General features: G+C 61.7%; 53 protein-coding genes (1 of these 53 running past the window's edge). 18 read left to right on the top strand and 35 right to left on the bottom strand.

The features are described from left to right. The 4 genes from DK926_RS22415 to DK926_RS22400 all read right to left on the bottom strand — a co-directional run. Positions 1–282, bottom strand: the beginning of a protein-coding gene (locus tag DK926_RS22415) for a hotdog domain-containing protein (protein WP_243636973.1). Its footprint begins 456 nt before the window's first position; the window shows 282 of its 738 coding nt (coding positions 1–282); its start codon is at positions 280–282; its stop codon lies beyond the left edge, outside the window. A 65-nt stretch (positions 283–347) separates the two neighbouring features. Continuing rightward, on the bottom strand, positions 348–2,042 hold the full coding sequence (locus DK926_RS22410) for an AMP-binding protein (RefSeq protein ID WP_114332253.1): 1,695 nt from the start codon (positions 2,040–2,042) through the stop codon (positions 348–350). Positions 2,043–2,287: 245 nt separating this feature from the next. Then, complete coding sequence (locus tag DK926_RS22405) at positions 2,288–3,178, bottom strand: CoA ester lyase (RefSeq protein ID WP_114332252.1); 891 nt, start codon at positions 3,176–3,178, stop codon at positions 2,288–2,290. Then, positions 3,175–3,627, bottom strand: coding sequence for a MaoC family dehydratase (locus DK926_RS22400; protein WP_114332251.1), 453 nt, complete (start codon positions 3,625–3,627; stop codon positions 3,175–3,177). Before DK926_RS22400 ends, DK926_RS22405 begins: the two co-directional genes overlap by 4 nt. 262 nt (positions 3,628–3,889) lie before the next feature. Between DK926_RS22400 and DK926_RS27235 the strand changes: the two genes are divergently transcribed. Next, positions 3,890–5,002 (top strand): LuxR C-terminal-related transcriptional regulator, encoded by a 1,113-nt coding sequence (locus DK926_RS27235; RefSeq protein ID WP_279387100.1) that lies wholly within the window; start codon positions 3,890–3,892, stop codon positions 5,000–5,002. Next, positions 4,995–5,933 carry a helix-turn-helix transcriptional regulator gene (locus tag DK926_RS22390; RefSeq protein WP_165839647.1) on the top strand — a complete coding sequence of 313 codons (939 nt, stop codon included), beginning with the start codon at positions 4,995–4,997 and terminating at the stop codon, positions 5,931–5,933. Before DK926_RS27235 ends, DK926_RS22390 begins: the two co-directional genes overlap by 8 nt. 3 nt (positions 5,934–5,936) lie before the next feature. Here the strand turns inward: DK926_RS22390 and DK926_RS22385 are convergent, their stop codons facing one another. After that, positions 5,937–6,257, bottom strand: a complete 321-nt coding sequence (locus DK926_RS22385) for a 2Fe-2S iron-sulfur cluster-binding protein (RefSeq protein ID WP_114332249.1) — start codon at positions 6,255–6,257, stop codon at positions 5,937–5,939. Positions 6,258–6,549: 292 nt separating this feature from the next. Between DK926_RS22385 and DK926_RS22380 the strand changes: the two genes are divergently transcribed. The 6 genes from DK926_RS22380 (at position 6,550) to DK926_RS22355 (ending at position 14,989) form a co-directional block, all read left to right on the top strand. Continuing rightward, positions 6,550–7,872 (top strand): cytochrome P450, encoded by a 1,323-nt coding sequence (locus DK926_RS22380; protein ID WP_114332248.1) that lies wholly within the window; start codon positions 6,550–6,552, stop codon positions 7,870–7,872. Further along, complete coding sequence (locus tag DK926_RS22375) at positions 7,872–9,104, top strand: FAD-dependent oxidoreductase (RefSeq protein WP_114332247.1); 1,233 nt, start codon at positions 7,872–7,874, stop codon at positions 9,102–9,104. Before DK926_RS22380 ends, DK926_RS22375 begins: the two co-directional genes overlap by 1 nt. Positions 9,105–9,171: 67 nt before the next feature. Further along, the gene (locus DK926_RS22370; RefSeq protein ID WP_114332246.1) at positions 9,172–10,278 is read left to right on the top strand and encodes an NAD(P)-dependent alcohol dehydrogenase; all 1,107 of its coding nucleotides are present in this window, start codon (positions 9,172–9,174) and stop codon (positions 10,276–10,278) included. A 36-nt stretch (positions 10,279–10,314) separates the two neighbouring features. After that, on the top strand, positions 10,315–11,760 hold the full coding sequence (locus DK926_RS22365) for an aldehyde dehydrogenase (protein ID WP_114332245.1): 1,446 nt from the start codon (positions 10,315–10,317) through the stop codon (positions 11,758–11,760). Between the two features lie 791 nt (positions 11,761–12,551). Beyond that, a complete protein-coding gene (locus DK926_RS22360) occupies positions 12,552–12,803 on the top strand; it encodes a hypothetical protein (RefSeq protein WP_125833444.1) in 252 nt (83 codons plus the stop codon). A gap of 176 nt (positions 12,804–12,979) precedes the next feature. Next, positions 12,980–14,989: an acetoacetate--CoA ligase gene (locus DK926_RS22355; protein ID WP_114332243.1), complete on the top strand. Its 2,010-nt coding sequence runs from the start codon at positions 12,980–12,982 to the stop codon at positions 14,987–14,989. Positions 14,990–15,331: 342 nt separating this feature from the next. On the opposite strand, the gene DK926_RS22345 is transcribed toward DK926_RS22355, so the two are convergent. Continuing rightward, a complete protein-coding gene (locus tag DK926_RS22345) occupies positions 15,332–15,589 on the bottom strand; it encodes a hypothetical protein (RefSeq protein ID WP_125833443.1) in 258 nt (85 codons plus the stop codon). 1,049 nt (positions 15,590–16,638) lie between these two features. Between DK926_RS22345 and DK926_RS27135 the strand changes: the two genes are divergently transcribed. Beyond that, a complete protein-coding gene (locus DK926_RS27135; protein ID WP_243636971.1) occupies positions 16,639–17,151 on the top strand; it encodes a hypothetical protein in 513 nt (170 codons plus the stop codon). A 684-nt stretch (positions 17,152–17,835) separates the two neighbouring features. Here DK926_RS27135 and DK926_RS22325 read toward each other — a convergent pair. The 3 genes from DK926_RS22325 to DK926_RS27130 are packed head-to-tail and all read right to left on the bottom strand — an operon-like array spanning position 17,836 to position 20,267. Beyond that, complete coding sequence (locus DK926_RS22325) at positions 17,836–18,732, bottom strand: acyl-CoA dehydrogenase family protein (RefSeq protein ID WP_165839646.1); 897 nt, start codon at positions 18,730–18,732, stop codon at positions 17,836–17,838. A gap of 23 nt (positions 18,733–18,755) precedes the next feature. Then, positions 18,756–19,895 (bottom strand): acyl-CoA dehydrogenase family protein, encoded by a 1,140-nt coding sequence (locus tag DK926_RS22320; protein ID WP_114332236.1) that lies wholly within the window; start codon positions 19,893–19,895, stop codon positions 18,756–18,758. Positions 19,896–19,955: 60 nt separating this feature from the next. After that, positions 19,956–20,267: a hypothetical protein gene (locus DK926_RS27130; RefSeq protein WP_243636970.1), complete on the bottom strand. Its 312-nt coding sequence runs from the start codon at positions 20,265–20,267 to the stop codon at positions 19,956–19,958. A gap of 163 nt (positions 20,268–20,430) precedes the next feature. Here DK926_RS27130 and DK926_RS27125 point away from each other — a divergent pair, with 163 nt between their 5' ends. Further along, positions 20,431–20,907, top strand: coding sequence for a hypothetical protein (locus tag DK926_RS27125; RefSeq protein WP_243636969.1), 477 nt, complete (start codon positions 20,431–20,433; stop codon positions 20,905–20,907). On the opposite strand, the gene DK926_RS22310 is transcribed toward DK926_RS27125, so the two are convergent. The 4 genes from DK926_RS22310 to DK926_RS22295 form a co-directional block, all read right to left on the bottom strand. After that, positions 20,868–22,337: a carboxyltransferase gene (locus DK926_RS22310; RefSeq protein ID WP_114332234.1), complete on the bottom strand. Its 1,470-nt coding sequence runs from the start codon at positions 22,335–22,337 to the stop codon at positions 20,868–20,870. The genes DK926_RS27125 and DK926_RS22310 overlap by 40 nt on opposite strands. Before the next feature lie 19 nt (positions 22,338–22,356). After that, positions 22,357–23,763, bottom strand: coding sequence for a biotin carboxylase N-terminal domain-containing protein (locus DK926_RS22305; RefSeq protein WP_243636968.1), 1,407 nt, complete (start codon positions 23,761–23,763; stop codon positions 22,357–22,359). Between the two features lie 3 nt (positions 23,764–23,766). Continuing rightward, a complete protein-coding gene (accB, locus tag DK926_RS22300; RefSeq protein ID WP_114332233.1) occupies positions 23,767–24,261 on the bottom strand; it encodes an acetyl-CoA carboxylase biotin carboxyl carrier protein in 495 nt (164 codons plus the stop codon). A 323-nt stretch (positions 24,262–24,584) separates the two neighbouring features. Further along, positions 24,585–25,796, bottom strand: a complete 1,212-nt coding sequence (locus tag DK926_RS22295) for an MFS transporter (RefSeq protein ID WP_207890890.1) — start codon at positions 25,794–25,796, stop codon at positions 24,585–24,587. A gap of 356 nt (positions 25,797–26,152) precedes the next feature. Here DK926_RS22295 and DK926_RS22290 point away from each other — a divergent pair, with 356 nt between their 5' ends. Further along, positions 26,153–27,364 carry an acetyl-CoA C-acetyltransferase gene (locus tag DK926_RS22290; protein WP_114332231.1) on the top strand — a complete coding sequence of 404 codons (1,212 nt, stop codon included), beginning with the start codon at positions 26,153–26,155 and terminating at the stop codon, positions 27,362–27,364. 25 nt (positions 27,365–27,389) lie between these two features. Beyond that, positions 27,390–27,689, top strand: coding sequence for a WhiB family transcriptional regulator (locus tag DK926_RS22285; protein ID WP_347812651.1), 300 nt, complete (start codon positions 27,390–27,392; stop codon positions 27,687–27,689). Positions 27,690–27,734: 45 nt separating this feature from the next. Here the strand turns inward: DK926_RS22285 and DK926_RS22280 are convergent, their stop codons facing one another. From DK926_RS22280 to DK926_RS22230, 11 genes are all read right to left on the bottom strand, one after another. After that, the gene (locus DK926_RS22280) at positions 27,735–28,949 is read right to left on the bottom strand and encodes an acetyl-CoA C-acetyltransferase (protein WP_114332229.1); all 1,215 of its coding nucleotides are present in this window, start codon (positions 28,947–28,949) and stop codon (positions 27,735–27,737) included. Further along, the gene (locus DK926_RS22275) at positions 28,942–29,781 is read right to left on the bottom strand and encodes an enoyl-CoA hydratase-related protein (protein WP_114332228.1); all 840 of its coding nucleotides are present in this window, start codon (positions 29,779–29,781) and stop codon (positions 28,942–28,944) included. Before DK926_RS22275 ends, DK926_RS22280 begins: the two co-directional genes overlap by 8 nt. Then, positions 29,778–30,629 carry a cyclase family protein gene (locus DK926_RS22270; RefSeq protein ID WP_114332278.1) on the bottom strand — a complete coding sequence of 284 codons (852 nt, stop codon included), beginning with the start codon at positions 30,627–30,629 and terminating at the stop codon, positions 29,778–29,780. The genes DK926_RS22275 and DK926_RS22270 overlap by 4 nt, the downstream gene beginning before the upstream one ends. A 38-nt stretch (positions 30,630–30,667) precedes the next feature. Further along, a complete protein-coding gene (locus tag DK926_RS22265; protein WP_114332227.1) occupies positions 30,668–32,671 on the bottom strand; it encodes an enoyl-CoA hydratase-related protein in 2,004 nt (667 codons plus the stop codon). Beyond that, positions 32,668–33,312: a 3-oxoacid CoA-transferase subunit B gene (locus DK926_RS22260; protein WP_114332226.1), complete on the bottom strand. Its 645-nt coding sequence runs from the start codon at positions 33,310–33,312 to the stop codon at positions 32,668–32,670. Before DK926_RS22260 ends, DK926_RS22265 begins: the two co-directional genes overlap by 4 nt. Positions 33,313–33,315: 3 nt before the next feature. After that, on the bottom strand, positions 33,316–33,999 hold the full coding sequence (locus DK926_RS22255; protein ID WP_207890892.1) for a 3-oxoacid CoA-transferase subunit A: 684 nt from the start codon (positions 33,997–33,999) through the stop codon (positions 33,316–33,318). Positions 34,000–34,431: 432 nt separating this feature from the next. Beyond that, positions 34,432–35,139, bottom strand: a complete 708-nt coding sequence (locus DK926_RS22250; RefSeq protein ID WP_114332225.1) for a TetR/AcrR family transcriptional regulator — start codon at positions 35,137–35,139, stop codon at positions 34,432–34,434. Between the two features lie 99 nt (positions 35,140–35,238). Continuing rightward, positions 35,239–36,024, bottom strand: a complete 786-nt coding sequence (locus DK926_RS22245; RefSeq protein ID WP_114332224.1) for an SDR family oxidoreductase — start codon at positions 36,022–36,024, stop codon at positions 35,239–35,241. Between the two features lie 45 nt (positions 36,025–36,069). Beyond that, positions 36,070–37,311: a 3,4-dihydroxy-2-butanone-4-phosphate synthase gene (gene ribB / locus DK926_RS22240; RefSeq protein ID WP_114332276.1), complete on the bottom strand. Its 1,242-nt coding sequence runs from the start codon at positions 37,309–37,311 to the stop codon at positions 36,070–36,072. Between the two features lie 119 nt (positions 37,312–37,430). Beyond that, entirely contained in the window at positions 37,431–38,324 is an 894-nt protein-coding gene (locus DK926_RS22235) for an acyl-CoA dehydrogenase family protein (protein ID WP_114332223.1), read from the bottom strand. Further along, on the bottom strand, positions 38,321–39,448 hold the full coding sequence (locus tag DK926_RS22230) for an acyl-CoA dehydrogenase family protein (RefSeq protein ID WP_114332222.1): 1,128 nt from the start codon (positions 39,446–39,448) through the stop codon (positions 38,321–38,323). Before DK926_RS22230 ends, DK926_RS22235 begins: the two co-directional genes overlap by 4 nt. 175 nt (positions 39,449–39,623) lie before the next feature. Here DK926_RS22230 and DK926_RS22225 point away from each other — a divergent pair, with 175 nt between their 5' ends. Then, positions 39,624–40,250: a TetR/AcrR family transcriptional regulator gene (locus DK926_RS22225; protein WP_114332221.1), complete on the top strand. Its 627-nt coding sequence runs from the start codon at positions 39,624–39,626 to the stop codon at positions 40,248–40,250. A gap of 29 nt (positions 40,251–40,279) precedes the next feature. Next, complete coding sequence (locus DK926_RS22220; protein WP_125833441.1) at positions 40,280–41,866, top strand: AMP-binding protein; 1,587 nt, start codon at positions 40,280–40,282, stop codon at positions 41,864–41,866. A 71-nt stretch (positions 41,867–41,937) separates the two neighbouring features. Here the strand turns inward: DK926_RS22220 and DK926_RS22215 are convergent, their stop codons facing one another. The 10 genes from DK926_RS22215 to DK926_RS22170 form a co-directional block, all read right to left on the bottom strand. After that, complete coding sequence (locus DK926_RS22215; protein ID WP_114332219.1) at positions 41,938–43,404, bottom strand: carboxyltransferase; 1,467 nt, start codon at positions 43,402–43,404, stop codon at positions 41,938–41,940. 2 nt (positions 43,405–43,406) lie between these two features. Then, positions 43,407–44,762 (bottom strand): acetyl-CoA carboxylase biotin carboxylase subunit, encoded by a 1,356-nt coding sequence (locus DK926_RS22210; protein WP_114332218.1) that lies wholly within the window; start codon positions 44,760–44,762, stop codon positions 43,407–43,409. A 3-nt stretch (positions 44,763–44,765) separates the two neighbouring features. Continuing rightward, positions 44,766–45,287 carry a biotin/lipoyl-containing protein gene (locus DK926_RS26900; RefSeq protein ID WP_207890889.1) on the bottom strand — a complete coding sequence of 174 codons (522 nt, stop codon included), beginning with the start codon at positions 45,285–45,287 and terminating at the stop codon, positions 44,766–44,768. Positions 45,288–45,326: 39 nt separating this feature from the next. Next, positions 45,327–45,818: a flavin reductase family protein gene (locus tag DK926_RS22200; protein ID WP_114332217.1), complete on the bottom strand. Its 492-nt coding sequence runs from the start codon at positions 45,816–45,818 to the stop codon at positions 45,327–45,329. Between the two features lie 123 nt (positions 45,819–45,941). Further along, entirely contained in the window at positions 45,942–46,877 is a 936-nt protein-coding gene (locus tag DK926_RS22195; protein ID WP_114332275.1) for a cyclase family protein, read from the bottom strand. A 124-nt stretch (positions 46,878–47,001) separates the two neighbouring features. Continuing rightward, positions 47,002–47,748, bottom strand: coding sequence for a glucose 1-dehydrogenase (locus DK926_RS22190; protein ID WP_114332216.1), 747 nt, complete (start codon positions 47,746–47,748; stop codon positions 47,002–47,004). 26 nt (positions 47,749–47,774) lie between these two features. After that, complete coding sequence (locus tag DK926_RS22185) at positions 47,775–48,725, bottom strand: SDR family NAD(P)-dependent oxidoreductase (RefSeq protein ID WP_114332215.1); 951 nt, start codon at positions 48,723–48,725, stop codon at positions 47,775–47,777. Continuing rightward, complete coding sequence (locus DK926_RS22180) at positions 48,718–49,104, bottom strand: nuclear transport factor 2 family protein (RefSeq protein WP_114332214.1); 387 nt, start codon at positions 49,102–49,104, stop codon at positions 48,718–48,720. The genes DK926_RS22185 and DK926_RS22180 overlap by 8 nt, the downstream gene beginning before the upstream one ends. A gap of 33 nt (positions 49,105–49,137) precedes the next feature. Beyond that, entirely contained in the window at positions 49,138–50,181 is a 1,044-nt protein-coding gene (locus tag DK926_RS22175; RefSeq protein WP_279387102.1) for an LLM class flavin-dependent oxidoreductase, read from the bottom strand. 253 nt (positions 50,182–50,434) lie between these two features. Then, the gene (locus tag DK926_RS22170; RefSeq protein WP_114332212.1) at positions 50,435–51,181 is read right to left on the bottom strand and encodes an SDR family oxidoreductase; all 747 of its coding nucleotides are present in this window, start codon (positions 51,179–51,181) and stop codon (positions 50,435–50,437) included. A 259-nt stretch (positions 51,182–51,440) separates the two neighbouring features. Here DK926_RS22170 and DK926_RS22165 point away from each other — a divergent pair, with 259 nt between their 5' ends. The 4 genes from DK926_RS22165 to DK926_RS22150 are packed head-to-tail and all read left to right on the top strand — an operon-like array spanning position 51,441 to position 57,261. Then, positions 51,441–52,658, top strand: coding sequence for a cytochrome P450 (locus tag DK926_RS22165; RefSeq protein WP_114332211.1), 1,218 nt, complete (start codon positions 51,441–51,443; stop codon positions 52,656–52,658). Positions 52,659–52,712: 54 nt separating this feature from the next. Further along, positions 52,713–54,032, top strand: coding sequence for an FAD-dependent oxidoreductase (locus tag DK926_RS22160; RefSeq protein ID WP_165839645.1), 1,320 nt, complete (start codon positions 52,713–52,715; stop codon positions 54,030–54,032). A gap of 28 nt (positions 54,033–54,060) precedes the next feature. Beyond that, the gene (locus DK926_RS22155) at positions 54,061–54,525 is read left to right on the top strand and encodes a flavodoxin domain-containing protein (protein WP_114332209.1); all 465 of its coding nucleotides are present in this window, start codon (positions 54,061–54,063) and stop codon (positions 54,523–54,525) included. Positions 54,526–54,528: 3 nt separating this feature from the next. Continuing rightward, positions 54,529–57,261 carry a LuxR family transcriptional regulator gene (locus DK926_RS22150; RefSeq protein ID WP_114332208.1) on the top strand — a complete coding sequence of 911 codons (2,733 nt, stop codon included), beginning with the start codon at positions 54,529–54,531 and terminating at the stop codon, positions 57,259–57,261. 96 nt (positions 57,262–57,357) lie between these two features. Here DK926_RS22150 and DK926_RS22145 read toward each other — a convergent pair whose 3' ends face one another. Then, positions 57,358–57,669, bottom strand: coding sequence for a putative quinol monooxygenase (locus tag DK926_RS22145; protein WP_243636966.1), 312 nt, complete (start codon positions 57,667–57,669; stop codon positions 57,358–57,360). Between the last annotated feature and the right edge of the window lie 2 nt (positions 57,670–57,671).

The following is a 57,671-nucleotide window of genomic DNA, read 5'->3' as shown; positions in this document are numbered from 1 at the left end:
GTCTCGAACACATCCCCGCGTAGTGCCACTGCTGTCGTCGCGATGAACGAGATCGCCGACGACCGTCATCACCGATCCGTCCGTCGGCGGATCGGAGACGAAGTCCAGACGGATATTCAAACTGACCGGCCACAGCCCCTCCGGCGCGCCCATCGCAACCACGTGTCCTGTGACGTCGTCCAGGGCAACACCGACCAGGGATCGAACGACACCCGCCGACGAATCTTCGAACCAGGGACCGGCGGCCATGGTCAATTCGCCGTGCTCGGCCGTGAATGCCACCGGCTCGATTCCGAGCAACTGCTCGGCGCCGGCCGCGACGAATGTGGGAGCCAGCGGGTTGCCGGTCAGTTCGGGCCCGCAGATGTCAGAGCACCGATTTCATCGGCAATCCTCTTGCGCAACACGTGCTTCTGAATTTTGCCGGTTGCTGTCATCGGCAGCGCGTCGGTGACGACAACACGCTCCGGCGTCTTCTGGATCGCGACGCCGCGGTCGGTCAAGTATGTTCGCACCTCGTCCACGGTAGGCGCCGTGTCCGGGTCACGCGGCACCAGGTACATGCATACCTTCTCGCCCAGTCGCTCGTCCGGCATTCCGACGACCGCCAGCGCCTCGATGTCCGGATGCCCGGCGAGTTTGTCCTCGATTTCCCGCACGCTGATGTTCATGCCTCCCCGGATGACGATGTCCTTCGTCCGACCTGTCACACGAACGAACCCGTCGGAATCCATGACTCCGAGGTCGCCGGATCGAGAGAATCCTGCAGGGGTGAACAGCTCGGCGGTCTCTTCCGAACGGTTGAGATATCCGATCATGTGCGACGGTCCACGGTACGCAATGTCTCCTTCGGTGCCGCGGGGGACCTCGTTGCCATCGATGTCCACGATCTGAATCTCGGCGCCTGGTAGAGCTGCACCGTCCGACGTGATCGCCCGGACGGGATCGTCGTCGATTCGACACGTCGTCGTGGTGAGGTTCTCGCTGCGCCCGTACAGCGACAGAATGGACGCGGTCGGCAACTGTGCGGACGCGGTTTCGACCACCGATGCCGGAATGGGTGATCCCGCACACGTCCATTCGCGCAGAGAGGAGAGATTTGCCGCAGGATTCGCTCGTGCCGCTGACATCAGTGTCTGAAGGAACGTCGTAGCCGTGACGGCGGCGGTGCAGCCGAACTTCTCGATCTCGGCCAGCCCGCGCTCGGGGTTCCACTCCGCCATGATGTGGGTCGCCGCACCCGCTATCAACGGGATGAGGACACTGGTGACCAGACCCGTGGTGTGCGTGATCGGCGAGGGCCCGAACTGCACATCTGCCTCGGTATGGCCGAAAGCGATGGTGAGTGATCGCGCGCCCGACGCGTAGGTGTTGAACGTGTGCAGACACCCCTTCGGACGTGACGTGGTGCCGGAGGTGTACACGATGACGAACGGGTCATCGGGGTGTACCCGGAAACCGATCTCGGAGTCGATCGCCGAATTGTCGACGTCGGTGACCGAAAGGCCGTCGAGGACGTCGATCTGTCGAGCGGTGAGGTCCGGCACCGCTTCCTTGGACGGGCGAACCGCCACGATGATCGACAGTGTGTCCGACTCCCGCCGAGCGTCCTCGTACATTTTCACGTAGTCGAAGCCCTTGAAGTCTGCAGGTGCTATCGCGGCCTTGATAGACGCATCCGCCACGACGTGGTTGACCTCGTCATTCCTGTAAATGGGCATGATCGGGACCATCACCGCACCGATTCGGGCGAGCGCAGCAGACGCGACGATGAACTCGACCCAGTTCGGAAGCTGCACCGCGACACGGTCGCCGGCGCGCAGGCCTTTTCGGTACAGACCCAGCGCGAAGCTTTGGGAAGAGTCGTACAGCTCGGCGAACGTGAGGCTCTTCGTGCCATCCGTCGCGTAAGTCTTGTCCGGGTTTCGCTCGGCGCGTGAGCGGATCAATTCCGTGAAATTCTCGTCCGTCCACAGACCGGCCTGGTAAAAGCCACTGATCTGCTCCGGTGTGTAGTGTCCGAAATCCTTTTCGGTGGTCATGATGCCCGTCCTCCGTCGCGCTGCAGAATATGTATGAAGGTTAGAATGGTCCGACCGAATAGCGCAACCGTTTCGGTGCATTGATCCAACTCCTCGGCGGGCTGCACATGGGGTGGTTCGGGTCACTTTCACTCCGACGTACTACTGGCGATCGACCGATGGTGTGAGTCCTCGAACAGCGGACACACGAAAAAGCCGGGCCCGACGTGTACGTCGAACCCGGCTCGCAGTCGAGCAGACTCGATTCAGTGCGTCGATCGCGCGAGCGCCAGGACGCGCCGTGCCGCGGCAAGGTGCGGGGCGTCGAGCATCTTGCCGTCCAATGCCACCGTGCCGACGTCACCTTCGAACGCTTCGACCACCCTGGCTGCGAAGTCGACTTCCTCCGTGGTCGGCGTGAACGCAGAATTGATGATGTCCACTTGACCCGGGTGGATGGCAATACGACCACTGAAACCTTCGGCGCGCGCACGCTGCGACGACAGTGACAGCCCTTCGCCGTCGCGCACGTCGACGTAGAGAGTTTCCACGGGCTCCACCCCCGCCGCACGGGCCGCCATCAGCATCAAGGACCGAGCGATTCGGTAGGTCTGCGTCCACTCTCCATCCGGACCCAGATTGGTCGACGCCCCGAGTGCGGCACTCAAATCCTCTGCGCCCCATGTCAGCCCGTACAGACGAGGAATGTGCGCGCTTACGAAGTCGCCGAGCCGGAATGGCGCGACCGCAGTCTCGGTGGCAACGGGAAGCAGACGGATCGAGTCGGCCTCAACGCCATGCGCATTCTCGAGCGCTTCGAGGTAGTGGTGCACTTTGACCACGTCGACGGGCCCGTCGATCTTCGGCACCATGATCCCCGCCGGCCCCGCGGCGACGACAGCTGCCAGGTCGTGCAGAGCATGCGGAGAATCGACTGGATTCATACGCACCCACAACTGTGGCCCGCCCGACCCTCGATGCTGCGCGAGAAAGTCCGACACCAACGCCCGCGCCGCAGGCTTCCGACTCTCGCTCACGGCATCCTCCAGATCGAGGATCAACGCGTCGGCTCTGGAGTCGGCGACCTTCGCCAACTTCTTCTCACTGTCTCCCGGCACGAAGAGAAAAGACCGCAGCGGCGCAGTCTCGGCACTCACTGCGGCTTCTTTCGCTGCAGTCCGGCGCGCTTGCAGGAAGCGACCAATTGGTCGTTCTGGTTGTAGGCGCGGTGCAAGAACACCACTATGCCCTGATCGGGGCGCGATTTCGACTCTCGCAATTCGATCACCTCCGTGGCCACGTGGACGGTGTCGCCGTGAAACAGGGGGGCGGGAAACCGAACCTCGTCCCAACCCAGATTGGCCACAGCCGTACCGAGCGTGGTGTCACCGACCGAAATGCCGACCATGAGCCCCAGGGTGAACGCGCTGTTGACGATCCGCTGACCGTAATCGGTTCCGCGCATGTACTCCTCGTCCAGATGCAACTGCGCCGGGTTGTGCGTCATCGCCGTGAACATCACATTGTCGGTCTCGGTCACCGTACGACGAATTGCATGCTCGAACGTCTGGCCAACCGTCAACTCGTCGAACCAAAGCCCTGCCATCCTGCTACCTCCTGATCGCGGCCGGCAGTTGTCGCCGACCGTGCGCGCTATCCGCCCCTCCACCAGAACTGTAGGGTCGTATCCGAGATGTGTAAATGGTGTGACCAAATGCTTTCTGCTCCCGTTCAAAGTTATTGATAATGGACAGACCTAAAACGACCGGGCCACCTGACCCGAGACGACTACCCTCTATACTGTGCTCCGGGTCACAAACCCGAAAAGCGTGGTCCCGTCCGACCCCCGCGTTCGTCGAGGAGTTGCAATGACATCGATGTCCGTCATCGAGGCTTCGACTGATCGTGCGCTGGACGCCCTGGCTGAAGTGTCGGCGAACAAGCTGGGCCTGCAGGGTCTCCGTGACGGCGGTGCCACGCCCCATCGGATACGAGACTTCGCCGCTGAGGAACTGCGCTTCAGTGTCGACCCGGTACAGGCTCTTGCACTCAGCGAGATAATAGTGGCCTTGGACTCCTTGCGGCGCGACGAACTCGAACGACGGTGCCGAGCTCATTCCGACCAGATCGCGTCTCTGCATCGCGTGGCGCGAACCGTGAACGAGAACACCGACCGCTTGTCGCACGTCGTGACCCGGGAACTATGCACTGACCTGGGGTACGGAAAGGCAATGTTCTCCAAGGTCCGAGGGTCCATCTGGTCCCCTGTCGCCTTGGCCGTCAATCCGTCGCTGACCGGAGATTTCGGCGACCTGATCACCGCGGTCGACGGCCGAGACATCTCTCTGCGAGACGCACCACGGGAAGCCGAGCTTGTCCGCCGCCGTCGGCCGTACGCTGTCGACGGTGTCGACACCTATCGTCAAACGTACCGCCCGTTGATCGATCTGTCCCGACCATCCGGGTACCTCGCCGCGCCAGTGATCGTCAACGCCCGTGTAGTCGCCATCATTCATGTGGATCGGCAGTCCGACGACGTCACCGAATCCGACATCCACATCGTCGAGACGCTGGCCGCCATGTGCGCCGTAGCCACCGAACGAGCGCGGCTGTTCGATACCCTTCGGGCTCGAAAAGACAAGGTGTTCTCCGAGGTGGAACGCCTACGTGACGAACTCGACCGGCTCACGTCCGTTGCCGCGTCGTTGAGCGACCCCTTCGGCGAAACGTTGCGCGCCGAAACCGGCGAGCCGATCCGGCCCCAGCTGCCGCGACGAGCGGAAGGACTTACTTCGCGCGAACGCGAGGTGTTGTCGATGATAGCCAGGGGTGCCAGCAATGCGGCGATTGCGCAGAAGCTGTGCATCTCCGATGGAACGGTCAAGACGCACGTGCAACGGATATTCAGAAAATTGGGCGCGTCCACCCGAGCGGAAGTCGCCGCGTTGTGCGCCGAGTCGAACGATACGACCGGTGTCTGATTCCGAACTGGACGGGGCGATAGCCGACGCCACCGACAAGATCCGAAAGGCCGGTGCGCGGCAGTCGACGGGGCTAGGAAACGAACTGTTGGAACTACTCGACCGGAAGCGTTCGGGCGCCGAGGCAGAGTTCGACGAGACCAGCTCGCGCACAGCGCAACTTGCGGCGGCCGTGGCCTCGCTGGTCGACACGACCACCGGGTCCGATCTCGTTCGGTCCACCTGTGAACACATGGCTGCACTCAGCGGCGCCGGCCGGGCCGTTATGTCCCGCGTCGACAACCACCGCGCGGCACCGGTCGCGGTCTTCGATCGCTCCGACGCGCCCAAGACGGGCGTCGGACATGATCGATCCGAACCTCTTCCTTCTGATTTCGACATCGAGGAAGGTTCCGCGTACCAGCTGGCGTTCGACCGCACCGGTCCCGTCTCGCGGGATCGAGCCGGTTCAGTCTCGACCGTCGTGCCCATCGTCGTCCACGGCACTCCTACAGCACTGGTCGAGCTCGACGTTGCAACGTCGAAACCGGTTGCGGACGCGTTGAGCGCTTTCGCCGCAGTGGTGGGGATCAGTCTCGAACGCGTCGATCATCTGGTTCGGGAACGCACATCGAGGGCTGCGGTGCAGGCGGCCGCCCGACGCCTGACCGCGGACGAATCACACCACAATCAGACGACGGGTGCGTCGACGCCCCTCGGCGGGAATCCTGGAGAAATCGACCGCCTCGACGGCACCCTTTTTCGACACCTTACCGAGCGGGAGGCCGATGTCGCCCGCCTCGTGTTGACGGGCGCATCCAACTCGATCATCGCGGCCGAATTGGTGATCTCCATCGACACGGTCAAATCACACGTCAAGAGCATTCTCCGCAAGTCCGGCACCACGAACCGCGCCGAACTGATCGGCCGGTTCCGCTCCGCGGAGCGGTAGGTCTCATTGGCCGTTGGTGGGTACCGTCACCGACACGGTCACTGCGTCGGACGGCAGCACCAGTTGACAGGCGAGTCGCGAACACGGCGTGGCGCCTTCGAGAAACTCGAGCAAATCAGCTTCCTCGGGCGTCGGGTCTCCGAAGGCAGCTGCCGAGTCCCCTTCGACGAACACGTGACATGTTGCGCACGAGCAGCTTCCGCCGCACTCGGCAACGATACCCGGCAGGTTGTTCCGAACGGATCCGTCCATGACGCTCTGACCGGCCGGCACGTCGACGGTCGACGTCGAGCCGTCAGGAAGTCTGTAGACGACAGTAGGCATGAAATCTCCTCGGCTTCACGGCGACCCGGACGATCGCCTGTGGATTGAACTGCAGTTCGATTGTGTTCGCCGTCACTCGCCGGCCGCATCCCCACGACGACGGATAATCACCCCACTTCCGAGTGAGATGCGGGTCCTCGACACTGTCCAGCTCTATGTGATCACGAGCACATCCCCCGTTCGGCTGACAATGTTCGTACTCGGGTGTGATGCCACTCACTTCTCCAGGTGCGAGGCTCGGATGCGCCGACAGCCCTCGGCACGAACGAGACAGTCAGAGGAAGGGAAGTCGATGACCACGACCGAACAGCGCTCGGAATTGATCCCCGAAACAATTGCGCGGCAGATAGTTCTGCCCGAGGGACATCGCAACAACGATGCGCTCTTCGAGGCCTACAAGTGGCTTCGCGAGAACAACCCGCTCGGGATCGCCGAGGTAGAGGGCTACGACCCCATCTGGCTCGTCAGCAAGCACGCGGACATCATGGAAATCGAACGGCAACCCGATATCTTCACGAGCGCCGGCGGTGAGGACAAGGGCTCGGTGAATCCCATTCTCGCAAACCAGGCCGGGGACCAGTTTACGAAAAGCATCAATAACGGCAGCCTTCGCATTCTGGAGACATTGACGTATCTGGATCCCCCGGAGCACACCGCCATCAAGGACATTGCACTCGATTGGTTCCGCCCGACCAACTTGGCGAAGTGGGAGAACGTCATTCGCGATCTCGCCAAGAACGCGGTCGGTCGTCTGCTCGAAACCGACGGCCGCGTCGACTTCGTCAAGGACTTCGCGCTTCACTATCCACTGCACGTGATCATGAGTCTGTTCGGCGTTCCGGAGGAAGACGAACGACGAATGATGATGCTGACGCAGGAGTTCTTCGGTACTGCAGACCCGGACGCCGCACGAGCCGATGTCGAGCCGCTGACGCCCGATGCCGCCGCGAAACAGTGGGTAGCAACTATCCAGGACTTCTACGCGTACTTCGAGACGCTTCTGAACGACCGGCGTGCCAATCCGCGTGACGACCTGGCCACCATCATCTCCGAGGCGCGCGACGAACACGGCGAGTACTATCCCAACGAAGTCGCCTATGGGTATTTCATCGCGATCGCCACCGCCGGGCACGACACCACCTCGAGCACGCTCGCCGGCGGCATTCTCGAACTGGGTCGGAACCCTGAGCTTCTGGCGAAGGCCAAGGCCGACTTGGCTCTTGCACCGCACATCGTCAATGAATCACTACGTTGGGCGTCGCCGGTGAAACATTTCATGCGTCAAGCAACCCAGGACTACACGCTCCGCGGGCGCGACATCAAGAAGGGCGACCGGTTCATGTTGCTCTACCAGTCGGGCAATCGTGACGCCGACGTCATCGCCGATCCCGATACCTTCGACATCACCCGTCGACCGAACAAGCACATCGCGTTCGGATACGGACCGCACATGTGCATCGGCCAGCACCTGGCCAAACTGGAACTGCGCATCATGTTCGAGGAGCTTCTCCCCCACATCGAATCGGTCGAACTCATCGACGACACCAAGATGATTCAGACCAACTTCGTGGGCGGGCTCAAGAACATGCCGGTTCGGATTCAGTTCTCCGACTGATGAACACCGTTCCGCTTTTCTCGCCAACCGTGGTCATCGTGGGAGCCGGGCATGCCGGTGGCACTCTCGCCGGCCTGCTTCGGCAGCAGAGATACGACGGCCGCATCGTGCTTTTCGGAGACGAGACGCACCTTCCCTACCACCGGCCGCCGCTGTCGAAGAAGTACACCGGCGACGAGTACGTCCAGTTGCTCAGGCCGCGGAAGTTCTACGATGACAACGACATCGACGTGCGCCTCGACAAACCGGTGGTGCGCATCGATCGCCACGCGCGCACCGTAACGACGACGTCGGGCAACACGACGGCGTACAACACTCTGGTTCTCGCAACGGGTGCCGCGCCGAGAACCTTGTCCATTCCGGGCAGCGACCTGGGCGGCGTCGCGACGCTGCGCACACTCGGCGACGCCGGCGTGCTCCGCGACGCCGTCCTTTCCAAGAAACCCATTGCGATCGTCGGCGGTGGATACGTAGGTCTCGAGGTGGCGGCTTCGGCTCGTGTCCAGGGGTGCGACGTCACCGTCATCGAGCGCGAGCACAGGGTGTTGTCACGTGTCGCCAGTACAGAACTGGCACAAGCGATCGCCGAGTTCCACCGTGATCGCGGGACGCGCATCGTCACGGACGCACAGGTGAAAGGTTTCGCCGGCTATGAAGGCCAGGTCACGGGTGTTCAGTTGAACGACGGTAGCGTGATTCCGTGCGAGCTCGCTCTCGTCGGGGTCGGTGCGATTCCTAACGACTCGCTCGCACGGGAGGCCGAGATCGACTGCGAGGCAGGGATTGTCGTCGACGGTTCGGCACGAACCAACGATCCAGACATTCTGGCGATCGGCGACGTCACGTACCGGATGCACGATACCATCGGGCGGATGGTTCGGTTGGAAAGCATTCCCAGCGCAGTCGAACAAGCCAAACATGCCGCAGCAGTCATTACTGGACTCGAGGTGCCCGCGCACGAGGTTCCGTGGTTCTGGTCGGACCAGTTCGACCTCAAGATGAAGATGGCAGGCATGGTCGCCCCCGGCACCACCCCCGTCGTTCGCGGTAACGCCGACGCCGATTCCTTCGCCGTTTTCCATCTCGACGCGAACGGCGTGCCCGTTGCGGTCGAAACCGTCAACGCGGCAGCAGAATTCATGGCCGGAAAGAAGTACATCGCTAATCGAACCAAGGTCGACCCACTCGCACTGGCGGATTCCAGCATCTCGCTTCGCGAAGTCGTGCTCTGAACATTTCTCAGCCCCTCTTTCTTCTATCGGTTCCTCAGAACCGCCGACACGAACTGGAGTTCACGTCATGGACGCATTGGCCGCAGTCGCGAGGGAGCCACACGCTCCGTTCACGATCGAAAACATTGTCATCGAATCACCCCGCGTTGGTGAGGTTCTCGTCGAGATCGAAGCCGTCGGAATCTGCCACACCGACCTGGCGGCACGCGACGGGGCCCTGCCAACGGCTCTCCCAGCCGTCCTCGGACACGAAGGGTGCGGGGTGGTTCGTGAGGTCGGACCCGGTGTCACGAAAGTGGCCCCAGGTGACCGCGTCGGCATCACGTTCAACAGCTGTGGGCGGTGCCCGTCCTGCACCGCGGGCGCGCCGTCCTACTGCCACCAGTTCATGCACCTCGCCTACGACGGCACCCGCGACGACGGATCCGGACCCATCACAACCGAGGGCGGCGAGCGACTCACCGGAATGTTCTTCGGCCAGTCGTCGTTCGGCACCCACGCCCTCGCTTTCGAACGCAATGTCGTCAAAGTCCCAAGCGACGTCCCCGCCGAGATCCTCGCTCCCCTGGGTTGCGGGCTGCAGACGGGCGCAGGGGCAGTCTTGAATTCGTTGAACTGCACGCCCGAGTCTTCGTTGGTGGTGGCAGGTGCCGGGTCGGTCGGATTGGCCGCCGTGATGGGTGCCGTCGTACGTGGGTTGTCCACGATCATCGCCGTCGAGCCCCACGCTTCCAGACGCGAACTCGCGCTCGAACTGGGCGCCACGCATGTCATCGACCCGACGTCAGGGCCTGTGCCGGAACAGGTCCGGGCCATTCTTCCCGGCGGTGTCGATTACGCGATCGACTCATCGGGGGTTCCCGCGGTCATCGAATCACTGCTGGGTTCGGTCACCTTCCACGGAAAGATCGGACTCATCGGAGTTCCGGCAGACCCCGAAGCATCGATACCGCTGACCATCATCAACACGCTTGCCATGGGAGTCACTATCACCGGGATCATCGAAGGCGACAGCGTTCCCGACAAGTTCATCCCGGAGCTCGTCTCGTTGTACAAGGCGGGCAAGTTTCCCGTCGACAAGCTCGTGACTGCTTTTCCGTTCGCCAAGATCAACGACGCCATCGACGCTCAACACCGCGGCGAGGTCCTCAAGCCCGTACTCGTGCACAGCTGAGCAACCCGCAATCCCTACGAAGAAAAGAATTTGGCAATGACCATTGATTACGAGGGCCTCTACATCCGCGGTGAATGGGCCCGTCCCGCAGGCGATACGACGATCAGCGTTATTTCACCGACCACCGAGCAACTCATCGGATCGGTACCCGAAGCCTCCGAACGTGACGTGGACGACGCAGTCGACGCCGCCCGCGCCGCACTCGAGGGAGCCGACGGATGGGGAACGTGGGCACCGACGCGCCGCGCGGAGGTTCTGCACCGGTTCGCCGACGAACTCGACGCGCGTGCCGAAGAGACTGCTCGACGCGTCAGCAGCCAGAACGGAATGGCCATCTCGTTGGCACGCCAGTTCGAGGGCGGATTCCCCTCTGTGCTGCTGCGTTACTACGCCGACATGGCCGCAGCCCAGGAGGACGAGGTCCGCCCCGGCATGCTCGGTGGCTCTACGCTCGTGACCCGGTCTCCCGTCGGCGTCGTCGGCGCGATCGTGCCGTGGAACGTGCCGCAGGCCATCACCTTTCTCAAACTCGGACCCGCTCTGGCCGCCGGCTGCACCGTCGTACTCAAGCCCTCCCCCGAGACCGTGCTCGACGCGTTCCTGGTTGCCGAGGCAGCCATCGCAGCCGGGGTTCCCGCAGGTGTCCTCAACATCGTGCCCGGTGGACGCGAACTCGGGGCCTACCTCGTTGCACATCCCGGCGTGGACAAGGTGTCGTTCACTGGCTCGACTGCCGCTGGACGGTCTATCGCCCGAACATGCGGCGAGCTGCTCCGTCCGGTCACGCTCGAGCTCGGCGGCAAGTCGGCGGCAGTTGTACTCGACGACGCGGATCTGGCGGCGAACATCGAATCGTTCTTCGCTGCAACGCTTCTCAACAACGGTCAGATCTGCTGGCTCGGTACCCGCATCCTCGCACCTCGTTCGCGGTATTCCGAGACCGTGGATACGATCACCGATCTCGCGAAGGGTTTGAAGATCGGAGACCCTCTGTCCGACGACACGCAGATGGGCCCCCTCGTGTCTTCGCGCCAGCGTGAACGCGTCGAGGGGTATATCGAGAAGGGCAAGGGCGACGGAGGACGAGTCACCACCGGCGGCGGGCGGTCGGGAAGCCGAGACACCGGCTGGTTCGTCGAGCCAACCGTGTTCGCCGACGTGCAGACCGGTCACACCATCGCGCAGGAGGAAATCTTCGGTCCCGTCCTCGCGGTCATTCCTTACGAGGACGAAGCCGAGGCGGTCACGATCGCCAATCATTCCGATTACGGGTTGGGCGGCTCGATCTGGACGGCCGACCCCGAACGTGGCGCGCAGTTCGCCCGCCGCGTCGCCAGTGGAACGGTGGGCATCAACGGGTATTCGAACGACCCGACCGCACCCTTCGGCGGTATCAAGAACAGCGGCCTCGGACGCGAACTCGGGCCCGAGGGGCTCGCTAGCTACCAGCAACTCAAGAGCATCTATCTCGACGTTCGCTGAACATCTGCCGGGGGACGCGAACGCGGCCCCCGGCAGGTTCGGCGAGGGGAACACCAATGTACGACGACGACACAGCCCTGATCGACTTTGCTACTCTCTGGGCGCCGTTCGGCGGAGAGGACGAGTTCATTCTTCCCAGGTTCGGTGTCCCGCGGAGTACTTCCGTCGGCTGGATGCGGTACTGAAAAGTCGAGCCGGCATCGATGGCGTCGTCCGCGAGCGCTCGGCAACCGTGTGCCGCGCGAGACTTCGAAGCGCTCATCTCTCCAGCTCCCCCAAATAATGAACGTTGGACCGTCCTCCTCTAGAGGGAATAGCACTCCGAAGCCGCACGACAGTGCATCCTGCTTGTGTACGGTCCGACTGGAACGTCGTAGTGTCAGAGCCAGCAGTCCTCATGTGCGCTCTTTCTCGACACTGTCCGGCGTGAGTGCCGGTCCTCTGGATTATTGGATACAACTTGTGGACAGAGTGTTAGCACATCGCATCCGATGGTCATGAAGTACAGCGCACCGCACCGGATCTATTGAATCTTGGGGTCCGTCAAAGGAGCCGATACCGGCCTCGTCATCAAATTTTTCGGGAACCATCGGGGCCGCCCTCACCGCCACGGGTTTGGGCGTTCCTGCAATCGACGTTTTCACGGACGCTCCGCAAGGAAAAAGCTTGACTGCCGATCACCTCGTACCGACGGCTGATTCGTAGTGCAACTGGTCAGAGTCTTCCGAAGGAACGCCCAGCCGCCTAAGGAACTGTCATCAACGTGGACTTTCCGCAGGGACGCTCGGCGTTTGATTTGGAAGACGTGGTGTACACGCAGACAGACCGACTATGCCACGTTCGCCAATTTCGTGTACGGACCGACCGAGCCGGCGGGTACCTATGGTGTCGCGTTCGAACTCAACACCTCGAGCGAAAACGACACGGACACAGCCGCCATCGCCGACGGCAAGGTTGCTGCGACGGTGCTCGACGTGTCTCGCACCCCGCCGTCCGATCAGGCGGATTCGATCGCGACCCTCGTCGAAGGCCTGAACCCGTAGCGAACAGGCGCCCATCGGTTGGTCGTTCCCCGAACGGACCGCTGAGCGCACCTTCGCTTTCGACAGTTGCCCATCGAGCCGTTTTGGTCATACCATAAACGCCGTCGCCGGAACTCTGCCACAACGGTTGCCCGGCCGGCACAACAAGATCGACCACTTGCACGAAAGGCCACGCCGTGAACGACTCTCTCGGGTCCGAGACCTCCGCATCGACGACACTGTGGGCTCCGACCCCCGAGCGTATAGCCGCATCACGAATGGCTGATTTCCAACGATGGGTGCGACAGAACCGTCAGGTCGACACCACGACCTACATTGAACTCTGGGAGTGGTCGGTCGGCGACCCTGACGCATTCTGGATGTCGATCTGGCAGTATTTCGACGTCGTCCACTCCGCCGAACCGACCTCCGCCCTCGCTGACGACCGTATGCCGGGCGCAATCTGGTTTCCAGGGGCTCGTCTGAACTGGGCCGAGAATTTGCTGCGGCACGCCAACACCACGCCCGACGCGATCGCAATCGTCGCAGTCACCGAAACCGGCGACCCGGTCGAGACCACCTGGGCGGAGCTCGAGCACAAGACGGCGAACTTTGCAGCCCGGCTTCGTGACCTCGGAATCGGACCCGGCGATCGCGTCGCGGCTGTGCTCCCCAACATCGCCGAAGCTGTCGTTGCGCTGCTCGCCACCGCGAGCGTCGGCGCCATCTGGTCATGCTGTTCACCCGATTTCGGCGTGAAAGGCCTCGTCGACCGCTTCACCCAGATCGAGCCCACAATCCTCATCGGCGTCGACGGCTACGTGTGGAACAGCAAACGCATCGATCGTCGCGGCATCGTGTCCGAAGTGGTGAGCGCGCTGCCCACGGTCCGCCACACCATTACTGTGCGGCATCTCAACCCCGATGCAACGCTCCCGGACGCCGAACTGGACTTCGTCGAACTTACTTGCGGCAACGCGAAACCGCGCTATGAGCAACTGGCGTTCGAGCACCCCCTGTGGATTCTCTACAGCTCTGGCACAACCGGCCTACCCAAAGGTATCGTCCACTCGCACGGCGGAATCCTGCTCGAGTCCTTGAAGGCAAACGCCCTCGCGTACGACCTCGGCCCTACCGACCGCGTCCTCATCGCCGCGAGCACCGCCTGGGTGGTGTGGAACATGCTCGTTGACACTATGTTCACCGGATGCTCCATCGTCACATACGACGGCAACCCATCGGCGAACGCGCCGGATACCGTCCTCCGGCTATGTTCCGACTTCGGTGTCACGCGGTTCGGCACCGGTGCGGCATATTTGACGCTGTGCGAGAAAGCTGGCGCCGAACCGGGCAAGAACTACGATCTGTCCGCCTTGCGGTCGATCATGACCACAGGCTCTCCCCTCCCCGATTCCACGTGGAAATGGGTCTACGACGAAATCAGCAGCGACGTACTGCTCGGATCCGACAGCGGTGGAACCGATGTCGCGACCGCATTCGTCGGCGCCAACCCTCTCGACGCGGTCCGCACCGGCGAACTCATGGGCCCGTGCCTGGGCTGCAAGGTCGAAGCGTGGACCGAGGATGGAATCTCCGTAACCGGGCAAGTCGGCGAAATGGTCATCACCGCACCGATGCCGTCCATGCCCGTCGCGTTCTGGAACGATGCCGACGGCAAGCGCTACCACGATTCTTACTTCGACACCTTTCCCGGAGTGTGGCGTCATGGCGATTGGATCACAATCTCCGAGAACGGATCCTGTCAAATCCACGGCCGGTCCGACTCGACGATCAACCGCGGCGGCGTCCGCATGGGGTCAGCGGACATTTATGACGCTGTCGAAGCCCTGCCCGAAATTGCGACGAGCCTTGTGATTGGAGCCGAGCTGTCTGACGGGGGCTACCATATGCCCCTGTTCGTCGTCACCAACCCCGGTTACGACCTGAACAACGCCCTCAGCGACAAAATCAAGAAAGTCATCCGTACCGAGGTCTCCCCTCGCCACGTTCCCGACGTCATCCTTGCCGCACCCGCAATCCCCATGACGCGCACCGGAAAACGACTCGAAGTACCCATCAAGAAGCTCATTCAAGGCATCGACGAATCAGTAGCAATAAATCGTGGCACCGTCGCAGACACCGACGTCCTCCAGTGGTACGTTGACTATGCCGCGAAATTCCGTGCGGATTTGGTTGACCAGAGGTGAACGAGGCCGAAACTGGACCCGCGTTCCACAATTCAATTTCGCAGAGCTAAGACACTGCTGATGAACTACAGATCAATCAGTGCAACGCGCAAGCAGACGTCCCTCGATCGGCCGGATGTGTTCAGGGCCAAGAGACACGATCCGGCGGTGAAATCGCGCCTGTCCAGCCGGCTCCAGCCAGTGCTCGATCGAAACTGCGATCGTCTCGCTCCCAATCGGCCGTGCGGCGGCATCGACGATATTCACGCATAAGCGCCGCATGTACAGCCGACGGTAGCTGGGTGAAAACCTCGGCGTGCGAACCCACGAGTTGGTAGAACGGCGAACCCCACGGCATGAGCGTCACTGCGTCTTACAGGACAGGCCCGCATAGTCGACCTCGTGCAGCAGGTCCGCCCCCAATGCGACCGCACCGCCGATGTTGTGCGTGATGACGTGCGGCTCATGCAGATCCCATATCGACGTCAGCCGGGCGAACGCGCCATCTGCGGCGCGCGAGATCCAGCGCCATATGCCGATCTTGGGTCGAGTGCCCGTAGCCGGGCATATCCCACAGCAACACTTGCCGCCCAGCATCGAGCGCGTGCCACCTGCATCCACGTTCGAGCTGACTACGAAATCCCGTGACGAAACACCACATCACCTCGCGATGACTAACCTCTCGGGAGCAGCGCGTAGGTCGCGGCCCGCGGACCGCCAAAGTCGACGAACATCTGGCTCCGGCAGCTGCAGCAGGGAGACGTCCATACGGTCAACGGTAAAACCAGCTGTGGTCAAGTGCGAAACTAGCCGTCATGAGAATCCGGGAAGCAGCAAAGCGTGTCGGCATCGCGATACACGTTCTCCGACACTGGGACCCTCAAGGTGTAGTGGTTCCAGCGCGCTCAGCGTCCGGGCACCCCGACCACAGCGACAAACACAGCGAGTCCGAAATTCCCTACCCACGTCATCGACTGCCGACACGACCTCCCTCACCACTTGCACCGAACGCTTGACGTACGCAGCGAACAGTCGGTAAGTGCAATTGAACCCCTGAGTCGCGCATCTGCCCCCTACTTTCGGCTGCGCCGCACCAATGTCGGGAGTTCGCGCTGCATCAGGCCGATGGGGACCGAGCCAGAACGCCGCCGAGTCCACGCACGTCGGCTCACGTCCATCTGGATGCTCATGAGGCACTTGTGACAGCTTTGTGACACCGAGTCCGCACGCCACAGAGCCCTAAGCCCCTGACCTGCGGAAACAGAATTCTTGGCCTGAGGATTCGTCAATTACCGCGGATCTGAAATCCGCTGCCTCCGTTGTCCACTCCAATCCGTGGTCGGCCACTGACGTCCACGCTACCACCCGAAAACCGCTGTCCTGGTCCGAAATTCTGGATCCATATGGACTTCGGTGCCCCCAGTCGGACTCGAACCGACACTTGGCGAATTTTAAGTCCCTGGAAGGACATCCAGGTGCACTCGCATAAACGCAGTTTCTATTGTATCGCAACACTTTTCGTACATGTTCGGCCAACGCAGTCCAGGGACGGATGCACCCACATGTGACAGCCCCGTGACACCGAGCTCCGAACACTGCGAGCGCCTCGGACCGCGGTGGTCTGCGTTGGACGGGCGGTCGAACTACCAAGCAGAGCGACAGCGGATCCTGTGACACCGACACCCGCCACCATCAACTTTTCTGTCCCGCCAGACATGCCCGTATTGCGCACGAAACTTCTACCGCACGCTGATGCAAAACCGCTCTGGTCCGTCGTTCCGGAAGCCATCATCGATTACCTCCCACTCTCGCAACTCGTCGCGGCGCTCCCGCTCGGCGGCTTTCTCTTCCTGCACCTTCATGTGCACATCTGCCGCCAGTTCCAGCTCGCGGAGCCGAAGACGGTGGTAGCCATCGGTGACCCAGAGATCGATCATCTGCCCCTGCTTCGCGATCTGCGCCGCAGCCTTCGTCAGCCGCTGGCTCGCGGCCGCGAGGTTGCCGGAACTACCGATAAGAGCGACACCGATTCTGTGACACCGACATTCGCCACAATCACCTTTCCTGATCCGCCAGATATCTATTTATCGCGCAAAACTCTCCTACCGCAAGCAACACAAGACACCCTCGTTTCGAAGGCCGTCATCGGCAACCTTCCGCTGCTTCCCCCCAAACTCGAATGACGAGAAAACGGTAGCTTTCCTGTCTGCTCAGAACCACGCCGATCTCTTCCCGATGCTCACTGAATACTCTTTGGCTCCCGGGTCCTCGGTGAACGAAATGACTTCATCAACATTCCGACGCACACGCCGCGAGCACCTCGGCCGGAGTTGCATTGAAGAACTCGCGCCGTTTGTTGACCTGATTCACCCGCGGCACCGATGCGTCCCACCCACGTACCCGGTCCATAAGACGACCGATCCGACGGCCCGGGCGATTACCTGGCCGCACATCGCGCCGCACCATGAGTGCATTGCGAAGCAACTGGGCGTCTCGGTCGTCGTTGCGACGATCGCCCGACGCCTGCGCGATGACCACCACGTCGAGGAGTCCGAATTCACCATACAACGTTATTTGCCAACAACATTCGGAACGCAGACCCGAAGTGAAAGTCAATGTCTCGCGCGGCGACGTCGAACCGGGGAGCGACGCGCAGATCGACTACGGCAACTCGGCATGCGCCCCGTCTCGGGCGGCGAATCACCGTATTGGCTGTTCGCGATGATCCTGGCGTGCTCGCGCGAGATGTTCGTTGAAGTGGTCTTCCGGATGGATCCAACCTCGTGGAACGCCTCCCATGTCGCAGCGTTCGAGCACTGCTCGCAAGCGCGGCCACCTGGGGCGCTGTTGACGACGACGATTATTGCTCAGCCATGGACGGTCTCCAACCCCGCTGCAACGTGTGCGGCGACCAGGAACTTTCGGAACGGAAAGTGCAGTCCGACTTCCCAGGTGAAACCGAGACCGCCATGTGTCTGGGTAGCGATCTCCGCGACGTCGATGCACTTGTCGATGGCGAACATCGCCGAACGGAACGCCTCCTCGGACCGCTGCGAACCCCAGATCAACGCCGTTTCGGCGGATTCGACCGCGACGGCCGCATTGGCCAGCTTGTGTTTGACGGCTTGAAAGGATCCGACGGGGCGTCCGAACTGGGTGCGCTGCTTGACGAACTCGATCGAGTCAGCCAACAACCGCTCTGCCCCACCGAGCGCCTCGGCCGCGAACACGAGGGCGACCTCCTTAGCGACTCCTTCGGTCATCGACGTCGTGACTTCCGCCGATGTGCGGACTCCACGAGCAACAAGGTCGACGCCGTCCTGTTCACCTCGGGGCATTGACATGAGAGTTCCACCGTTGTCGCCGAGCGTTGTGACGAAGGAGATGCCGTCAACAGTGCCGAAGGGGATCAACGATTGCCCACCGAGAGCAAGTGCGAATGTCACTGGTCCGTCGCATTCACGCGCCACCGCCGAGTGCCGCTTTGCCAGTAAGGTCGGCAAGAGAGGTTGAGGAATGCAGCCGTATCCCCATTCACGAGCCATCGAGACCAGGTCGCGAGACGTCGCACCCTCGCCATCTTCGACGACACCCGCGAGATCCCATCCGGCCGAGGCGATCGACGCCCACGAAACCGGCGGTTCGGACTGCTCGGCGTAGGTAGCAATGGGCGCCAGCGCGGTGGCTCGCTTGACGAGATCGCGGATGCCTTCTGCACCCATCTGGCCGATCTCGGTGGGCATCGTGTTCATGGAGTGGCGCATCGTTACCTCCAACTGGTCAGTGCTCATCTGGGAAGCCCCAGCACTCGCTCGGACAGAATGTTGCGTTGAATTTCACTGGAACCGCCGTAGATCGTCACCGCGCGAGCTTCGAGGTATTGGTAGGTCCAGTGTTTATGTTCCTCGACGGGGGTGCGCGTGACGCCAAGCCTGGTGACGTCCTGCCACAACTCGCTCCACATCAGCTTCAGCACGGATGCGGCCCGGCCCAACTTCGCCTCGTCGCCTGTCGTTTCCAGATCAGCGATCTTCGCGAGCTGCCATCGGACTAGCTCGGTCCGAATATCCAAGTCCTTCAGCCTGTCCGCGTACCGTGGGTTGTCACCGAGCGCCGAGAGAAGGGCATCGACGTCGGACCGAATTTCCACGTATCGTGCTGCAGTCTCGATGCCGCCCCGCTCGTCACCGAGCACTCGCATCGCTACACCCCAACCGTCACCGTCGTCGCCGACGCGATCCTCGTCGGCGACAAACACGTCGTCGAAGCGAGTTTCGGCGAAGTGCATCGCTCCGGAGATCTGCTTGATGTTGCTGATGGAGACACCGGGCTGGTCCATGTCCACCAAGAACATCGACAAGTTGCGGTAACGCCGCGCCTCGGGTTGGGTCTGGGCGAGTACGAAGCACCGACGAGCATGCTGAGCGAACGACGTCCACGTCTTCACCCCATTGAGGATGTATCCCCCGTCCACCCTGCGCGCACGCATCTGAATGTTTGCCATGTCCGAGCCGGCCTCGGGCTCCGAGAAGCCCTGGCACCATACTTCGGTGCCATTCATGATGGAGGGGATGTACTTCGACCGCTGCGCTTCGGTACCGTTCTTGATGAGCATGGGTGCGACAAGCGATTTGCCAACTCGCGCAAGCCCATCGGGTGCCTGCGCACTTCCGGCCAGGACATGGAAGATGATTTCCTCGGCCAATCCGAGGCCCCGTCCGCCGTACTCCTTCGGGATCGACAGGCCCGAGTAACCGCCCTCCCACAGAATGAAGTCCCACTCTCTGCGGAGCTCGTCCATTTCGTGCCCGGTCAGCGTGCCGCGGTTGTTCTTCCATTTCGCGGGCACCGCGTCGGCGAGCCACTGTTCCGCCTTCGCCGCGAATTGCTCAACGTCACCACGGGTGTGATGTGTCTGAGTTGTCATAATTTTCACCAAACGTTGAATTGAATGAAATAGATGTCGACACCGGCCGTCGCCGAACGCTCAGAGAATTGCGAGTGCGTTCGCAGGTGAGCTGACTGCTCCGTGAACCGGCAGCGGTGCGGCCGTGAACAAGAATTCCCACCGCCGGATCTCGACGCATGCCTGAGCCAATAGATCCAGCCGGAGCAGTTCCATTAGGGACAACCCGAGCGCTAGAAGCCTGCGGTGCAGTGACCCTGCTTCGCGAGACCCTGGCGCGTCCTCGACGGCCGGGTTGTCTGCACCAAGCATCGCGACCCCGTGGTCCCACAGGAATTGCGCGGTCGCTTCGCCGGCGTGCAGACCGTTCCATGCCTTGGTCGAGTCCTTCACTGATGCGGTCCGAAACGCTTCGAGCCAACCGGTCCCGCACCAGAACGATGTCGCCGCGTTCGAAGGTCACCGCTTGTTCGGCTGCCACCTGAGCGAGCTCGTCGGGGTGGATCGGCGAGCCCGAAGTCGGATCGTCCGCGGCACCGCGTTCGATCCTGGACCGGTGTACGTCCAAGAGGACGCCTCGGCCGACGATCGTGCGGTCAGCCCAGTGGTGCATGCCGAGTCGGTCACGGGCGTCCGTCATTTCGACGGCGCCGCCGTAGAAGCCGAATTCTCGCGCGCGGACGTGTGCAAGGCCGTCGATCTGGGAGTACGCCTGCGGGTTGAAGCGGTCGATGACGTCTTCGAGTTCGTTCCGTCCAGCTTCTACGACCCTGTGCTGCATGGCATCTCGGCCGAACATGGGTGTGTCGAACGTCGCCATAGGCTCGCTGAGACCGAACGAGCGTCCCTCGGTGACCGTGGCTGCCGCCCGACGACGCGCGTCGGCGCCGATCCAGGACAGCGTGCCATCGGCCTCAGGAAGCAGGCCCCACGAATGCCTGACCCCGAGTTCGCCGAGCGCGGGAAGCTCATCGTACGCAACCGTGGTTGCGCTCACCGCGTCACCCGGGTACGAACTGCGTGGATGCTGTAATCCGGGGTGGACACAAAGAACGAACCGCTGCCGTCCGAGTCCGCCAGCAGGTCGACGACGGATTCGACAGTGGGGCTGCTTCGACGGCGGTCGAGGCGCAGCGGCCCTTTGGCAAGCATCGCGTCCACTTCTTCGTCGGACATCATGAAACGAATCAGCAGTTCCTCGTCCGAGATCCCCGGGGCGAATTGCGCCCTGATCTCTTCGAGTGTCGGGTTCGGACGCGTCCACGACTTCAACTGCTGCGCACGAGGGTTTGCGAGGATCTTGTTCAGTACGTCGGGCGCGACGGGCGCAGGCACGGGACCGTAGTGACCGAGCACGTAGTGAATGACCTCGTCGGACACCATCGAGTACGGGTCGCCGGTGATGATGTTGAGAACGGCTTGCACTCCGACGAATTGCGAGAACGGGGTCGCCATGATCGGTGATCCCAAGTCCGTGCGAACCTGCGGGATGGCTTGCAGCACCTCGGGGAAGCGATGACCCATGCCGTGGCGCTCGAGCTGATTGATCAGAGTTCCGGTCATTCCGCCCGGCAGTTGGTGATCGTACATGCGCGGGTCGTACTCGGCCGGGATGCCGGTCGATCGGCCTGCATCGCGCGCGACCTGCTCGAAGTGTTCGGCGACGGGCGGGAAGGTCGACGCGTCGAGCCCGTGCGTGTGGCCCATGTGCTCGATGATGGTGACCATCGATTCCGTGGAGGGTAGCGACGGACCGTTCGCCATAGGCCGCGATGCGGTGTGGAGTCGAGTGAATCCGGACTCTACACCGACGATGTAGTTGTGCTGAGCAAGGTTCGTCGTGTTGTGGCAGTGGAGCTCGAGGGGAATGTCCCCGGTGGCCTGACGGATGGCAGGCAGCAGCGTCCGCGCCCGTTCAGGCTTCAAGACACCGGCCGCATCCTCGAAGTAGATCGACTCGACGCCGTCCCACGACGCCATGAGAGCGGCTCGTTCAGCGAAGTACGCATCGTCGTGCACGTCGGTCAAGCCGTACATGATGGCCGGGACAGGCTGTCCGCCTGCATCTTTGACGACTCGAACCATGTGCTCCATCAGCTCCATGTCGTACAGGCAGTCGTACAACCAGAAGCTCGTCACACCGTGCTTGATCAAGGTCTGGATCCAGAGATCCATGATGACCTGCGGGGTGGGCGCGAACCCAACGCAACTCAATGTCCGCAACCCCGAGCGGAGTTCGTTCTCCCCAAGGCCTGCGACGAGAAAGTCGAGTGTGTCCCAGGGGTTGTCGCCGTACTCACGTAGCAGGACCGTGAACATACCGGCACCGGTGAGGTCGACCGTGCGGTATCCCGCGTCCTTCAGATACGGGAGCGCACCGGCGGCTTCGTACGCACGCAACCGCATGCCCCACAGGCTCTGCTGACCGTCCCGCAGGCTCTGCTCGACGAATTCGATGTGCATTGGTTCTCCTCGATGAGTGTCAGGCCGAGACCGACGGAGCGGTGTTCGCCGACGGTGGTGTCCGGTCCCAGTCGGGGAGGAAGACATCTTCCAGCCACTTCGTGGTCACCGGGGACTTCTGGAAGTCCGGATGCGCCAGAATCGCTTGGTGGATATCGGCGGTCGTGGACACGCCTTCGACGCGAGTCTTCGCTAGCACTCGTCGCATACGGTCGATTGCTTCGACGCGCGTCGGGGCGTGCACGATGATCTTGGCGATCATCGAGTCGTACCACGGTGAGATCACCGCGCCTGCATGCACGAACGTGTCTACTCGTACCCCCTCACCGCGCGGGACGGTCCATTCGGTGATCGTGCCGGGCGTCGGTGCGAAGTTGCGGGCAGTGTCCTCGGCGTTGAGTCGGCACTCGATTGCGTGGCCAGCGAGGACGACGTCCTCCTGCTTGAACGACAGCGGTAGTCCCTGCGCGATTCGGAGTTGCTCGCGGACGATGTCGATCCCGGTGACCGCCTCGGAGATGGGGTGTTCCACCTGCACGCGCGCATTGACCTCGAGAAAGACGAACGTGTTCTTGTCGGCGTCCACGAGGAATTCGACAGTGCCTGCGCCGACATAGTTGAGCCCGCGGCATAAATCGACTGCAGCGCAGCGGATTCGCTTGATCAGGTGCTCGGGAAGGCCTGCTGCCGGAGCTTCCTCGATGACTTTCTGGTAGCGCCGCTGGGTGGAACAGTCTCGCTCGCCGAGGTGGCAGACGTTTCCGTGCTCGTCTGCGAGTATCTGCACTTCCACGTGCCGTGCGCGCTCGACGTAGGGCTCCAGATACACGGTGCCGTCACCGAATGCACGCTCGGCTTCAACGCTCGAACGCAGGTATCCGGCTTTGACCTCGTCTTCGCTGCGCAGGATCGTCATTCCTCGCCCTCCGCCACCTGCGGAAGCCTTGAGCAGCAACGGGAACCCGAGTTCGCGTGCCGCCGCAATCGCGTCGTCGGCGCTGGCGAGCCCGCCAGATCCCGCACCCGTGGGGATGCCGACTTCGTCGGCGACCGCTCGTGCCCCCAACTTCGAGCCCGATCGACGCATGATGTCTGCGGGAGGGCCGACGTAGACGATGCCGTTCTCCTCGCACGCATCTACGAGTTCTGGACGTTCGGACAGGAAGCCGTATCCCGGGTGCAGCGCGTCGCACTCGGTGGCGATGGCTGCCTGCACGACGCGTGGGATGTCGAGGTAACTCTCGCTGGCAGATGCGGGGCCGATGATCACGACACGATCGGCGAGGCGGGCAGCGAGCGTCTCGGTGTCGGCAGCGGAGCAGGCAAGCACACTCTCGACTCCCTCGTCGAAGCACGCTCTGATGATTCGTACCGCGATCTCACCGCGATTGGCGACGAGTACCCGACGAATGGTGTTCGCACTCAACGGTCAGGCCTTCGGCTCGATGGTCACCAGGGGCGTACCGAACTCGACCGCACCCGCGTTGTCGACGTGGACCGCGGTGACGACACCGTCGATGTCGGCGGAGACGTTATTCATCAACTTCATGACCTCGACGATGCCGATAGTGTCACCGCGCGCGACATCCTGCCCGACCTCAACGAACGGAGCTGCGCCGGGTGACGACGCGCGCCAGAACACTCCGACGGAGGGAGAACAGACGACATGGCCGGAATTCGATGTCGAAGCAGCAGTTCCGGTGGACGCAGCAGCTGGGCTCGCCGCAGGAGCTACGGGGGCCGGGGCAGCGAGGGTCGGAGCAGCGGCGATTGCGGCGGGGGCAGGGGTCGTCGCACCGGACAGTTCCTGACCGTTTCGGGCGACGGCAAGCCGAACATCTCCGATGATTACCTCGGCCTGGTCGAATTCGGAGTCCTGAAGTGTCGACAAGATCAACTTGATGCCTGCGGGCGTTACGTCCATAACCACTCACTTTCAAACGTTCGTTTGGTTGAATTCAGCCTAGATGCCCTGGTGCTCACGTGCAAGTACGTTCGACGGATCGAATCCAGCGGCGGAATAGACGAACCGGCTACACCCTGTGTCAGTCGTAGACAATGTCGACAAACCACCGCTTGTTGAGTGAGGTCTCGCCTGAAACGCCGGATGGCCCGCGCTCATCAGGCGCGGGCCATCCAACCGTGGCGATTTCGGACTTTTCCGATAACTTGTCCGACTCGCCCCATCAGCATCCTGGTGCCGTGGCCGCATGCAGCGATGTCACGGACTCGGGGTCTCGGATTCGCTCACGACGCGGCTTTTTTCCCCTGTCCTCTCAGGATGGCGACAGCACTGGCAAGCCCGATGATGGCACACAGCATCACGAAGAATGCGGGGGCGCGGTTGCTGCCCGTCGTCTCGATCAACCAGACCGCCAACGCTGGAGCAGTCCCACCTGCGATGACTACACCGATATTCCATCCGAGAGCCGTGCCGGTGTAGCGGATGTCGGATGGAAACAGCTCGGGAATACTGGTGTACCCAGCGACCTGCAGAAAAGACGTATTGATCATGACCATGACGAGCCCCAGCGTTACCAGAGCGAATGCACCGTTTTCCATGAGAACCATTGCGGGATAAGTTAATACAAGGTAGCCCGCCAGCCCGATCATTGCGGTCGGCGCCAGCCCGATCCGGTCCGCGAGTCGGCCGATCGGAAGCATGAGCAGCGCCGCGCCTGCCACGACGATCGTCAGCGTCCAGTACACCGGGGTCTTCTCGTAGCCGAGACGCTGAATCAGATGAATGCTGAGGTAAGTGAGTCCGAAGTATGCAGTTCCGTTCACAGAAAGGCTCAAGCCGACGGCCTTGGCCAGCGCTAGCGGTTCACTCTTGAACACCTGGACGAACGGGGTCTTAGCCCCGTCCTCGCGCTCTTTCTTCACCGAGTGCTCGACGAGCGAGCGACGGAGAACCCAGCAGACGGCAGTGAGTGGAAATGCAAGCAAGAACGGAATTCTCCACGCCCACGACTGCATCTGCTCGTCGGTCGTCAGAAACGTAACGGCCCCGGCTGTCGCGGACGCGAGCGCGAATCCCATTGTGGCGCCGAATGGATTGAGCGCACCATAACGACCACGCTTGCCCTTGGGGGCAGCTTCGGAAACCACCGTTGCGGCACCGGCAACCTCGCCGCCGACCGACATACCCTGCACAACGCGAAGGAGAACGAGAAGCACCGCGGCGAGCGGCCCAATCGTTGCATGACTGGGCAACAGGCCGATGATCGTACTCGCGCCGCCCATGCACAGCAGCGTCGTCATGAGTGCGGTGCGCCTACTGACGCGGTCTCCGATGTACCCGAACAGCACTCCACCGAACGGTCGCGCGATGTAGGCCACAGCAAAGACGAGCAGGGTTGAGAGCAGCGACGCAACAGAATCTTCCGATGGAAAGAAAACGGGTGCCAAGAAGACCGCCATGTAGGCGTAAATGCTGTTGTCGTAACCCTCGATCATGGTGCCGACGCCGCCGGCAATTCCTGCGCGGCGTCCGGTTCGGCCGGCGACTGCGCGATCACTTGAAGCGTCGGAGTCGAGTTCCACTGTGGGTTCGGTCATCACGGATCCATTTCCATGGTTGTTATTCAAACGATCGTTTGGTGGCCAAACACTAAGTGACGCACGTCTCGCTTGTCAATGCCTCGAGAGGCGAGCACATCACGTCGACAGGCTCTATAACCTATCCGTCAATCGATCGTTTGGTAGTCTCGGATCGCATCTTGAATTCCGCCGAGCTTCGACCTCCGCACGCACCACCTCGCTCGTGCAGCCCAGGTCCATCGCCGCACGTACACGACATCGAAGGATCCTTCATGCCTGACGCCGTCATCTGCGAACCCCTCCGCACCCCCGTCGGCCGCTTCGGCGGCGTGTTCTCCGGCATCGCGCCGGAAGCCCTCGCTGCCGCAGTGATCACCGAACTAGTCACCCGCACCGGCATTTCCGGTTCCGACATCGACGACGTCATCCTCGGGCAGGCGTCGCCGAACGGTGAAGCGCCTGCACTCGGACGCGTCGCCGCTCTCGACGCAGGCCTTGGAATCGACGTCCCCGGCCAACAAATCGATCGTCGCTGCGGATCGGGCTTACAGGCGGTTCTCCAGGCCTGCATGCAAGTCCAGACCGGCGCCAGTGACCTCGTCCTCGCCGGCGGCGCGGAAAGCATGAGCCAGGCCGAGTTCTACGCCACCGGAATGCGGTGGGGCGTCAAAGCGGAAGCCGTCGCACTGTCCGACCGTCTCGCTCGCGCCCGCGTCACCGCAGGCGGCAAGAACTTTCCCGCTCCCGGCGGCATGATCGAGACCGCGGAGAACCTTCGCGCAGAGTTCTCCATCAGCCGCGCCGACCAGGACGCCCTCGCCGTCGCCTCCCATCAGAAGGCGGTCGCCGCGCAGAAGAACGGTGTCTTCGCCGAAGAGATCGTCGGAGTCTCTGTTCCACAACGCAAATCCGATCCCGTCGTCGTCGATACCGACGAGCACCCTCGCGCCGACACCTCCATCGAATCTCTGGCGAAGTTGCGGCCCATCCGCGCGAAGATCGACGCCGACTCCACCGTCACCGCAGGCAACGCCAGTGGCCAGAACGACGGGGCCGCCCTCGCCATCGTCACCACCCCCGAGAACGCTGCCCGACTCGGGCTCCTTCCTATCGCGAAACTCGTCTCGTGGGCCGTCGCTGGGGTGCCTCCGGCCACGATGGGCATCGGACCTGTACCGGCAACCGAAAAAGCCCTCGGCCGAGCCGGACTCACCTTGGACGACATGGGTGTCATCGAACTCAACGAAGCCTTCGCCGCACAAGCCCTCGCCGTGCTGCGTACCTGGCACGTCGAACCTGACGACCACCGCCTCAACCCCAACGGCTCCGGCATCTCCCTCGGACACCCCGTCGGTGCCACCGGTGGACGGATCCTCGCCACGCTTCTCCGCGAAATGCAGCGCCGTGAAGCACGATACGGTCTCGAAACCATGTGCATCGGAGGCGGACAAGGCCTCGCAGCAATATTCGAACGTCTCGGCTGAGTCCAGGCGAGAGTGATCAATCGAAATGCGTGAACTTGCCATGAACATTCCTGCACGCACTGCAGACTCGTGGGCGTGGCAGCTAGAGGCGTCGTGCCGCTCGTCCCGATCCGAATTCTTCTACGACTTCGACGAGCACCCTGAGTTTGCTTCTGTTGCTTCGGCGATTTGCAGCGCCTGCCCGGTCCAGCTCACTTGTTTGACATTTGCGATCGAAACGAATGAAGCTCACGGGATTTGGGGCGGACTCGACCCACGGGAGCGTGTCAAGTGGAAGTGGCTGAACTACCGCCCCCACGCCACTGACACTCTTGGTGCCAGCTGACACGAGCCCGCGTCGAGGGTGGTTCGACGCGGGCTCCGGCTTCAGTCACAGCCGCTCGATCACCATAGCCATACCCTGACCTCCGCCGACGCACATCGTTTCCAGTCCGAACTGCCCGTCTCGAGCGCCCAGGTTGTTGAGCAACGTCGCGGTGATCCTTACACCGGTCATACCGAAAGGGTGACCCAACGCTATCGCGCCGCCGGCAACGTTCAGCTTGTCCTCGTCGATCTTCAGTTCACGCGCCGAGCCGATGACCTGTACGGCGAACGCCTCGTTGATCTCGACGAGGTCCATGTCGTCGATACTGAGTCCTGCCTTGGCGAGCGCACGACGTGATGCCTCGATCGGACCGAGTCCCATGATTTCCGGGGACAGTGCCGACACACCGGTAGAGACGATCCGAGCCAACGGCTCAACCCCGAGCTCTTTCGCCTTCGTGTCGGACATGATCACCATCGCGGCAGCACCGTCGTTCAACGGGCACGCATTTCCCGCGGTGACGGTCCCATCCGGCCGGAACACCGGTTTCAACCCGCTGATCTTTTCATACGTCGTACCTGCACGCGGGCTGTCATCGGTGGCCACAACGGTGCCGTCGGGCAACACCACCGGAGTGATCTCAGTTTCGAAATGGCCGGAGGTAACGGCCTTCTCGGCCAAGTTCTGGCTACGAACGGCCCAGCGGTCCTGCTCTTCCCGCGAGATACCGGTCAGCTGAGCAACGTTCTCCGCCGTGAGCCCCATGGACATGTAGGCATCGGGCAGAAGTCCGGAGTCTCGTGGCTCCGACCACGCGGTTCCACCTACCGCAAGTTCGGCGCTTCGAGCCTCTGCGTCCGCGAACAGCGGGTTGTGAGTGTCAGGGAACGTATCCGAGTTACCAGCAGCGAGTCTCGACACCTGTTCGACGCCGGCCGAAATAAAGATGTCGCCCTCCCCCGCCTTGATCGCGTGAAAGGCATTGCGCGTCGTCTGTACCGACGAGGCGCAGTAGCGGTTGACCGTCGTTCCCGGCACGTCGTCGAGGCCGGCAAGGATCGCGACGATACGCGCCATGTTGAAACCCTGTTCGCCACCGGGTAACCCACACCCGAGGAGGAGATCGTCGACGGAGTTCCGATCGAGTTCGGGAATCATGTCCAGCGCCGCAGTCACCATCTGGGCGGTCAGGTCGTCGCCACGTATACCTACCAGCGAGCCTCTCCCTGCCCTGCCGATCGGGGAACGGGCGATGGAAACGATGACAGCTTCAGGCATTGTCCACTCCCTCGGCCCCTGTAGGAACTTCGTTGAATCGCTTGATGGCCGCCTTGACGCCGCTTTCCTTGATCCACGACTGATACATCGCAACGTCGGGTGTGAGGTGAAGCAAAGCGTCGGTCTCGGCACCCATACGCATGTAGCTCAGTAGTCCTGACGTCTCCGCTGCCCTGTTGACCGCTTCCTTCTTGAGCTTCAACAAATCCAACGGGGTCCGGGCGATGGAGTGCGCAGTGCGACGAACTTCTCCGTCGAACTCTTCTGACGGGAACGACTCGGCAGCCCAACCCCATTCGTTGGCCTTCTTGCCAGTGATCCGACGGCCGGCATCGAACGACATCAGTTTGGCACGCTTGGATCCCACGAGATGTTCCCAGAGCGGCGAGATGTAACCGCCGCCGAGTGGCAGGGCGGGAGAGGCCATGATCATCGCATCGTCGGCGACGAGAGTGATGTCGCACAGCGACGCCAGCTGAGTTCCACCAGCTGCACATACCCCGTGGATCGCAGCGATCACCGGCTGCGGCTGACGCCAGATCTGGGTAAATCGCTCTACGTTTGAGAGCAACCGATCTCGGTCCTCGATCGCCGAGCGTTCGGCTGCATACCCCACCTCGGACGAGTCCGGTGCGATGTCGTATCCGGAACAGAATGCGCGACCTGCGCCGCGCAGCACGATGACACGCTGATCGGTTTTCGCGATCTCGTATAGACTCGATTCGAGCATGTCGAGCAGATCGTCGCTCAATGCGTTCAGGCGAGCCGGACGGTTCAGCGTCAACCAGGTGACGTACCCGTCCTTCTCGACCAGCAGGGGTGCGTCAGTCACTTGTTTCCTCCGACGAATGCGAGTGGGCGAATGGGAGATCCGGTGCCGCCCTTGATACGAAGCGCCGACGCCACGAAGAAGAAGTCTTCGATCTTGTCCGCTGCAAGAGCTTCCAAGTCGAGCGACTCCATGATCGGAGTACCGTTCTCGACCAGCATATGGACATGGACGTTCAGGGCCGGAACGGTCCACTGGGGCTTGTTCTCGAAATTGACGGTGTCGCTACCGACAGCGCGAACACCCCTGTCGGTCAACCATTTCGCGCCGGACAACGTGACCCCGGGCAGTCCTTTTCCGGTTCCGAGGTACTTGTCGGTGTCGTGCCAGTACTTCATGTAACCGGTGCGGAACACCACGATGGATCCCGGGGCGGGCGGCGTGCGATGGGCGAACCAAGACTCGAGTTCGTCAGCGCCGAAACCGTCGGCAGGCGTGAGCTCACGTCCGAACAGGACTTCGCCGTCGACGAGGTGACCGGGACCGATCAGCGGGGGAAGCTCCTCGACAGACCCGACGGAGATTCCGTCGTAGGAACTCTCGTAGTCACCTACTACGCGCCCACCGAAGATGCAGCCGTCGAGCGAGATGTGTCCCGGCGCGTCGACATGAGTACCGACGTGCGCACCCATGGTCAACATCTCCATAGCCGATGAGATTCCGCCGGGATAGGGGTGTTCGTGGTGCTTCTTCACCAGCGCGTACGAGAACGGCGGATGCGCCGCGTGTCGGGTCATGCCTGTTTCGAGCAGAACCGCCAGGTCGTATGCACGGCTACTACCCTGCGGCCACTCGATGGAGCCGTCCCAGGTGCTGCCACCCCAATTCAAAGCAACTGTTTTCTGCGACATGCCGATTCCTTTGTTTCGTACTATCGAGTCGGTCGTGGTCATCGGACCGACTCCAGAATTCTTCCGATGAGCTCAGGCATCTCGCCTCGCGTCGCGGGCTCGGCGGACGCGAACGATAATGGGCACGAGCGGTGGACCACCGCGAGTACGTCGATTACGTCCGACGGATCACGCAGAGCAAGTGCACGAACCGGGCCACCGAGCCATTTCGGAAACGCGAACCCTTCGGTCATCGCGACGTCGATGTCCGACGCGCGGCCTGCGATGCCATTCTCGACGAGACTCGCCGCAGCGCACACCATCGAGCCTTGAACACGATCCCTGATCTCGTCCCCGTCGATCGATCGTGGAGCGACCCCCGCGTCCCTGCGGGCGTCGTCGATGATCGAGGCCGCCACCTCGTCGGGAATGCCGCGCTTTGCCCCGTCCGGGTAGGCGTACCAACCTGCCCCCGTCTTCTTGCCGAGTCTGCCTGCTTCGCACAGCCGGTCCGCAATCGTGACGTAGCGTTGCTCGGGATCGCGATTCGGTGCCAGTCGCTTTCGTCTGGCCCACGCGATGTCGAGACCCGACATGTCGGCCACGGCGAACGGCCCGATGGCGAAACCCAGCTCGACGAGCGCGGCATCGACCTCTGCCGGCGACGCACCTTCCTCCACCAGGAACTCTACCTGCGAGCGGTAGTCGGCGTACACACGGTTGGCGACGAAGCCGTCGCCGATACCCGCCGGGATGGGTGACTTGCCGAGCTTCGCAACGATCGACGCCAGGACCGCGAGCGTGCTGCCGTCGGTCGTTCCGGCGCGGATGACCTCGACGAGGGGATTGCGGTCCGGCGGGTTGAAGAAGTGCAGACCCGCGAATCGTTGTGGCCTGTCGAGGGCCGAGGCCATCTCGTTCAGGTCGAGGTAGGAGGTGTTGCTGACGATAACGGCGTCGTCTGCAAGGTGTGGTTCGAGCGAGGTGAGCAAGGACTTCTTGACGTCCATGTCCTCGAACACAGCGTCGACGATCAGTCCGGTCTTGCCCAAGTCTGCGATCGAATCCGTCACTGTGATATCGGAATTCGCAGTCACTCGGTCCAAGGCCTGGCGATTGGTGTCGTACACGATGACGTCGTAGCGGCGCGCGCGGAACGCACGAGCCAACGCAGCTCCCATCGTTCCTGCACCCGCAATTCCAACGACGGACACTGCCGGTGCCTTGGCCTCGGTGCGCAACGCTTTCGCGGCAGCGCTCTTGGCGAAGAACAGATAGCGCAGGTTCGACGACTCGGCGCCGACGCGCAGCGAGTCGAACAGCAACCGTTCCTCCGCCAGGGCGTCGGATGCGTCGATGTCTACGCCGCGGCACACGGCCTCGATCGCCGCAAGAACGTTGGGTCGCGCTCGCTTCGACGCAATCGCTCGCGCCGCGTCGATCTCCTCGACGGAAGCAGCAGGCGCAGTGCGATCGCGCAGACGGTTCTTGCCCTGCATCTGCTGCGCACGCTCCGTTGCAGCGTGCACGAGGTCCGCTGATTCGACGACCTCGTCGACCAGGCCCAATCGCAGTGCCTCGTCCGCCTTTACCCGTCTTGCGGATGCAACGAGATCTATCGCAGCCGGCACACCGACAAGCCTGGCACCACGCACGGTACCGCCTGCTCCCGGCAAGATTCCTAGAGTGACCTCCGGAAAGCCCACCGCGGCAGTAGTATCCGCAATCCGCGCGTCACATCCGAGTGCTAGTTCGAACCCGCCGCCGAGCGCAAGACCGGTGATCGCTGCGACCACCGGCACGGTCAAAGTCTCGATACGTTCGATAACCGCAGGCAATTGGGGATCGACAAGAGGTCGGTCGAACTCAGAGATGTCGGATCCAGCGTAGAAGTGTTTGTTCGCAGACGCGATGACGACGGCTCGTATGTCCTCACGCGCAGCAATACTGTCGAGTGCGTCGGCGAGGCCGCTGCGCATCGCCGCGTTGCCCGAGTTCACCGGCGGGTTGTCCATCGTAAGAACAGCAACGCCGTCCTCGACCGTAGTGGAGACGACGCTCACGAGGTGCGTCCGTCGACGAGATCGAGGCCGATACGTTCGGCGAGCGAGTCGATGTCACCTTCGTCGAAGATATCGAGCACCACCAGCTTGTCCGCGCCGGTCTCGAACAAAGCGATGTCGGTGTAAATCCTTTCGACGCAGCTTTTTCCGGTCAATGGGTACGTACATTCTCTGACAATTTTGCATTCACCGCTGCGCGAGAAAAGGTCCATGATGACGAAAACCCGCCGCGCCCCAGAAGCGAGGTCCATCGCGCCTCCAACCCCCGGAATTACCGACGGCGAATCCGTACGCCAGTTGGCCAGGTCTCCGTCTACCGACACTTGGTATGCACCCATGACACACACGTCCAGATGGCCGCCACGCATCATCGCGAAAGAATCGGCGTGGTGAAAGTAGGACGCACCGACGCCTTCGGTCACGTAAATTTTTCCGGCATTGATGAGGTCCGGGTCTTCGTGACCTTCTTCGGCAGCCGGTCCCATGCCGAGGAGTCCATTCTCGGTATGGAGAATTATTTCTCGGTCGTCGGGAATGAAATCGGCGACCAGCGTCGGGATTCCGATGCCGAGGTTGACGTACGAGCCGTCGGGAATGTCTTTCGCGACGCGTGCTGCGATTTCCTTACGTGAGAGAACCACGAGTCACACTCCGCTCTTCGTCGACGCGACCGCGTCGGAGACAATTCGATCCACGTAGATGCCAGGAGTGACGATTACTTCCGGGTCCAGCGCGCCGACGGGAACGATCTCGTCGACTTCCGCGACCGTGATCGCACCGGCGGGCGCCATCACCGGGCCGAAATTGCGACCTGTCTTGCGGTATACGAGGTTACCCATAGCATCGCCCGCGCGGGCCTTGATCAACGCGAAGTCCGCGAACAGGGGTTGCTCGAACACATAACCCTTACCGTCGATCTCGCGAACTTCCTTGCCCTCGGCGAGCTCGGTTCCGAATCCGGTACGGGTGAAGAACCCACCGATACCCGCTCCGGCTGCTCGAATGCGTTCCGCAAGCGTCCCCTGCGGAACCAGCTCGAGCTCGATCTCCCCTGCGTGGTACAGCTCGTCGAAAATCGTCGACCCGATAGCCTTCGGGAACGAACACACCACCTTGCGTACTCGCTTGGCGGCAAAAAGCTGACCGATTGCATCTCCACCGGCACCTGCGTTGTTGTTGATGACCGTCAGATCACCAACACCGCTGTCGAGGAGCGCTTCGATGAGCGTCACTGGCTGGCCGGGGGGGCCGAAACCGCTGATCATGACCGTTGCCCCGTCGCCGATTCCGGCTACAGCGTCAGCGGGGCTGTCGACCTGCTTGTTCATCACCACACAACTCTCGTTCTGTGCCGCCGACCGCGCAATTGCATCGACGGACTCGATGGGCTCGGACAATGTCTCGAATCTACCATCTACCAATCGTCTGGTTGACAGGGTTACGAGTTCTACGTCAACCCCGTCTTCCACGCTGTGAAGTGAATCATATTTTGCGATTTACAGCAACCGATCGTTTGGTAGACAAATGAAGTCGAATCAGCATCGTCGGTACCGAAAAAACTCGCGTCCCTCCGCGGCGTCGCAAATAGGCCGCCAATGTCGCAGCACGGTCGGTGCTGCACTATCGACCGAACCCACCGAGCGTTCGGCGCGCGGGCAAATTGTCGAAATCGACGGGGACGTCATCCGTCAACGATTGGCCGAAGCGACGACCGAAACGCCCACACCAAGGTGCGGGCGCACTTTCGGAATCGTGTCGCTTCAGCCAGGAACCAGCAGCTTGACTGCCATTCGTGCGTACTGCTCAGCGACTTCGCGGGGCTTCTGCTTCCCCTTCGGGTTGTACCAGTCCGGTATCGACGAGATGGCGGACATGATGAAAAACGTCGTCAGTCGAGGGTCGGAGGCGCCGGCAATTCCGCCCTCGTCCATCGCGGTATCGATGAACTCACGCAGCACACCGTCGTAATACTTGCGTTGCGATGCCATAAGCGGCCGCAGATCGTCGCTGGCGTGACGCCACTCGCGCGCGAAGAGGCTCGCTCTCTGGAGATGCGTGAGGTACCACAACGCGTACTCTTCGAGAAAAGCGCTCAGCTTCTCGATCGCGGGACCTGGGGATGCCCTATGCCGCTCGGCAATCTCTTGCACCTCGGCGTGCGAATTTTCGAAGATTTTGCGAAGAAGTGTTTCCTTCGTATCGATGTAGTAGTAAAGGCTACCTTTGAGCATCCCGAGGGCATCAGCCAAGTCCTGCACCGACGTCGAGGCGTAGCCCTTCTCCCAGAACAGGCGGATAGCAGTGTCGAGAACCTCGGCATCCCTCGATCGCCGTCCATCGAGCGGCTCACCTGAGTCACCATCGAACTTGACACTGCGCGGCCGCCCACGTTTGGGCTTGTCGCCGGCAGTGGCCGCACCCGATGGGTTGGACTTGCGGACCGTGGTCGCTTTGCCGGATGTAGACATATTCGACAGGCCCCCTGTTCTGAACTTCGATCTTGCGCGTTCTGCTCTGCCGCCGACTCACACTCTACCGAGACCACTGCAAACGACGGCGAGGGGCGCTCACGCAGCGTTCACACCGCCGTCCACGAAGAAGGCAGATCCGACGACAAACGATGCCGCGTCGGACAACAGCCACGCTGCCATCTCGGCGATCTCCTCGGGACGTCCGAGGCGTCCGATCGGTTGCGCAGCTTCAGCTTTCGCCTTGACCTCAGGATCGGCGAAGGCTTCCTCGGCGAGTGGCGTCATCGTCGAACCCGGAAGCACGGCGTTCACACGGATGTTCTGTGCCGCGTAGTCCAACGCAACCTGGCGCGTCAGGCCGAGGACACCATGCTTGCTGGAGACATAAGCCGGGAGATTCGGGTAAGCAATCGCTGCGGCAGTCGAGGCGGTGTTCACGATAGATCCGCCGCCGCCTGCCAGGATCGCGGGAATCTCGTACTTCATGCACAAGAACGCGCCGTTCAAGTTGATGTCCATGACGGTCTTCCACTTGTCATACTCCAAATCGACTACCGCGCCGCCCGCACCGATGATGCCCGCGTTGTTGAAGGCGCCGTACAAATCGCCGAACTTGTCGACTGCTTCCTGCACCATCGTCTGCACGTCGTTCTCGACGGTGATGTCCGCGCGCACGAACTGCGCCTCACCGTCGATGGCCTCGATCGCTTGCAGTGTTTCTTTGCCGCCGGCCTCGTTCACATCTACTGCCGTGATCCGTGCCCCGCGTCCGGCGAGCAGAATCGCTGCTTCCCTTCCCATTCCACTGCCTGCGCCGGTCACCAGGATGCTGCGGCCGGTCATGTCGAGTTGCGCGTATGCCTGGGGAACGGAAGTAGTCATGGTGTTCGCCTTTCGAACGTCGATTGGGTGGTCTGAGCAGACCGGTCAGATGGACACAGACTGCAGGAACTGGTAAGGCGTCTCGGGCAACAGGTGGCCCATGCGTTCACGCTTGGTCTGCAGGTAGTGGACGTTGTGTGCACCCCAGTGCACCGGAGCGTTCAACCGGGAGTGCACTTCGATTCCGCTCGCTTGCAGCGCGGACACCTTGTCCGGATTGTTGGTGATGAGCTCGACGGACGTGACACCGAAGAACCTCAAAATATCTGCAGCACAATCGTATTCGCGTGCATCGACGGGTAGGCCGAGCGCAGTATTCGCATCGACAGTGTCGACTCCGCGTTCCTGCAATGCATACGCCGCCAGCTTGTTCCCGATGCCGATCCCTCGGCCTTCCTGACCGCGAAGGTACACAAGCAGACCGTTGTGCGACTCGGCCACCAGCCGGAGACCATCGCGCAGCTGGGGCCCACAGTCGCATCGCTGCGAGCCGAGAGCGTCACCGGTCAGGCACTCACTGTGCACCCTCGCCGTGACGGGCATGTCGGAGCGGATTTCGGGACCGGTTGTGAGAGCGACATGTTCCACGCCAGAGACTCGATCTTGAAAGACATGCGCCACGAATGTACCGAACTCGGTATCGATAACGGCGCTCGACAGCGGGGCAGGTGGCACCTCGTGCCTACGCCGATACGCGACCAGCTCCTCCACGGTGACAAAGGGCAAGTTCCAACGTTCCGCGAAGTCGGTCAGTCCGGATCCCGACACGGGCACACCGTCGTCGTCCACCAGTTCGGTGATGACCGCAACCGGCTCCTCGCTTCCCGCCATACGCACGAGGTCGACGCCCGCCTCGGTGTGGCCACGCCGTGTCAGAACTCCCCCGTCGACAGCAATCAAGGGGAAGACGTGGCCGGGCCGACGCAGATCGGCCGGCGACGTCGTCGAGGCCGCCAATGCATGGACGGTCATGCACCGAGCAGAGGCCGAGATGCCGGTACCGGCCTCTCGTGCATCCACCGTCACCGTGAACGCGGTACCCATGGCGTCGGAGTTGGACGCAACCATCAGCGGAAGCGACAACCGGTCCGCGCGAGCCGCAGTCATCGGGGTGCACACGATTCCGCTGCCGTGGCGCAGAAAGAACGCCATCTGCTTCTCGGTGACGAGGTGCGCATCCATGATCAGGTCGCCCTCGTTCTCACGATCGTGGTCGTCTGCGACGACGACCATTTCACCGCGGGAGATGGCCTCGACTGCTCGTTCGACCGATCCGATTCCCGTCATGACATCCACCTTCCGAGTGATTCCACGCGGCGATAGCAATCGCATTACTACCAACCGTTCGTTCGATACTGTAACCCCCGGTTGCAGTGTGTGACAAGCACCACGTCGGCACCACCTACTCAGCGGCCCGAGCGGGCCAGCCCTGCAACGAGGTCGCGAAGAGTGACGAGATGGCGGAGGTAGTAGTGCAGCCCCATCTCCCAGGTGAACCCCATGCCGCCATGCACCTGTACAACCCGCTCAGCCACAACGATCGCTAGATCGATCCCGTGCGTGGATAGATCGAACGACCTTGCAGAATCGGCGGCTGCCCACAGGACCGACGTCTCCGCTTGTTCTGCGTCGATGTGCGCGTCGGCGAGAATGTGCTTCACGGCCTGGAACGAACCGATCGGTTTTCCGAATTGGTCCCGGCCACTGACGTAGTCGACGCCGACGGATACAAGACGGCGGGCTATTCCTGCCGCCTCTGCGGCCCACAGCACGGCGAATTCGCGAGCGGCAGCGTCCGACAGCGTCGTTGCGACGGGTATCTCGGTGAGCTGCAGGGTCGGAGCAAACTCCAGACGCGAAGACTCCGGCATGTCGATCACCGACGGGGCGTCGACCGCATCCAGCAGGACCACCGACGGGAACTGCCCGAACGGGACGACTGCCCAGCCCTGCATGGTCTGCGGCGTGGGAACGGCGACCGAGACCGGACCGTCGTGAGAACGGGCAGCCGCACTGTGACGCCTGGTCAGCAAAGTGATGACCAACGGCAACGGTACGCAGTACTCACCCCAGACAGAGACGACGTCGACGAGATCACGAAGTGTCAGCGCATCGTCGTCGTCGCCGTCGGCGATCTGGGTCCATCCCGAATCGACGAGTGCCTTCCAGCTCATCGGTGACTCCGCCTCGGCGAAGGTCGCGATGTTCGCGCTACCGACACTGCGCTCGAGAATGTCGCGAATGCCCTCGGCGGCAGCGCTTCCCATGTCCGACGGTAGTGAAACAGTGGTGGTGTTCATCGTGGCAACCCCAGGACTCGTTCGCTGATGATGTTTCGCTGTATCTCGGAGGTGCCCGAATAGATGCTGCAGGACCTGCTTTCCAGATACTGGAAGCGCCAATGATCACGCAGCTCCGGTGTTGCATACCGAACGCCGGTCTCGGTGATCGTCTGCCACAGCTCGCTCCACAGGACCTTCAGGATGGACGTGGCGCGCACGAAGGCTGCCTCGTCACCTTCCAGCGTGACGGCCTTGGAAATCTGCCACCGAACGAGATCGGTTCGGCGGTCGAGATCTTCGAGCAGATCGGCCCGACGAGGGTTGTCTCCGCACATATGTTGCAGCAGGTCCATGTCGGCACGCATCTCGACGTATCGACTTGCCGCCTCGACGCCGCCGCGCTCGTTCATCAGCGTGGTCATGGCGACTTTCCACCCGTCACCCTCGCCTGCGATCAGTTCGTCGTCGGCGACGAAGACACGATCGAAGTGAACCTCGGCGAAGTGCGTCCCACCGGAAATCTGCCTGATCGGGGTGATGTCGATGCCCGGCTGCTTCATGTCGAGGAGGAACATCGACAAATTCTTGTGCCTGCGCGCTTCGGGGTCGGTACGCGCCAGCATCAGGCATCGGTCCGAATACGCCGCGAATGACGTCCAGATCTTGCGTCCGGTGACCGCGTAACCGCCGTCGACCTTCTCTGCGCGGCAGCTGATCCCCGCGAGGTCCGAACCCGCACCCGGCTCCGAAAACCCTTGACACCACGTCTCCAGCCCCTGCAGGATCGGCGGCAGGAACCGCGCACGTTGCGCCTCGGTACCGTGGGCGATCAGGGTCGGCGCGGTAAGGATGCGCCCGATGCGGGCCAAGCCGTCGGGGGCTTGAGCCCGCGCAGCGAGCTCGCTGAACGCGACTTCTTCGGCCAAGCCGAGTCCCTGACCGCCGAATTCGGATGGAAGCGACAGGCCCGAGTAGCCGGCCTTGTACAGCTGCCGGTCCCACTCTCGACGGATGTCGATCGATTCCTCTTCGGCGAGGGTGCCCCGGTGCTCCCGCCACCGCTGCGGCACGTTGTCCTGCAACCACTGGCCCGCGGACTCAGCGAACTGGGCGGAATGTTCGGTTGGAACTTGTTGTGTCACGCGGTGCAACTCCGTTCACGACTGGGGAGCTAGTCTCCCAAACGATTGGTTGATAACGTAAGCCGCAGTTTCCCTTTGTGTCAAGCGCCACGTACACTGACTACCAAACGTATGGTTGTGAACGCTTTGGCTCATCCGTTGTGTCAGTTCGAACCGCGACCTTAGGGGAGGCACCGTGTCGGCGTCGACGAATTCAACCGCTTCGCCAGCCCCCAAGCAGGGGGAACGCAGAAATCGCGACAGAGAGGTGATGGCAGCCGCCGTCCGCATCTTCTTCGAGAAAGGCTACAGCGGCGCATCGCTTCAAGACGTGGCCAACGAGGTCGGCGTACTCAAGGGTAGCCTGTACTACTACTTCGCCTCGAAGGAAGACCTGCTTCTCCGCATAATGAAGGAGTCGCACGCGCAGTCCGAGGAGATTTCCCGAGAGATCGAGGCGAAAGGCTTACCTGCGGTCGACGAGCTGTCCGCACTGCTCGAAGCATTGATGAAGTGGTACCTCGGCAACGTCGAGCGCGTTGCCATCTATTTCAACGAACGTCAAAGACTGACGGGGCCGCGGCTCGAGGATGTCCAAGCCGAAGGCCGCCGCTTCGAACAACGAATCTACGATCTACTGACAGCAGCCAAGGAGGACGGGGCCTTCGCCCCCGAACTCGATCTCCGCCTGTCTGTCCGACTTTTCCTCGGCGCTCTGAACAGCGTTCCCAGCTGGCACCGCCCAGGACAAAAGCATCGGATGTCGGACACTGCCATCGCCGAACAATTCGCCCGCATGACCATCAAATCAATCGCGCCCTGACACTGGACGCGAACTCGAAGGATCCACAGGTGAGTTCTCCCGACACCACCCGCGCAGCCACCGATCACACGATCACTGTCGCCGACTGCATCGAACGCCATGCGCGTAACCGCCCCGACGCCCCTGCACTGATCGAACCGTTCGGCCGAACAGTTGATTATCGGGAGCTCGACCACTCCTCCCGAGCACTGGCAGCGGGCCTTCGAAAGCTCGGCGCGCAGCGTGGAACTCGCATCGCCACGTTTGTCGATGACAGCGCTGCCTACGTCGAGTTGTACATCGGGGCGGCGCGAATCGGCGCGGTCATGGTGCCAATCAACACCCGCCTGACCGCAACTGAGGTATCGGTTCTCGTCGAGGATTGCGATCCTCTGATCGTGGTCTGGACAGGCAAGCACACTGCTGTCATGAACGATGTCCCGACGGAAGGTCGCGTCAGCGTCGTGCTCGACGGCGACCGCTCGGTACCGGGTTCGGTCGCGTTCGAGGATCTCGTGTCGACGCCGGTCGACGATGCCGAGACACCGGACCTCGATGCTGACGATCCGTACATCATCGGCTACACCAGCGGAACCACCGGACGACCCAAGGGCGCTGTTCTGACGCACAGGACCGTCCGAGCGATCGCTGAGTCCAACACTGCTGCATACCGACTCCCCCGGCACAGTGTCGCCGCACTGACGGGATCCATGTCGTTCGTGGCAACCGTTCCCGCGCACGTTCTCACACACCTGCGTATCGGCGGTGCCATCGTCATTCTCGGCCCGTGGACCGTCGAGAGTCTTCTGAACGCTGTCAAGCAGTACTCGGTGACATTCACCTACGTGCCGTCGCCCGTCATCGATGAGTTCGTCGAGACCGTGACGGCATCGCCCGAACGCATCGCCACCCTCTGCACCGTGCTGCACTCTGCCTCGAATGCCGGCCCTGAGAAGCTACGGGCACTGTACGACGCCGTCGGTGACCGGTTGGTCGAGGGACTGGGCATGACAGAGAACTCGGGTGGACTCGTCACCGCAACCCGCGAAGGCGATTTCGAGCCGTCGAGCGCAGCTTCGGAGCCGTTCCGATCGGTCGGACGCGCCGTCGACGGCACCGAGGTCGATGTCCGCGACGAGAACGGCGCGCCGATCCCGCACGATGGGGTATCGGTGGGCGAGATAGTAGTTCGTTCTCCTGCATTGATGACCGGATACTGGAATATGCCCGACGCCACCGCACGTAGCCTCGTCGACGGCTGGTATCACACGGGCGATCTCGGCTCGATGGACGCGGCGGGCTTCGTATACGTCAGCGACCGCCGCACCGATTTGATCGTCAGCGGTGGGATGAACGTCTATCCCTCCGAGGTCGAGTCCACAGTCGCCGCGCATCCTGCGGTCGCAGAATGCGCAATCGTGGGAGCCCCGCATCCGCGGTGGGGACAGTCCGTTGTCGCGGTGGTCGTGCTTGTCGACGGCGCGCGACTGACTCTCGCCGACTTGCAAGGTCATTGCCGAAAGTCTTTGGCGTCCTATAAGAAACCGACCCGACTGGTCATCATGGACTCTCTTCCGCGCACGACGAGTATGAAGATCAAACGCAACGTCGTCCGGGATGCTGTCCTCGCGGGCTGAGCGCGGCCGCCACACAACGAGGAAGGCGGCCACGATCGATTACGATCGTGGCCGCCTTTCGAATCGACGATTCAGTGATTCTTGCAGGCGTCCAGGGACCATCCAGGTTGCGCGATGGACAGTGACGTGATTCCGGACGAGCCACGGGCGATGTCTCGAATTGCCTCTACCACGTCGCTCTCGCTTCGACGAGGATCCGTACGTACCGGGCCGGCCGCCAACATAGCGTCCACCTCCTCGTTCGACGTCATGAACCGCATCAGCAGGTCCTCGTCGCTGATTCCTGCGGGGAACTGCAATTTGATCTCGGCCAGCGTCGGCTGCGGGCGCACCCAGTTCTGGAACTCCTTCGCCCGCGGAGACTCGAGGATCTTGTCCAGAACAGTCGGATCGACTTCGCGGATGAGTGGGCCGTAGTGGCCCATCGAGTATCTGATGACTTCGTCGGGAACCAGCTTGTACCGCTCACCGGTGACGACGTTGAGCACGGCCTGAATTCCGACGAACTGACTGAACGGGGTTGCCATGATCGGTGACGCCAGTTCCTGTCGGACCCTGGGGATTTCTTCGAGCACCTGCGGGAATCGATCTGCCATTCCGTGCTGCTGCAGTTGGCTGATCAACGTTCCGGTCATGCCACCGGGCAGCTGGTGCTCGTAAATCCTCGGGTCGTACTCCGACGGAATCGACGGCTCGAACCCCGCGTCACGGGCAGCCCATTCGAAATTCTCTGCGACGGGAGCGAACGTGGACTTATCGAGGGTGTGCTTGAAACCGAGCGTCTCGACGATATTGACCATCGCCTCGGTGGATGGCAACGACGGTCCGTTGGCCATCGGCCGCGACGCGGTGTGCATGATCGTGAACCCGGCCTTCATTCCCTCTATGTAGTTGAGGGGCGCGAGTCCGGTGGTGTTGTGGCAGTGGAGTTCCAGCGGGACTGTCCCCGTTGCCGCACGGATGGCGGGCAGCAGTGTCGCAGCACGCTCGGGCGTCAGCACACCCGCTGCGTCCTCGACGTAGATGCTCTCGACGCCCTCCCAATGTGCCATCTCGCGTGCGCGGTCGGCGAAGAACTGGTCGTCGTGCGCACCGGTCAAGCCGTACATCACGGCCGGAACCGCGATTCCGCCGTTGTCGTGGATGACCTTGGCGAGGCGATGCATCGTCGGCATGTCGTACAGGCAGTCGTAGATCCAGAAACTCTTCACGCCGTGCTTGATGAGGGTCTGGATCCAAAGATCGATGATCGAGTCCGGAGTGTGATTGAACCCGATGACGCTGATCGTGCGCATACCGCAGCGCACGACGTTGTTCTTCAGTCCGTCGACGAGGAAATCGGTTGCAGCCCAGGGATCGTCCTTGAACGTGCGCAGCAACACGGTGAACATGCCCGGTCCGGTCAAGTCCACGACGCGATAGCCTGCACGGTCGATATGTGACAGTGCGTCAGCCGCGTGGAACGGACGCATCTTCAGTCCCCACAGGCTCTGTTGGCCGTCGCGGAGAGTTTGATCGACGAAGTCGATGGTTGTCATGTTCAAGCCTCCCAATTGGGCAGAAAGACGTTCTCCAGCCACTTCGTGGTGACCGGGCTGTGCTGAAATTCCTTGTCCGCCATAAGGGCAGAGTGCAACGGAATTGTTGTGGGAACCCCCTCGACGCTCAGCTTCGACAAGGCGCGACCCATGAGCACGGTAGCTTCCTCTCGGCTCGGTGCATGCACAATGAGTTTGGCGATCATCGAGTCGTAGAACGGCGGAATTTCAGCACCGGGGAACGCATAGGTGTCGACGCGAATTCCGGTTCCCTGCGGTGCAACCCACCCGGTAATCCTCCCGGGATGCGGCAAGAAGTTGTTCTGCGCATCTTCGGCGTTGATTCGGCACTCGATCGCATGGCCGGAGAGAACGACCTCGTCCTGGGCGAACGATAACGACTCGCCGCGGGCGACACGCAACTGCTCGCGCACGATGTCGATCGACGTGACCATCTCGGTAACCGGGTGCTCGACCTGTACTCGCGCGTTGACCTCCAGGAACACGAAATCGTTGCGCTCGGTGTCGACGAGGAATTCGACGGTTCCTGCCCCGACGTAGTCGAGACCCTTGGCGAGATTCACCGCAGCGTTGCGGACCCGATCGAGCAGATCCTGCGGCAGTCCAACGGCAGGTGCTTCTTCGACGAGCTTCTGGTAGCGACGTTGCGTCGAACAATCGCGCTCACCGAGGTGCACGACATGTCCGTGGGCGTCGGCGAGAATTTGCACCTCGACGTGCCGGGCGAATTCGACATACCGCTCGAGGTAGATCGTGCCGTCTCCGAAGGCGCGTTGCGCCTCGGTGGACGACCGCGCGAAGTGCTTGCGCACGTCCTCGCGGTCTCGGATGACCGTCATACCTCGTCCGCCGCCGCCCGCGGAAGCCTTCAACAACAGCGGGTAGTCGTCGAGCTCGTCCGCAGCGGCGATTGCGTCATCGGTGGTTTGCAGACCAGCAGTTCCGGATCCGGTGGGAATACCAAGATCGGCAGCAGTCCGTCTGGCGGTGAGCTTGTCACCCGAGCGCCGCATCACCTCGGCGGGCGGGCCGATGAAGGTGATCGAATGCTCGGCACACGCCTCGACGAGGTCGGTGCGCTCGGACAGAAAGCCGTAGCCGGGGTGGACGGCGTCACAGTCTGCGTAGAGCGCAGCAGCCACTATTCGATCGACGGACAAGTAGCTGTCCGATGCCGAGCCGGGCCCGATGACGACTACACGGTCGGCGAGTTGCGCGGCCAACGAGTTCTTGTCGCATTCGGATACCGCGAGCACGCTCTCGATTCCTTCGTCGAAGCATGCCCTCACGATGCGGACGGCGATCTCGCCGCGATTGGCGATCAGTACACGCCGCACCGCTCAGCTCTCCCGCGGAGCGATGGTGAACAGCGGAGTGCCGAACTCGACCTGGGTCGCGTTGTCCTGATGAACGGCGACGACGGTGCCTGCGATGTCGCTGGTGACGTTGTTCATCAGCTTCATGACCTCGACGATGCAGAGAGTGTCTCCGGCCTCGACCTCGCTGCCGATCTCCACGAAAGGAGGCTGACCGGGCTGCGGGGTCTTCCAGAAAACACCGACGCTGGGAGCCGTGACGACGTGGCCTGCGGCACCTGAGGTGTCAGCAGGCGTCGTCGGAGCCGATACCGGGGCCGGTGCAGCCTCTTCTGTGGCGGGCGCCTTCGCCGCGACGTCCGCGGCAACGGCAGCAGCGGGAGCAACGGGAGCTGGAGCAGATGCCGGGGCGACACCCGAGTCTGCGCCTACTCCATTGCGTCCCAACGCAATTCGCACGTCGCCGACCGTCACCGTTGCCTGATCCCATTCCGAATCCTGCAGGGCGACGACGATGTCCTTGATCTCCTGGGGTGTGAGACTCATCTTCAATTACTCCTATACGTCTTGGAATCTCGCCGAAAGTCAGTTCGCGGCGGTGGCGAAGGCACCGTACGAACCCTTGCAGAACACCAGCGGTGACACTTCGCTGGCAGCCTCGATGGAATGGGCCTGCCCGAGGACGATGGTGTGGTCACCGGCTTCGTATTCGTTCCACAACGTGCAGTCGATCCAGGCTACGGCCCCAGCAAGACCCGGACCCGAGGATCGCGGCGCCCAATCCACGCCGGCAAAGCGATCGATGCCCTTGCGGGAGAAGTTGCGAGTCAGCTCGGCATGATCCTCGGCCATCACGTTGATGCAGAAACGTGCCGCCTCACGGATTGGCGGCCACGTACTCGACGTGTTCGCCGCACAGAATCCGACGAGAGCCGGTTCGAGCGACACCGACGTAAAGGAGTTGCAGGCCATTCCGACCGGCTCGTCGTTCACGACCGATGTCACCACCACGACTCCGGTGGGCAGATGTCCGAGGACGCGCCGGAACTCGGTGGAGTCGATAATCGGTTGGTTCATGTGAATAGTCCTTCGTCGATCCGAGCGCGACGTTTGCCGGTTCGTTTTCTACCAGTCGGTTGGCAGATTAATTTTATGTGATGCGTGCCGCATCAGTCAACGAGGGTGATGCGGTCCGCCCGATCAGAGCACAGCGACTGCGTTCGCGGGCGAGCTGACCGCGCCGACCACAGGCAACGGCGCTGCAGTGAACAGGAAGCTCCACCGCTGTTCTTCGGCGCACGCTACAGCAAGCTCGTCCAGGTCGAGCAGCTCGGACAGTGCAAATCCGAGCGACGGAATCAGGCGTCGATGCAGGGATCCGTCCTGACGGTTGCCCGGGGCGCTTTCGATCGCCGGATTGTCCGAGCAGACCGCAGCGAAGCCCGTGTTCCACAAGAATCGCGCCATCGGTTCGGCCGCGGACAGTCCCGAGAACCGATCACCGGTCGACGACATGTCCTCACCCGATGCTTTACGACGCTTGTACTCGGCCGTCCAACCGATCCGAACGCACAGAATGTCGCCCCTCACCAGGGTCAGATTCTGGGCAGCAGCGGTTGCCTCGAGCACATCGACGCCGACGGTGTCCCCGCCGAACGGGTCCCAAGCTTCGCCCGTGTTCGCCAAGTACCGTTCCACGTCCAGCAGCACACCTCGGCCCACGATGCCACGGCTCGCCCAGTGATGGATGCCGAGCTCGGAGCGCGCCGCGTCGTCCTCGGTGACGCCGCCGTAGAACCCGAGCTCGCGCGCCCGAATATGACCGAGCCCGTCCCACTGCGACGCCGACTGCGGGTTGTACGAATCAACGGTGTCCTCGTAGGTGTTCCGTGACGCCTCGAACACCGAGTGTCCGACGGCCTTGCGGCCGAACAGCGGCGGGTCGAAAGTGTCCAACGGCAGCGACAGCCCGAAGGATCTGCCGGAAATTACCGAGGCAGCGCCGGACCGCGCAGTGCTCTCGTCGAGAAAGGCAAGTGTGCCGAGACTCTTCGGCAGCACGTCCCAGCTGTGCCGGACACCGAGATTTCCCAGCTCGGGCAGATCGTCGTAGCGCGGATTACGAGTATTGGTCATGGCATTCATAACTCCTGGAAAGTGCGTACATACGAAAAGATCGGCTCGGCGCACCCGTGAGGGGTTCGGGTGCACCGAGCCGATCGAGGAGAGGCTTCTCAGCGAATCCGTCGAAACCTCTGTGTCAGTGGAACACTGCGTTCTGTGCAAGACCAGCGGTCTCGCCGCCGTCGATGACGAACTCGGAACCGGTCGAGAACGAGGAATCGTCGCTGGCGAGGAACAACACCATTCTCGAGACCTCGATCGGATCGCCGCCGCGCTTCATGGCGACGTGCTGCTGGGACTGATCGGCACCCTCGGTCATGGGCGTCTTGATCAACCCCGGGTGAATCGAATTCACTCGCACGTTGAACGGGCCGAGATCGATCGCAGCCGATTTCGTCAGACCACGCACTCCGTACTTGGATGCGTTGTACGACGACATCGAGCCGAATCCCTGTAGTCCGGCGATCGACGAGATATTGACGATCGAACCGTTCCCGGATTTCTTCAGTTCTGGAACGGAGGTCTTCATCCCAAGGAACACACCGGTCAGGTTGACAGCGATCATCTGGTGCCAGTCGTCGATCGAGTGCGACTCGATGTCGCCGATCCGCACGATACCGGCGTTGTTGACGAGGATGTCGAGACTGCCCAACTCGCTCACCGCGGTCGCAACCGCGTTCTCCCAGTCCTCGGGCCTTGTCACGTCGAGGTGCACGTATCGCGCACGGTCGCCGAGTTCGGCGACCAGGGCTTTGCCCTCGTCGTCCAACACGTCACCGATGACCACCGATGCGCCCTCTTCGATCAGAAGTCGAGCATGCGATGCACCCATGCCCCGCGCGCCACCGCTGACGAGAGCCACCCGGTCGTTCACTTTTCCCATGACACTTCTTTCTCGTCTGTTACGAATCACGCGAACAACGGTGGGATCACTGCCAATTCGTCACCGGTCGATTTCGGATCGAGGAAGTTGCCGAGCTCCCGAATGGTCTTCGCATTGTCGCGCAGGTCTTCCGGCGTGTGGTTCGGGTCGAAGTGCCCCTCGCCAACTACGAACGCAACGCGTGCGACCTTGCCGGAGGATGTGCTGAAGATCTCGCCGTTGACATCTGTCGACGGATGGGCCAGCCACAGCACCGTCGGTGACACGATCTCGGCAGGCCCCATCGGAACTTTCCCGCTGCGCAGGTCGGCTTGCCAATCGTCGGACTCGCTCGCCGATCCATCGAAGAAGGCGTCGCGGTTCATGCGCGTGATCGCCATTGGCGCAATGGCATTGGCGACGATACCGAACTCGGCACCTTCCTGAGCAAGGGTCTTCGTCAACCCGGCGACGGCGAGCTTCGCCGTCCCGTAGTGCCCTAACTGAGGGCACCCGGCAAACCCAGCGTTCGACGTCGTGTTGACGATTCGGCCACCGCCCTGCTTCACGAACTCCGGCCATGCTGCCCTCGACATGAAGTACGCGCCGTCCACGGTCACCGATTGCATGCGATGCCACTGGTCGTCGGTGAGTTCCGAAAGCGTGCCGTAGGAGATGATTCCGGCATTGTTGACGAGCACGTCGATTCGACCGAAACTGTCTACCGCGGTGGCAATGACAGCCTCCGCGCCACTGCGGTCTGCGACGCTGTGGGTGTCCGCAACTGCCCTTCCGCCTGCTGCGAGGATCTCGTCGACGACCGTCTGCGCGACGCTGACGTCGTTTCCGTCACCGTCGGACGTCACGCCTAGGTCGTTGACCACAACGTTCGCTCCACGAGCCGCGAACTGCAGCGCGTGCTCACGTCCGAGACCACGGCCGCCCCCTGTCACGAGGACAACGGTCCCGTCGAAACGCATGTCGATCGATTTACCCATAGTCGTGGTACTCCGTGACGACACCGTTCTCGACTGTGAAACGTGTGCTGACGTCGAGACGGACCGTTTCGCCCGTCGCAGCCCAGCCGGGCACGTCGGCGATCGCGGTCGCAACCCAAGTCTGTTCGACGACAACCGTGTCGTCTCCTACGACGTGCAGGGCGCGACGGTTCTCGAAGTGCTTGTCCGGGAATGCACCCGCGAACTGGCCGAGCAGATCGGCGAAAGCCTCTGCACTGTCGAGCGACACGCCACGGTTGTGGTGCTCGACGTGGAGATTTTCGGCACTCACTTCGAGGATGCCGGGAATGTCGCCCGAGTTGTAGGCGGCGATGAACTTCTCGACGATCTCGACGGCCGTCTGAGTCTGCGTACTCATGTGTAATCCTTCTTCGTTTGCGGTGAAAGATGTTCAGGCGAGCTTCGGCGCGACTTCCTCGGTGAGTAGCTGCAACGAGTAGTTCCACGGCTTGATGTCGTCGAGGTAATCGTGGCCGTAGACCATCGTCGTTCCCCAACCACCAGTCTTCTCACAGGATGCGGCAAGCTTCTCGGCAACGGTGTCGGGCGATCCGACGATCCAGACCTTCTCGACGAGCGTGTCGAGATCGACATCGGCAACGTCCATGCCCGGCAGCATCGCCTGCAGAAGACCCACCTGGCGGTAGACGGGAAGGAGGTACTCCATCCACGCCTTCGCTATGCCGCCTTCAATGGCGAGCTTGCGCGCATCGGCATCGGTGTCAGCGACGATGACATCGCGCACCACGCGGAAGTTCTTTCTGTCCACGGTGTGACCGGCCTCATTGGCCGCCTGCTCGTACACGTTCCAATGATTTGAGATAGCCGCTTCGCCGGCGTAAACCGACAACGCGTTGTAGCCGTTGCGACCCGCGAACGACAGCGACGGAGAGTTGGGACTCAGGCCTGCCAATCCGATCTCGACCTTGCCGCCGTACGGCACCGTGCTGCGGTACTCATGGTGTTCGTCCGCCTCCGGGTAGCCGGCGCTGAAGAACTCGCCTTCGAAGTGGAAGGGCTTGCTCTCCCATACTTTCTGCATGATTTCCAGCGCCTCGGTGGTGCGCTTGTGGTTGGTGGACATGTCCTTCAGTCCACGCAGAGCGGCATCACTCGGGTAACCGCCCGATCCGATGCCGAGAATGTAACGCCCCTCGGTCACGTGGGTCAGCCACGAAACCTGAGCGGCCAGCGTTGCTGGATTGTGGTACGGCAGCAAATGCGCACCGGGGCAGAGCTTGATGTTCTGCGTCTCGCGAGCAGATGCAGCGATGATCAACTCAGGGTTTGTGATGGACTCCCAAGACATCGTGGCGTGCTCACCGATCCAGTATTCGGTGAACCCGACACGGTCACATTCGATTGCCTGGTCCACGGCGAAGTCGAACACCTGGCGTGGAGTGCGCTCCGGGCGCATGAACGGGGTCTGGAACATCGCGAACTTCACGGGCTTACCTTTCATCGAACTTGGACACGCTCTGAACCGTGTGATGCACAACATACCACCAAACGACTGGTAGACAAGTGGGACATCGTTACAGGATGTCGAAATCGCGCTCTGCGAGCCGATTTCGCGTCGAACACGCCCCCGGACACGTGTCCGCAGTCGCGGCACGCACCGGGGACGATGTGAAACTGATTCTGCTCGGGGCGCTTTCGCAGCGAAGAAGGGAAACTGACGCGTCGGTCTACTCGTCGACAACTGCTCCCGCGCAGTTGACCAGTCCGCCGTCCACTAGATATTCGGATCCGGTCGAGTATCCCGACTCGTCGGAGGCCAAGTACACGACGAGCTTGGACACCTCGACATCCTCACCGATTCGTCGAATCGGGGCGGCTAGCGACGAGAGGTCCATGCCCTCCGTCATGGGCGTCTTGATGGTGCCGGGATGGACCGAGTTGGCTCGGACGTTCTTTCCCGCGAGCTCGGCTGCGACAGTCTTCGTCAACCCGCGCACCGCGAACTTCGACGCAGCATACCCATGTTGGCCTGCGCTACCGGTGATTCCGGCGGTCGAGGAGATATTGACGATCGACGAGGGCGCATACTCGACCAGAGCAGCACGGGAGGCCTTGATACCAAGAAACTGCCCAGTGAGGTTTACCTGCAGAATCGCATTCCACTGTTCGAGCGAGTAATTCTCCAAGTAGCCGAAGTTCACGATGCCCGCGTTGTTGACCAGAACGTTGAGACCGCCGAACGTGTCGACCGCAACCGCGACGGCCGATTCCCAGTCCTCCTCACTGGTGACGTCCAAGTGCACGTACCTGGCATTTTCGCCCAGTTCGTCGGCCAACAGTTTTCCCTGTGCATCGTTGATGTCACCGATGACGACCTTGCCGCCTTCCCGCACGATTTCGCGTGCATGGCTAGCCCCCATGCCTTGCGCAGCACCGCTGACCAGGGCAACTTTTCCTTCGAGACGCGCAGACATGTGTAACACCTTCCGTAGTTCGTATTTCGACGCTTTCGTTCACGTCGGCTCGTGTGACAGGCAACACAGACGATGCGGGCTGGCGTCGGACGACGCAAGGGTGGGGACTCCTCGTCAACTCGAGTAGTGACTACTCTGTCGCCGCCTGGTGACCGCCATCACACTTGAGGGCCGAGGTGAGGCATCGCTTTCTCATCTCGCTGGCCGTAAGAGCAATTCTCACAGGGGATCAGTAGCCCCTCCACAGCAGGAGATTTGTATGACTGCAACAGCCGACCCATCCACGAGCTTGTTCTCGACCGCCGACCACTACAACACCCCTCTCGGACCGGACGGGACTCCGCACGCCTATTTCGAGGCTCTCCGCGACGAGGCCGAAACCTCGCCAGTTGCATGGAGCGAGGCGTACGGAGGTCACTGGGTGGTCGCAGGTTTCAAGGAAATACAAGAAATTATTCAGAATCCGAAGGCTTTCTCCAACAAGGGCGTAACCTTCCCGCGCTACGAGACCGGCGAATTCGAGCTTATGATGGCCGCGCAGGACGATCCGGTTCACAAGAAATACCGCCAGCTCGTCGCCAAACCTTTTTCACCTCAGGCGACCGACTTGTTCACCGAACAGCTCCGCACGACCACGAACGACTTGATCGACAGCCGCATCGAGTTGGGTGAGGGGGACGTCGCGACGTGGTTTGCCGACGAAGTGCCCGCACGCCTGACTGCCATTCTGCTCGGACTTCCGCCCGAAGACGGTGACATTTATCGCCGGTGGGTATGGGCTATCACTCACGTAGAAGATCCTGAGGCGGGTGCCGAGATTTTCGCAGAACTCGTCGCCCATGCTCGTAAGCTGATCGACGAGCGTCGAGAGAACCCGGGCAACGATATTATGTCGCGCGTCGTTATGTCCGAAGTCGACGGTGAGAAATTGTCCGACGACGATCTGGTCGGATTTTTCACAGTTCTGCTGCTCGGCGGGATCGACAACACCGCACGATTCCTGAGCTCAGTCTTCTGGAGACTGGCATGGGACATCGAGTTGCGACGCCGACTGACCGCCCATCCGGAGCAAGTTCCTGCCGCGGTCGACGAACTTCTCCGCTTCTATGGTCCCGCTATGGTGGGTCGCCTCGTCACCGAGCAGGTGACTGTCGGTGATGTGACGATGGAGCCTGGTCAAACCGCAATGTTGTGGTTCTCCGTTGCCAACCGCGACCGGTCCGCCTTCACAACCCCGGACAACATCGTCATCGATCGAGAGCCGAACAGACACTTGTCGCTTGGGCACGGGATTCATCGATGCCTCGGCGCGCACCTGATTCGTGTCGAGGCACGAGTCGCGATCAATGAGTTCTTGAAACGGATTCCCGACTTTTCACTCGACCCGAACAAAGAGTGTGAGTGGCTCATGGGTCAGGTCGCCGGCATGCTGCACGTCCCGATCGTGTTTCCGAAAGGAAGCAAGCTGAAGAGCTGAGCACCTCGCTGCGTTGCCTGTGCCATCGAAGTTTCAGCCGTCTGGAGAATTGCGTTGAACGAGAGATTGACCGAACGCCTCGCCAACGAGGCGTCACCCCCTGAAGCCGCACCGTTCGCACCCCACATTGCGGTTGTCGGTAGTGGGCCGTCTGGTTGCTACACGGCGCAGATGCTGAAAAAGAAGTGGAATGACGCGCAGATTACCGTCTTCGACCGTCTGCCGGTTCCTTTCGGCCTTCTTCGGTATGGTGTCTCCCCTGATCACCAGAGCACCAAGAGCATCAGTCGGCAGTTCTCGCGCATGTTCGAAAGCGGGTCGGTCGCATTCGTGGGCAACGTGCAGGTCGGTAAGGACATCTCCGTAGGCCGACTCCGTGAGGCTTTCGACATAGTTGTGTTGGCTACCGGGCTGGGCGCCGACCGCGCCCTGCCCGGTATCGCGGGCGGCGAAGTCTACGGAGCCGGCCGCGTGATGCGTTGGTTCAATGCTCACCCGGACGAGCTACTGTTCGAGCCCAAATTCGGACGCACGACCGCCATTATCGGGAGCGGCAATGTCGCGATCGATGTGGTGAGACTTTTGTCGAAGCATTCGGTCGCGTTTACCGGAAGTGATCTGGACCCGTCACGCCTCGACAAGCGACCGAACGAGATTGTCGTTGTCGGGCGCTCGGATGGTGGTTCGGCGAGGTTCGACAGCGCGATGATTCGCGAACTCGGGAAGCTCGACGACGTTGCCTTCCATGTCGAGCTTCCCGATCATCCGCGCGAGCAAAACCCCCTTGCCGTCGCAAAGCTCGAAGCGCTTCGCGAGCTTTGCGACGAGGGTCGACACGTGCACAACCCACGCGTTCGAGTGAAATTTCGTTTCGGTTGGATTCCTTTGGAAGCCGGGAACGATTCCGAGGGAATGTTTCTCCGCATTGCGGATAGCGAAACGGGGAACAAGACAGATCTGTTACGCGTCGACAGCGTAGTCACCGCGGTCGGATTCCGAGGCGGATTGGAACACGAAATCGACCGAGCGATATATGAATCCGACCGATCCAATCTCGCAGCAGGCGTGCTCGACGACGGACTCTACTGCGTCGGCTGGTTCAGACGCGGACCGATCGGCGGAATTCCGGACAATCGCGCGGACGCCAAGTTGGTAACCGAGCAGATCGTTTCGGACAGCGAACGATCATCGCTCGTCGCGGACAAACCCGGGTTCGAGAGCCTGGCCCACAATTTACACTCGAGCATTGTCGATTTCGACGGTTGGGTTCGGATCGATCGATTCGAATCCGAAACAACGACCCGTGACCGCTGTCGGACCAAGGTGCCCGACGTGGCGACAATGCTCGACATAGCTCTTCGTAAGAGCCGATGAACCCATTACTCAGTGAAGGATTTTATTCATGAATATTCTCGTTCTTTATGGAACCGAAACCGGCAATGCCGAAGAATGTTCGACCGCGGTCGCCGAAATTCTCGGCAAACATGCAGATGTCGCGGAGTTCGACATGACCGACTTCACCACAGACCGTTTCGTCGACGCTGCCGCAGATTACGTCGTGTTCGTCACCGCTACCCACGGCGATGGCGAATTGGCAGGCGGCGGCGCCGCATTCTTCGAGGCGCTGACGACCCGCAAGCCTGTGCTCACGGGCACCAAGTTCGCTGTTTTCGGGCTGGGCGACAGCTACTACACTACGTACAACCGCGCCGGCGAGATCGTCGTCGAAACCATGACCGGGTTCGGCGCTGAACTGATCGCGCCTCTCGCGAGGCACGATGCGTCGAGCGGCGATGATCCTCAGGAGCAAGCAAGCGAGTGGGCCCAAGAGTTGGTGCACGTCATCGGTGCGCCTGTACCGTCCTGACCGTTGCGCACGTCCGGTTTCACGGAAATCCGCCACACGCTCGCCTGCCTCGAGGTTGAATTGGAGATGATGTCGTCTTACAAGTCGAGCCACATCACCGATTCGTGGCCGATGACGGGCCGCTCTGCGGAGTTGGCGGAGATCTGTACTCGTCTCCGCCTCGGCCGCAGCGTTTTACTGGCAGGATCAGCCGGGGTCGGGAAGAGTCGGCTTGCGGGCGAAGCCTTCGATGTTCTCACGCGCGAAGGGTTCACCACAGCGCGTATCGGTGCGACATCGTCCAGCTCGCGAATTCCTCTCGGCGTCTTCGCTCCCCTCTTGCCCACCACTGCATGGACAGCCGAAAGCGGCGCGGTCAACGACCGCGCCGACTTATTGAGTAGGTGCGCAAACAAGTTGGTGGAGCGGTTCATGCCCGGCCGACCTGTCTTGTTGGTCGATGATATTCACCTGGTCGACGAGCTCTCCGCCACGTTGATACATCAGTTGGCACATGGCAACCGCGTCACACTCCTCGCGACTGCCAGGACCCAGGAAACGTTGCCCGCTCACGTCGTCGAATTGTGGAAGAACGGCTTAGCCGACCGAGTCGACGTGGGCGGCCTACCTGCAGATGTCATTCACGACATGGTCAAGTCGATCCTAGGAGGGGCTGTCGACGAAGGCACGTTGACGACTCTGTCGAACAAGGTCGACGGCAATGTCCTGTTTCTGCGTGAACTCGTGATCGGAGCACACGACCGCGGTGTGCTCCGCGCCGAGTCCGGAGTCTGGCGTTTACATGGAGGGATCGAAACCACCGATCGCCTCATCGAACTCGTGGTCAATCGAATCGGGGTTTCCACACCAGACGAACAAACCCTCTTGGCTTACCTGGCGTTCGGAGAACCACTCTCCGTGACGGAGATCGAAACACTGGGAATGCTGGACTCCGCAAGCGAGCTCGAACGCAAAGGTTTGACCACGACGGAGTTCGGGGGACCCGAACCACGGATTCGAACGGCTCACCCTCTGTACAGCGAAGCCCTCCGAGACTCCATGCCTCCACTTCGCGTACGTCAGCTGGTCCGCCGGCTGGCTGACACGATCGAGACCACAGGCGAGCAATCCGACCAGCGGCTCATGCGCATCGCCGAGTGGAGGTTGCTGGGAGGAGGTGGAGACGAAACTCAGATGCTTGCTGCTGCACATGCTGCGCGCTGGCATTACGACTTCTCACTTGCCGACCGCATCGCGATCGCGGTCCTGCATCGCGGCCCCAGCTTCGATGCTCGACTACTTCGCGCCGAGCTCGCCAGCCTTCAAGGGAATGTCGAACTGTCGAACGAGATCTTGAACGAGTTGGAAAGTTCGGCGAGCACCATCGAGGAGACCTTTCGAGTTGCCGTGGCTCGACTGGATCACCGTGCCATTTATGCAGGCACAGTCGATGAAGGGCTCGAGATTGCCGACGCCGCCGAGGCTGCGGTAGCAGGCACCGCGTTCGTACACGACATTTCCGCCAGACGCGCTGCGTTGATCCTCGGGCGAGATGGGCCGGCAGGCGCGATTGACGTCACGGACGCACTCCTGAAAGAGGCGACGGGACCGGCGTTGGTGTGGGCCTGCATGCCTGCCGCGTACAGCCTGGCACGCGCCGGCCGCATTGCGGACGCCCTTAACGCCGCAGAACAAGGTCACCGCGTTCAAATGGGGCTTCACGAGCCCATGGACTGGTATCCGTGCATGCATCGTTTCTACGCGGCGGAAGCCTACGCTCATGCAGGTCAATTCACACGCGCAGCCGAGATCAGCCTCTCCGAGTACCGGACAGCCGTCGACAACCAGGCAATCGAGGCCCAGGCGCTGTTCTGCTGGCAACGTGCCAAATCTGTGACCGAGCAGGGCAACCCACATCGAGCTGTGCGCCTGCTCTCCACTGCGATCTCCATCTACCGTCAACTGGGCCGACCACAATTCGTGCATTTCTGCTATCACTACTTAGCGGTAGCGCAGGCAATGGCGGGTAAAGCCGACGATGGACTGCACACTTTGGAGGAAGCAGCTGGTCTTGGCATTCCGGACACACTGTTCATGGGAGTCGATCCTCTGCATTGCTCCGGCTGGGTACACGCCTTGAGTGGCAACCTGCGCCGCGCACACAGCGATTTCGAGCAAGCGGTATCACTGGGGAAGGATATCGGTGACCGTATGGGGGCGTTGGCTTCGGTACACAGCCTTGCCCGAACCGGAGCCGCGAACCGGGCGCGCGAATTGGCCTCGTCGGTATCGCATGGCGTCGAAGGCGATTTGATGCCCGCACGATTGGCACACATCACCGCTGTGCAGTGTGGCGATGCGGAGAAACTTACCGAAGTGAGCGAACTTTTCGAACGGATGGGGGCAACTTTGATCGGCGCCGAAGCCGCAGCGGACGCCGCCATGATCTGGCAGAAGCGAAACGACGCCAGGCAATCGGCAGCTTGTCGTCGCCGCGCGGCCTTGTTGGCGGACAGATGCGAAAATCCGACAACACTAGCGCTCGGCCATTCCGAGTGGCGGTTCAGCCTGACGCAAGCGGAGTCCAAGACAGCACTCTTGGCTGCGGCCGGTCACCCTAATCGCGAAATTGCCTCAGAGCTGTCGATTTCCATTCGCACCGTGGAGAACCGGTTACAGGCCGTGTACGGGAAGCTTGGAGTGCACGGTCGTCACGAACTCGCCGAAGCGATGGCAGAGCACGACACGCTGCGATAGTTGCCGCCAGAACTGACTGAATGAGAACGAACGATCGACCAGGCCGCAAAACGGCTTGGTTGATCGTCGAGTCCGTGTTCCGAGAAGGACTGACCTTCAGATCCGCATCTCTCCCATCTCGTTCCAGCCGGTCGCGTCGAGGGACTGGCTGATGATCTTCGGGGTGGATACGAGTGCCTGCGGCAGCTCCTCCATGGCTTTCTTGAAGTGATCACTGTTCACGTGGGCACCGCCCGCGTCACCGTCGCGGAAGGCCTCGACGAGGACGTACACGTTCGGCTCCTCGAGGCTGCGCGACCACTCGAACCACATGTTGCCCTCTTCGGCACGGGTGGCAGCGGTGAACTCGGCGACGTGGTCGGGCCACTTCTCGGTCCATTCGGGCTTCGTCTCGAACTTGACGACGATGA

The sequence above is a fragment of the Rhodococcus sp. Eu-32 genome, assembly GCF_003336925.1.
Lineage (GTDB): Bacteria > Actinomycetota > Actinomycetes > Mycobacteriales > Mycobacteriaceae > Rhodococcoides > Rhodococcoides kyotonensis_B.
This window is presented reverse-complemented; position numbering and strand designations above follow the sequence as displayed.

Bases quoted from the DNA above. Each gene is read 5' to 3' on its own strand.
- DK926_RS22410 (WP_114332253.1), bottom strand. From the start codon at position 2,042: ATGACCACCGAAAAGGATTTCGGACACTACACACCGGAGCAGATCAGT.
- DK926_RS22400 (WP_114332251.1), bottom strand. From the start codon at position 3,627: ATGGCAGGGCTTTGGTTCGACGAGTTGACGGTTGGCCAGACGTTCGAG.
- DK926_RS27235 (WP_279387100.1), top strand. From the start codon at position 3,890: ATGACATCGATGTCCGTCATCGAGGCTTCGACTGATCGTGCGCTGGAC.
- DK926_RS22385 (WP_114332249.1), bottom strand. From the start codon at position 6,257: ATGCCTACTGTCGTCTACAGACTTCCTGACGGCTCGACGTCGACCGTC.
- DK926_RS22380 (WP_114332248.1), top strand. From the start codon at position 6,550: ATGACCACGACCGAACAGCGCTCGGAATTGATCCCCGAAACAATTGCG.
- DK926_RS22375 (WP_114332247.1), top strand. From the start codon at position 7,872: ATGAACACCGTTCCGCTTTTCTCGCCAACCGTGGTCATCGTGGGAGCC.
- DK926_RS22370 (WP_114332246.1), top strand. From the start codon at position 9,172: ATGGACGCATTGGCCGCAGTCGCGAGGGAGCCACACGCTCCGTTCACG.
- DK926_RS22365 (WP_114332245.1), top strand. From the start codon at position 10,315: ATGACCATTGATTACGAGGGCCTCTACATCCGCGGTGAATGGGCCCGT.
- DK926_RS22325 (WP_165839646.1), bottom strand. From the start codon at position 18,732: ATGCGCCACTCCATGAACACGATGCCCACCGAGATCGGCCAGATGGGT.
- DK926_RS22320 (WP_114332236.1), bottom strand. From the start codon at position 19,895: ATGACAACTCAGACACATCACACCCGTGGTGACGTTGAGCAATTCGCG.
- DK926_RS22310 (WP_114332234.1), bottom strand. From the start codon at position 22,337: ATGCACATCGAATTCGTCGAGCAGAGCCTGCGGGACGGTCAGCAGAGC.
- accB (WP_114332233.1), bottom strand. From the start codon at position 24,261: ATGGACGTAACGCCCGCAGGCATCAAGTTGATCTTGTCGACACTTCAG.
- DK926_RS22295 (WP_207890890.1), bottom strand. From the start codon at position 25,796: ATGATCGAGGGTTACGACAACAGCATTTACGCCTACATGGCGGTCTTC.
- DK926_RS22290 (WP_114332231.1), top strand. From the start codon at position 26,153: ATGCCTGACGCCGTCATCTGCGAACCCCTCCGCACCCCCGTCGGCCGC.
- DK926_RS22285 (WP_347812651.1), top strand. From the start codon at position 27,390: ATGCGTGAACTTGCCATGAACATTCCTGCACGCACTGCAGACTCGTGG.
- DK926_RS22280 (WP_114332229.1), bottom strand. From the start codon at position 28,949: ATGCCTGAAGCTGTCATCGTTTCCATCGCCCGTTCCCCGATCGGCAGG.
- DK926_RS22270 (WP_114332278.1), bottom strand. From the start codon at position 30,629: ATGTCGCAGAAAACAGTTGCTTTGAATTGGGGTGGCAGCACCTGGGAC.
- DK926_RS22255 (WP_207890892.1), bottom strand. From the start codon at position 33,999: ATGAACAAGCAGGTCGACAGCCCCGCTGACGCTGTAGCCGGAATCGGC.
- DK926_RS22250 (WP_114332225.1), bottom strand. From the start codon at position 35,139: ATGTCTACATCCGGCAAAGCGACCACGGTCCGCAAGTCCAACCCATCG.
- DK926_RS22245 (WP_114332224.1), bottom strand. From the start codon at position 36,024: ATGACTACTTCCGTTCCCCAGGCATACGCGCAACTCGACATGACCGGC.
- ribB (WP_114332276.1), bottom strand. From the start codon at position 37,311: ATGACGGGAATCGGATCGGTCGAACGAGCAGTCGAGGCCATCTCCCGC.
- DK926_RS22235 (WP_114332223.1), bottom strand. From the start codon at position 38,324: ATGAACACCACCACTGTTTCACTACCGTCGGACATGGGAAGCGCTGCC.
- DK926_RS22215 (WP_114332219.1), bottom strand. From the start codon at position 43,404: ATGACAACCATCGACTTCGTCGATCAAACTCTCCGCGACGGCCAACAG.
- DK926_RS26900 (WP_207890889.1), bottom strand. From the start codon at position 45,287: ATGAGTCTCACACCCCAGGAGATCAAGGACATCGTCGTCGCCCTGCAG.
- DK926_RS22200 (WP_114332217.1), bottom strand. From the start codon at position 45,818: ATGAACCAACCGATTATCGACTCCACCGAGTTCCGGCGCGTCCTCGGA.
- DK926_RS22195 (WP_114332275.1), bottom strand. From the start codon at position 46,877: ATGACCAATACTCGTAATCCGCGCTACGACGATCTGCCCGAGCTGGGA.
- DK926_RS22190 (WP_114332216.1), bottom strand. From the start codon at position 47,748: ATGGGAAAAGTGAACGACCGGGTGGCTCTCGTCAGCGGTGGCGCGCGG.
- DK926_RS22185 (WP_114332215.1), bottom strand. From the start codon at position 48,725: ATGGGTAAATCGATCGACATGCGTTTCGACGGGACCGTTGTCCTCGTG.
- DK926_RS22180 (WP_114332214.1), bottom strand. From the start codon at position 49,104: ATGAGTACGCAGACTCAGACGGCCGTCGAGATCGTCGAGAAGTTCATC.
- DK926_RS22175 (WP_279387102.1), bottom strand. From the start codon at position 50,181: ATGTTCCAGACCCCGTTCATGCGCCCGGAGCGCACTCCACGCCAGGTG.
- DK926_RS22170 (WP_114332212.1), bottom strand. From the start codon at position 51,181: ATGTCTGCGCGTCTCGAAGGAAAAGTTGCCCTGGTCAGCGGTGCTGCG.
- DK926_RS22165 (WP_114332211.1), top strand. From the start codon at position 51,441: ATGACTGCAACAGCCGACCCATCCACGAGCTTGTTCTCGACCGCCGAC.
- DK926_RS22155 (WP_114332209.1), top strand. From the start codon at position 54,061: ATGAATATTCTCGTTCTTTATGGAACCGAAACCGGCAATGCCGAAGAA.